The sequence below is a fragment of the Acidiphilium sp. 34-64-41 genome (assembly GCF_002282635.1).
GTDB lineage: Bacteria > Pseudomonadota > Alphaproteobacteria > Acetobacterales > Acetobacteraceae > Acidiphilium > Acidiphilium rubrum.
Map to the genome: position 1 here is coordinate 1 of NZ_NCJX01000018.1, position 48,707 is coordinate 48,707.

General features: G+C 66.2%; 40 protein-coding genes. 24 read left to right on the plus strand and 16 right to left on the minus strand.

Going from position 1 to position 48,707, the window contains the following annotated elements:
- Positions 1-282: 282 nt before the first annotated feature.
- The 3 genes from B7X49_RS05565 (at position 283) to B7X49_RS05575 (ending at position 2,847) form a co-directional block, all read left to right on the plus strand.
- Positions 283-1,272 (plus strand): lysylphosphatidylglycerol synthase domain-containing protein, encoded by a 990-nt coding sequence (locus tag B7X49_RS05565; protein WP_245594068.1) that lies wholly within the window; start codon positions 283-285, stop codon positions 1,270-1,272.
- A 70-nt stretch (positions 1,273-1,342) separates the two neighbouring features.
- Positions 1,343-1,600 carry a GlsB/YeaQ/YmgE family stress response membrane protein gene (locus B7X49_RS05570; protein ID WP_029311132.1) on the plus strand — a complete coding sequence of 86 codons (258 nt, stop codon included), beginning with the start codon at positions 1,343-1,345 and terminating at the stop codon, positions 1,598-1,600.
- Between the two features lie 89 nt (positions 1,601-1,689).
- Positions 1,690-2,847: an acyltransferase gene (locus tag B7X49_RS05575; protein ID WP_286703850.1), complete on the plus strand. Its 1,158-nt coding sequence runs from the start codon at positions 1,690-1,692 to the stop codon at positions 2,845-2,847.
- On the opposite strand, the gene B7X49_RS05580 is transcribed toward B7X49_RS05575, so the two are convergent.
- Genes B7X49_RS05580 through hemC form a run of 4 tightly spaced genes read right to left on the minus strand, consistent with a single transcriptional unit; the run spans position 2,789 to position 6,657 of the window.
- Entirely contained in the window at positions 2,789-3,976 is a 1,188-nt protein-coding gene (locus B7X49_RS05580) for a heme biosynthesis HemY N-terminal domain-containing protein (protein WP_286703851.1), read from the minus strand. The genes B7X49_RS05575 and B7X49_RS05580 overlap by 59 nt on opposite strands.
- The gene (locus B7X49_RS05585) at positions 3,976-4,971 is read right to left on the minus strand and encodes a COG4223 family protein (RefSeq protein WP_286703852.1); all 996 of its coding nucleotides are present in this window, start codon (positions 4,969-4,971) and stop codon (positions 3,976-3,978) included. The genes B7X49_RS05580 and B7X49_RS05585 overlap by 1 nt, the downstream gene beginning before the upstream one ends.
- On the minus strand, positions 4,968-5,666 hold the full coding sequence (locus tag B7X49_RS05590) for a uroporphyrinogen-III synthase (RefSeq protein ID WP_286703853.1): 699 nt from the start codon (positions 5,664-5,666) through the stop codon (positions 4,968-4,970). Before B7X49_RS05590 ends, B7X49_RS05585 begins: the two co-directional genes overlap by 4 nt.
- Entirely contained in the window at positions 5,659-6,657 is a 999-nt protein-coding gene (gene hemC, locus B7X49_RS05595; protein ID WP_286703854.1) for a hydroxymethylbilane synthase, read from the minus strand. Before hemC ends, B7X49_RS05590 begins: the two co-directional genes overlap by 8 nt.
- A gap of 23 nt (positions 6,658-6,680) precedes the next feature.
- Between hemC and tsaD the strand changes: the two genes are divergently transcribed.
- The 4 genes from tsaD to glgA all read left to right on the plus strand — a co-directional run bounded on the left by tsaD (position 6,681) and on the right by glgA (position 13,111).
- Positions 6,681-7,790 (plus strand): tRNA (adenosine(37)-N6)-threonylcarbamoyltransferase complex transferase subunit TsaD, encoded by a 1,110-nt coding sequence (gene tsaD / locus B7X49_RS05600; RefSeq protein WP_286703855.1) that lies wholly within the window; start codon positions 6,681-6,683, stop codon positions 7,788-7,790.
- Between the two features lie 82 nt (positions 7,791-7,872).
- A complete protein-coding gene (locus B7X49_RS05605) occupies positions 7,873-10,338 on the plus strand; it encodes a glycogen/starch/alpha-glucan phosphorylase (protein ID WP_286703885.1) in 2,466 nt (821 codons plus the stop codon).
- Positions 10,339-10,400: 62 nt separating this feature from the next.
- Positions 10,401-11,672, plus strand: coding sequence for a glucose-1-phosphate adenylyltransferase (glgC, locus tag B7X49_RS05610; protein WP_286703856.1), 1,272 nt, complete (start codon positions 10,401-10,403; stop codon positions 11,670-11,672).
- Entirely contained in the window at positions 11,672-13,111 is a 1,440-nt protein-coding gene (gene glgA, locus B7X49_RS05615) for a glycogen synthase GlgA (protein WP_286703857.1), read from the plus strand. Before glgC ends, glgA begins: the two co-directional genes overlap by 1 nt.
- A 259-nt stretch (positions 13,112-13,370) precedes the next feature.
- On the opposite strand, the gene B7X49_RS05620 is transcribed toward glgA, so the two are convergent.
- The 5 genes from B7X49_RS05620 to B7X49_RS05640 form a co-directional block, all read right to left on the minus strand.
- The gene (locus B7X49_RS05620; RefSeq protein WP_286703858.1) at positions 13,371-16,463 is read right to left on the minus strand and encodes an efflux RND transporter permease subunit; all 3,093 of its coding nucleotides are present in this window, start codon (positions 16,461-16,463) and stop codon (positions 13,371-13,373) included.
- Positions 16,464-16,465: 2 nt separating this feature from the next.
- Positions 16,466-19,705, minus strand: a complete 3,240-nt coding sequence (locus tag B7X49_RS05625; protein ID WP_286703859.1) for an efflux RND transporter permease subunit — start codon at positions 19,703-19,705, stop codon at positions 16,466-16,468.
- Positions 19,702-20,874, minus strand: coding sequence for an efflux RND transporter periplasmic adaptor subunit (locus B7X49_RS05630; protein WP_286838562.1), 1,173 nt, complete (start codon positions 20,872-20,874; stop codon positions 19,702-19,704). The genes B7X49_RS05625 and B7X49_RS05630 overlap by 4 nt, the downstream gene beginning before the upstream one ends.
- The gene (locus tag B7X49_RS05635; protein ID WP_286703861.1) at positions 20,871-22,331 is read right to left on the minus strand and encodes an efflux transporter outer membrane subunit; all 1,461 of its coding nucleotides are present in this window, start codon (positions 22,329-22,331) and stop codon (positions 20,871-20,873) included. The genes B7X49_RS05630 and B7X49_RS05635 overlap by 4 nt, the downstream gene beginning before the upstream one ends.
- Before the next feature lie 109 nt (positions 22,332-22,440).
- On the minus strand, positions 22,441-22,995 hold the full coding sequence (locus tag B7X49_RS05640) for a histidine phosphatase family protein (RefSeq protein ID WP_286703886.1): 555 nt from the start codon (positions 22,993-22,995) through the stop codon (positions 22,441-22,443).
- A gap of 116 nt (positions 22,996-23,111) precedes the next feature.
- On the opposite strand from B7X49_RS05640, the gene B7X49_RS05645 reads away from it, so the two are divergent.
- From B7X49_RS05645 to B7X49_RS05680, 8 genes are all read left to right on the plus strand, one after another.
- Positions 23,112-23,780 carry a Tim44/TimA family putative adaptor protein gene (locus B7X49_RS05645; RefSeq protein ID WP_286703862.1) on the plus strand — a complete coding sequence of 223 codons (669 nt, stop codon included), beginning with the start codon at positions 23,112-23,114 and terminating at the stop codon, positions 23,778-23,780.
- A gap of 24 nt (positions 23,781-23,804) precedes the next feature.
- A complete protein-coding gene (locus B7X49_RS05650; protein WP_286703863.1) occupies positions 23,805-25,010 on the plus strand; it encodes a murein transglycosylase A in 1,206 nt (401 codons plus the stop codon).
- Positions 25,007-25,801: a (Fe-S)-binding protein gene (locus tag B7X49_RS05655; protein ID WP_286703864.1), complete on the plus strand. Its 795-nt coding sequence runs from the start codon at positions 25,007-25,009 to the stop codon at positions 25,799-25,801. The genes B7X49_RS05650 and B7X49_RS05655 overlap by 4 nt, the downstream gene beginning before the upstream one ends.
- Entirely contained in the window at positions 25,798-27,690 is a 1,893-nt protein-coding gene (locus B7X49_RS05660; protein WP_286703865.1) for a potassium transporter Kup, read from the plus strand. Before B7X49_RS05655 ends, B7X49_RS05660 begins: the two co-directional genes overlap by 4 nt.
- A gap of 5 nt (positions 27,691-27,695) precedes the next feature.
- Entirely contained in the window at positions 27,696-28,187 is a 492-nt protein-coding gene (locus B7X49_RS05665; RefSeq protein ID WP_029311151.1) for a hypothetical protein, read from the plus strand.
- A complete protein-coding gene (locus B7X49_RS05670; protein WP_286703866.1) occupies positions 28,175-28,519 on the plus strand; it encodes a hypothetical protein in 345 nt (114 codons plus the stop codon). Before B7X49_RS05665 ends, B7X49_RS05670 begins: the two co-directional genes overlap by 13 nt.
- Positions 28,520-28,537: 18 nt before the next feature.
- Positions 28,538-31,087 carry a bifunctional acetate--CoA ligase family protein/GNAT family N-acetyltransferase gene (locus B7X49_RS05675; RefSeq protein WP_286703867.1) on the plus strand — a complete coding sequence of 850 codons (2,550 nt, stop codon included), beginning with the start codon at positions 28,538-28,540 and terminating at the stop codon, positions 31,085-31,087.
- 264 nt (positions 31,088-31,351) lie between these two features.
- Positions 31,352-32,230: a DMT family transporter gene (locus B7X49_RS05680; RefSeq protein WP_286703868.1), complete on the plus strand. Its 879-nt coding sequence runs from the start codon at positions 31,352-31,354 to the stop codon at positions 32,228-32,230.
- 20 nt (positions 32,231-32,250) lie between these two features.
- Here the strand turns inward: B7X49_RS05680 and B7X49_RS05685 are convergent, their stop codons facing one another.
- The 5 genes from B7X49_RS05685 to B7X49_RS05705 all read right to left on the minus strand — a co-directional run bounded on the left by B7X49_RS05685 (position 32,251) and on the right by B7X49_RS05705 (position 38,671).
- The gene (locus B7X49_RS05685; protein ID WP_286703869.1) at positions 32,251-32,733 is read right to left on the minus strand and encodes a hypothetical protein; all 483 of its coding nucleotides are present in this window, start codon (positions 32,731-32,733) and stop codon (positions 32,251-32,253) included.
- Positions 32,734-32,845: 112 nt separating this feature from the next.
- Complete coding sequence (locus B7X49_RS05690; protein ID WP_286703870.1) at positions 32,846-33,733, minus strand: 3-hydroxybutyryl-CoA dehydrogenase; 888 nt, start codon at positions 33,731-33,733, stop codon at positions 32,846-32,848.
- Position 33,734: 1 nt separating this feature from the next.
- Complete coding sequence (locus tag B7X49_RS05695; RefSeq protein ID WP_286703871.1) at positions 33,735-34,670, minus strand: FAD-binding protein; 936 nt, start codon at positions 34,668-34,670, stop codon at positions 33,735-33,737.
- 2 nt (positions 34,671-34,672) lie between these two features.
- Positions 34,673-35,422: an electron transfer flavoprotein subunit beta/FixA family protein gene (locus B7X49_RS05700; protein ID WP_286703872.1), complete on the minus strand. Its 750-nt coding sequence runs from the start codon at positions 35,420-35,422 to the stop codon at positions 34,673-34,675.
- A gap of 123 nt (positions 35,423-35,545) precedes the next feature.
- Complete coding sequence (locus B7X49_RS05705) at positions 35,546-38,671, minus strand: AsmA-like C-terminal region-containing protein (protein ID WP_286703873.1); 3,126 nt, start codon at positions 38,669-38,671, stop codon at positions 35,546-35,548.
- A gap of 17 nt (positions 38,672-38,688) precedes the next feature.
- Between B7X49_RS05705 and B7X49_RS05710 the strand changes: the two genes are divergently transcribed.
- From B7X49_RS05710 to B7X49_RS05750, 9 genes are all read left to right on the plus strand, one after another.
- Positions 38,689-40,440 (plus strand): hypothetical protein, encoded by a 1,752-nt coding sequence (locus tag B7X49_RS05710; protein WP_286838568.1) that lies wholly within the window; start codon positions 38,689-38,691, stop codon positions 40,438-40,440.
- Positions 40,370-41,587, plus strand: coding sequence for a hypothetical protein (locus B7X49_RS05715; RefSeq protein ID WP_286838577.1), 1,218 nt, complete (start codon positions 40,370-40,372; stop codon positions 41,585-41,587). The genes B7X49_RS05710 and B7X49_RS05715 overlap by 71 nt, the downstream gene beginning before the upstream one ends.
- Complete coding sequence (gene bcp, locus B7X49_RS05720) at positions 41,578-42,045, plus strand: thioredoxin-dependent thiol peroxidase (RefSeq protein ID WP_286703876.1); 468 nt, start codon at positions 41,578-41,580, stop codon at positions 42,043-42,045. Before B7X49_RS05715 ends, bcp begins: the two co-directional genes overlap by 10 nt.
- Positions 42,042-42,542, plus strand: a complete 501-nt coding sequence (locus tag B7X49_RS05725; protein ID WP_286703877.1) for a disulfide bond formation protein B — start codon at positions 42,042-42,044, stop codon at positions 42,540-42,542. Before bcp ends, B7X49_RS05725 begins: the two co-directional genes overlap by 4 nt.
- On the plus strand, positions 42,539-43,096 hold the full coding sequence (locus tag B7X49_RS05730) for a demethoxyubiquinone hydroxylase family protein (protein WP_286838572.1): 558 nt from the start codon (positions 42,539-42,541) through the stop codon (positions 43,094-43,096). The genes B7X49_RS05725 and B7X49_RS05730 overlap by 4 nt, the downstream gene beginning before the upstream one ends.
- Before the next feature lie 213 nt (positions 43,097-43,309).
- A complete protein-coding gene (locus B7X49_RS05735; protein ID WP_286703879.1) occupies positions 43,310-43,945 on the plus strand; it encodes a TetR family transcriptional regulator in 636 nt (211 codons plus the stop codon).
- A gap of 220 nt (positions 43,946-44,165) precedes the next feature.
- Positions 44,166-44,642: a phasin family protein gene (locus B7X49_RS05740; protein ID WP_029311164.1), complete on the plus strand. Its 477-nt coding sequence runs from the start codon at positions 44,166-44,168 to the stop codon at positions 44,640-44,642.
- 48 nt (positions 44,643-44,690) lie between these two features.
- Positions 44,691-46,871, plus strand: coding sequence for an excinuclease ABC subunit UvrB (uvrB, locus tag B7X49_RS05745; RefSeq protein WP_286703880.1), 2,181 nt, complete (start codon positions 44,691-44,693; stop codon positions 46,869-46,871).
- Entirely contained in the window at positions 46,868-47,674 is an 807-nt protein-coding gene (locus B7X49_RS05750) for an EipB family protein (RefSeq protein WP_286703881.1), read from the plus strand. The genes uvrB and B7X49_RS05750 overlap by 4 nt, the downstream gene beginning before the upstream one ends.
- A 98-nt stretch (positions 47,675-47,772) precedes the next feature.
- Here B7X49_RS05750 and B7X49_RS05755 read toward each other — a convergent pair whose 3' ends face one another.
- Both B7X49_RS05755 and B7X49_RS05760 read right to left on the minus strand, forming a co-directional pair.
- Complete coding sequence (locus B7X49_RS05755) at positions 47,773-48,450, minus strand: hypothetical protein (RefSeq protein WP_286703882.1); 678 nt, start codon at positions 48,448-48,450, stop codon at positions 47,773-47,775.
- Positions 48,447-48,584, minus strand: a complete 138-nt coding sequence (locus B7X49_RS05760) for a hypothetical protein (RefSeq protein ID WP_286703883.1) — start codon at positions 48,582-48,584, stop codon at positions 48,447-48,449. Before B7X49_RS05760 ends, B7X49_RS05755 begins: the two co-directional genes overlap by 4 nt.
- Between the last annotated feature and the right edge of the window lie 123 nt (positions 48,585-48,707).

The window sequence follows — 48,707 nt, forward strand, 5'->3', positions numbered from 1 at the left end:
CTTTGCCCCCTCGACCCCCACTAAGGGCTTAGCCCTTAGAACCCGCTAGTTTTAGGCAAGGGGAGGGCGCTGCCTCGGATTTTCCGTCGATCTGGCCTGTGTCGCCCTCCCCTTGCCTAAAACTAATGGATTTTAAAGGCTCTGCCTTTAACGGGGTCCAGGGGCAGAGCCCCTGGCCTTCCTTGCTCCAAGCGCCCCGGCCACCCGGCCCCACGCGCCGGTATTTTTTGCAGGGCGCGGTGGGGTTTGGTAGGGGGTGGGGATGCGGGATGGGGGTTTTTGGTGAGTGGGTTCAGGGGGTGGCCGGCGGCGTTTGCTTTGCTTGGGCTGGTTTTGTTTACGGCGACGATTGCGTGGTTGGGGTGGGGCGGGGTTTTGCGGGCGATCGACCGGGTGAGTCTGGTTGGGTTTGCGGTGTATTTTGCTGTGCAGCTGGTGGTGATTGCGGGTTTGGCGGGGGCGTGGCGGCTTTTGTTGGATCGGGCGCAGGGCGGGCGGTATTGGCTGTTGTATTATGGGCGGATGGTGCGGGATTCGGCGGGTGAGTTTTTGCCGTTTTCGCATGTGGGCGGGTTTGTGTTGGGTGGGCGGGCGATTGCGTTGGGTGGGGTGAATGTGGCGGCGGCGACGGCTTCGACGCTGGCGGACATTACCGTGGAGTTTCTGGCCGAGCTGGTTTTTATCGCGACGGGTGTTGTGTTGTTGGCGCGGTTGGCGCCGGGCAGTGATTTGCTGGTGCCGGTTGCGGGCGGGCTTGGGGTTGCGGTGTTGGGGGCGGCGGGGTTTTTGCTGGTGCAGCGCGGCGGCGGGCGGGTGTTTCGTGGCCTTGCGATGCGGATTGCCGGGCGTTCGGCGGATGGCGCGGCGGTGCGGCTGGAGCGGTTGCAGGTGGCGATTGATGCGATTTATGCGCGGCCGGGGCGGATTTTTGCGGCGGGGCTGTTGCATCTGGTGTGCTGGTTTGCGGCGGGCGTGACGTCGTATGTGGCGTTTCATGCGTTGGGGACGGCGATCAGTCTGGTTGATGCGTTGACGATCGAGGCGTTGCTGCATGCGATTCTGGCGGCGGGGTTTTTCGTTCCCGGGCGCATTGGGGTGCAGGAGGCGGCTTACAGCCTGTTGGGCACGATTTTCGGGATTCCGCCCGATATTGCGTTGTCGGTCTCGTTGTTGCGGCGGGCGCGGGATGTGATCATTGCGGTACCGGTGTTGCTGGTGTGGCAGGGGATCGAGGCGCGGCGGTTGCATCTGGCGGGCACCGACATTCGTTGAGGCGGGTGCGCCGATGTGCCATAATTCGGGATATTCGCGACGTTGACACTGTTATCAAGGAGCGTGGCCCATGGGATTGCTGGCTATTATCGTGCTCGGTCTGATCGCTGGTTGGATCGCGAGCCTGATCGTTGACAATGCGGGCAAGGGACCGCTGGTGGATATGGTGTTGGGCATTATCGGCGCGCTGGTTGGCGGCTCGATTTTTTCGGCGCTGGGGGCGGCGCCGATCACCGGGTTCAATTTGTACAGCCTGTTCGTTGCGGTGATCGGGTCGGTGGTGGTGCTGGTGGTGTATCACGCGATTTCGGGGCGGCGGCGCCTCTGATTTTGGTATAATTCGACTTAAGGTTGTGTTATCACCGCGTCATGACGGCGCGGTTGCATTCTGATTCGCCTCGGCAGACGATCGGTCGGTTGACCCGGCTGGATGGTCTGCGGGGGATTCTCGCCGTTTATGTGATGCTGGGGCATACGGCGCCGTTCATTCCGTGGCCGCCGATGGTCGGGCGCGTGATTGAAGCGTTGGTCAGCCATGGTCTGGCGGCGGTGAACCTGTTTTTCGCGTTGTCGGGGCTGGTGATCGTGCAGTCGATGGCGCGGTTTGGCGGGCGGGCGCGGGCGTTTCTGGTGGCACGGGCGTGGCGGTTGCTGCCGGTGTATTTCGTTGTGCTGGGGCTGGCGACGGTTGCGCTGGCGTGGCGGTCGCCGTTCGATGTCATGCCGTGGATACGTCCGGGTGATATTGGTTCTATGATCTGGGAGCGGCGACTACCGACATCGTGGCCAGCTCATCTTGCGATGCATCTGGCGCTGTTGCAGGGGATTACGCCGCGCGGGTGGTTGCCTGACCTGCAATTCTCGATGCTCAGCCCGGCCTGGAGTCTTTCGACCGAGTGGCAGTTTTACGTCGTGATCGCTCTGGTGATGCCGCTGGTCGGCAGTGACGATCGGGGGTTGCGGCGGCTGGTGTGGCTGTGTCTGGCGGTGGCGGTGGTCGGGCGGGGTTATGCGGCGGTGATGCCGCTGCATTGGCGGTTCCATCGGGCGTTTCTGCCGAACGAGGCGGCTTATTTCGCGATCGGGATTGCCGCGGCGCGGTTGTGGCGCGGGGGTGCGGGGCTGGTTGGATTCGGCGCGGCGCTGGGGGTGGCCGTGGTGATCGGCGCCAGTCATGGCAGCGGCTTCGCCATGATCGCCAAGGCGTTGCCGCCGCTGGTCTGGGCGGTGATGATCGCGGCCCAGCGCACGCCCGATCATCGGCTGGTCCGGCCGATCGCGCGGTGCCTCGATCATCCGGCCGTGCTGTGGCTGGGGGCGATTTCCTATCCGCTGTATCTGGTCAACGAGCCGGTGGGCCGGACGCTGGCGGTGGTGGTTGGTGGCGCGGCCTTGGGTGATCCGGTGTGGTTTTCGCTGGTGTGGGGGCCGCTGACGCTGGCGGGTTCGGTCGGGCTTGCCGCGGTGCTGCACTATACCGTCGAACGGCGGTGCCTTGATTGGGCGAAAGCGCGGATCAGGCCGCCGGTTGCGGTGACGGCAGCAGCACAGTCGTCGGGTCCGGCGGCGGTTTGACCCAGCCGAGGCTGCCGATCGTGCCGCATTTGCGGCAATTGGCCTGCCAGTCGGCGTGTTTGGTGTCGCAGGCGGCGCAGACCCATGCGCTGCCGGCGGCGGCCATCGCGCGGGCTTCGTGGCGTTGGGCTTCACCGGCGAGATCGGCCGCTTTGGCGGTGCGGGCGAGCAGGGCCTCGCTTTCCGGATGACCGGGATTGGCGCTGGCCAGTTTTTGCGCGGCGCGGGCGCGATCGAGCGGCAGGTTGATCGAGCTCAGGTAGGCGGCGGCGAGATCCGGGTGCGGGGCGGCTTTCCAGCCGGCGACCAGGGCGCGTTTGGCGCGCCACAGATGACCCGCGCGTTCGTGGGCGGCGTAGAGCGCGAGATGGGCCGGGGCGAGAGAAGGGGCGGCGCGGACGGCTTCGCGCGCCCAGTCGATCGCCATGCGTTCGCCCTCGGCGGTGCGGGATGCCATGATCGCGAGGGCGGCGCGGGCCGGCGGGTCGGTCGCGAGGCGTGCGGCATCGGCGTAGCGGTTCTGGTTGAAGGCGAGTTGCACGCGCTGGTCGCGCAGCCACACCGAGTTGGGATAGGCCACGGCGGCTTGGCGGGTCTGGGCTTCGGCTTCGGCCAGGGCGGCGGCATCACCGCCGGCCTGGGTGCGGTGATTGACCAGACCGCGCCAGCCGAGAAACCCGGCGTCCTTGTGGCGGGCCAGGGCGGCGAAATGCCGGTCGGCGGTGGCGTGATCGCCGGTGCGGCGCGCGGTTTCCCCGGCGACGTAGAGGGTGAGTGGTGCGTCGGGCGCCTGGCGCTGGGCGATGCGGGCGTGGTTGGCGGCGGTGCGGTCATCACCGGCGGCCATGGCGGACAGGGCGCGGAGTGAGGCGGCATCGGCATTGTTGCGGCGCGAGAGGTTGCGGCGCGCGGCGACCCGGGCGGGGGTGCGCAGCAGGGCGCGGATGATGCCGGCAAACAGGATGAGAATGAGCACCAGGATGGCGAGCAGCAGGATGGCGATCGGCGTCGAGGCGGTGGCGGCGTAGCTGCCGAAATCGATCGTGATGTGCCCGGGCAGCATCGCGACATACCAGACGGCGCCGAGCACGATCAGGGCGACGATGGCGAAGCCGAATGCGCGCAACATCAGTGCGACCCCGCCGCGCCGGTGGCGGGCGATGCCGCCATGGTGGCCAGGGCGGTGCGCGCCGCGATGAGGTGGTTTGCCTTGGTGATCCAGGGTGCCATGACCGTTGCGGCGCCTTGGGGCAGCGGTTTCAGAGCGGTCAAAGCGGCGGTTAGATCGTTGTGATCGAGGTCGGTCTGCGCGGCGCCGAGGATGCCGGCGGCGCGGCTGCCGACCAGCACGCGGGCGTTGTGGCGGATGGTGACCATGCTTTCCACCCGGCCCTTGACCCGTTGCCAGAAGCCGCCGGATGCGGCGACATCGCCGCCCGCGATGGTGGCTTTGTCGGCGTAGGCGGGGAAGCTGGCCTTGAGGCCGGCGAGGGTGGGTGGTGCTGCGGTCGCGTAGCGGACCAGGGCTTCCGGCGCGTTGGGAATGGTGCCGAGCGGCGCGCCATTTTCCAGCGCGAGGCTGGCCTGGGCGAGTTGTGCGAGCATCTGCGCCTTGGCGACCTGCTTGGGCAGGTCGGCGGCGTTGGTTTGCAGCGTGGCGAGGGCGGCGTGATCGGCCAAGGCGGTGGTCGAGAGCGAGGCGATGCCGGCCTGCATGGTCTTGATCTGGTCGGCCAGGGCAGACGGGATTTTGGGTTCGACCTTGACCTGGGGGGGCGGTGGCGACGGTGCGGGCCGGTTGGCGAGGCCAGCGACTTTGGTGTTGGTCGTTTCCAGCCGGGATTGCAGGGTCGCGACCTCGGATTTCAGGCTGTCGACCTGCTGGGTGAGGGCGGCGATCGTGCTGGTCTGGTCGGATGCGGTGCCCTGGGCGTGAAACAGCCAGGCCTCGCCGGCCGCGAGCAGCAGGAACAGGACGATTCCGGCCACGATCGGGCCGCGATTGTCGGTGCGTTCGGGGGGCGCGGTGGGCGTGATGACCGGATCGTCGATCGGGGTGGTGATCGGGTGATCGACGATGGCTTCGCCTTGCGGCGGCATCGGGTGGTTTTCGGGTTCGCTCATGGCAGTATCGCTAGCATGTGATCCTGATCCGGTGAAATCGCCGCGCGGATGGCGCGGAACGGCAGGCGGGCGAGGGGGGCGGCGGCGGCGGGGCTGATCGCGATGGCGATGGCGCGGCGGAGGGTGCCGGCGAGCGACTCGTGGTCGATCAGGCTGGCGAAGCGGCGGGCGGTGGCGGGGGAAAAGATCATCACGCGGTCGACCGCCTCGGCGGCGAGGGCGGCGATGGCGGCGGCGGAGAGATGTTCGGTGGGGCGTGAGCAGTAGACGACGCGGCGGGTGACGCGAAACCCTGCCGTGCGCAAGGCGGCGGCGAGTTCGAGGCTGTGGCCGGCGCCGCAGGGCAGCACGATGGCGGCGTGCGGCTTGAGTTGCCGGGCGACCAGATCGGCGAGGTCGCGCGCCGTGCCTGAGGCGCTTTCGACGGTGATGAACCCCAGGTCGCGCGCGCGGGCGGCGGTGGCATCGCCCACCGCGAACAGCGGGATGGCGCGCCACGCGGCGGGCAGGCCGGGCAGCGCCTGGGCGCTGGCGATGACGATGGCATCGCAGGTGTATGGCAGGGTGGCGGGCAGGGCTTCGATGTCGAGGCAGGGGGCGAGCACCGGCACGTGGCCGCGGGCGCGCAGCAGATCGGCGGTGGCGGAGCCGCCGGGCTCGGGCCTGGTGACCAGGATCGTCAGCGACTCAGTCAAGAAAAATATCGGATGGGCTGTCGCGCCGGAGGGACGCGCCGAGTTCCTGGCCCAGGCGTTCGGCATCGGCCGCATCGGCGGTTTCGCTGCGTTTGAGCAGGAAGCTGCCATCGGCGCGGGCGGTGAGTCCGGTGAGGTGCAGTGTGCCATCCGGCAGCAGGCGGGCGTAGCCGCCGATCGGGGTGCGGCAGGAACCATCGAGGGCGGCGAGCAGGGCGCGCTCGGCGGTGGCGACGGCTTTGGCTTCCTTGTCCTCGATCATCGCGAGCAGATGGCCGAGGGCCGCGTCTTCCGCGCGCACGGTGATGCCGACGATGCCCTGGCAGGCGGAGGGGACCATCGCTTCCGGGTCGATCGCGGCGGAGACCTCCGACTCGAAGCCGAGGCGGCGCAGGCCGGCGAGGGCGAGCAGGGTGGCGTCGAACTTGCCGGTGCGCGCGGCATCGAGCCGGGTGCGGACGTTGCCGCGCAGCAATTCCATTTTCAGATCGGGCCGGGCGTGGAGCAACTGCGCCTGGCGGCGGACCGAGGAGGTGCCGATGCGGGCGTTGGCGGGCAAAGCGGACCAGATTTCGGCACCGTCCTCGATTTTATATTCATCGGACAGGATCAGCGCGTCGCGGGCGTCTTCGCGCTTCATGGTGCAGGCGAGGATGATGCCCGCGGGGAGGGTGGTTTCCAGGTCTTTCAGGGAGTGGACGGCGAAATCGATTCGCTTGTCGAGCAGCGCCTCGTGGATTTCCTTGGCGAACAGGCCTTTGCCGCCGAGTTCGGCGAGCGGGCGGTCGAGCACCTGATCGCCGGTGGTGCTGATGATCTCGGCGGCGAACGCATCCGGCGCGTAGCCGAGTGCGGGGCAGATTTCGCGGAGTGCGGCCAAGAACATCTCGGTCTGTTTTCGCGCGAGCGGCGAGCCGCGGGTGCCGACCCGCAGGGGCAGGCGGCCGGTGTGGGGGGCGACTTTTGGTGTAGCCGTGGTTTCCTGGTCCATCCTGCTTGCTTTAAAGGATCGGCATGGAAAGAAAAGCCGGAAATATCGGGCATGATGCCGCGGCACTGGTGCTGGGGATCGAGACCTCGTGCGATGAGACGGCGTGCGCCGTGCTCGACGGCGCCGGGGTGGTGCGGGCCGAGCTGGTGGCGAGCCAGATCGCCGATCATGCGCCGTTCGGCGGCGTGGTGCCCGAGATTGCGGCGCGCGCGCATCTGGCGGCGCTGGGGCCGATGGTGGCATCCGTGCTGCGTACGGCCGGGGTGCGGGCGGCTGATGTGAGTGCGGTGGCCGCGACCGTGGGGCCGGGCTTGATCGGCGGGCTGATCATCGGCGGCGGTTTTGCCAAGGGCATGGCGCTCGCCACCGGGGCGGATTTCTATGCGATCAATCACCTCGAGGCGCATGCGCTGACCGCGCGGTTGCCGGGGCTTTCGGCGGTGGCGCCGGCATTTCCTTATGTGTTGCTGCTGGTTTCGGGAGGGCATACCGCGTTGATCGCGGTGGAGGGGGTCGGGCGGTATCGCCAGCTTGGCACCACGCTCGATGACGCGGCGGGCGAGGCGTTCGACAAGGTGGCGAAGCTGCTGGGGCTCGCCTATCCGGGCGGACCGGCGCTGGAGTTGCTGGCGGCCGAAGGCGATGCGGCGCGGTTTGCGCTGCCGCGCCCGATGCTGGGGCGGGAAGGGTGTGATTTCTCGTTTTCTGGACTGAAGACGGCGGTGGCGCAGCTGGTCGCCGCACGGCCGGCGGGTGCGCTCGATCGTGATGATGCGGCGGCTATCGCGGCTTCGTTTCAGGCCGCGGTGGTGGCGACCATGGCGGATCGGCTCGCGCATGCGCTGGCGATGATGCCATCGGCCAGCGGCGTGGTGGTGGCGGGCGGGGTTGCGGCCAATCAGGCGATTCGCACGGGATTGCGGGCGGTTGCCGCGCGCACCGGCCATGCGCTGTTCGCACCACCCTTGCGCCTGTGCACCGACAACGCGACGATGGTGGCCTGGGCCGCGATCGAGCGGGCGCGCGCCGGGCTGGGGCCGGATGCGCTCGCGACGCCGTGCCGGCCGCGCTGGCCGCTCGATGTGACAGCGCAAAGTTTCATTGCAGGGAGGCGCGTTTCCGTGTCAGTCTGATCGGCAAGACAACGAGAGGTAGTCCCTGATGAACAACACGCCGGTGCAGGATCGACCCGATCAAACCCAGCGCACGAAGAAAATGCTCTCCAACGATCCGCCGCCGCTCGCCCCGATCCGCACCAGCCAGGACTGGCGTGAGGCGATCGTCGCCAAGCTGATCTATGGGGTCGGCAAGAACGTGGTGACGGCAAACGACCGGGATTGGTTCGTCGCACTCGCGCTGGCGCTGCGCGACCGGGTGGTGGAGCGCTGGATTGCCAGCACTAACAAAATCTACGAGCGCGGCCATAAGCGGGTGTATTACCTTTCGCTCGAGTTTCTGATCGGGCGGCTGATGTTCGACACGTTGACCAATCTCGGCATGGTCGATGTGACGCGCGCGGCACTCGCGGAACTCGGCGTCGATCTGGACCGGGTGCGGGACGCCGAGCCCGATGCCGCGCTCGGCAACGGCGGGTTGGGGCGCCTCGCGGCGTGTTTCATGGAGAGCATGGCGACGCTTTCGATCCCCGGCTACGGCTATGGTATTCGTTACAATAACGGATTGTTCAAGCAGGCGATCGATGATGGCCGCCAGCTGGAATTTCCGGAAGATTGGCTCGCGGTCGGCAACCCCTGGGAGTTCGAGCGGCCGGAAGTTGCGTATGACATCGGGTTCGGCGGGCATGTCGAAGCGGTGCGCGACGAGGAGGGCGAGGTTCGGCACGTCTGGCATCCGGGCGAGGTGGTGCGCGCGGTGGCGTATGATACGCCGGTGGTCGGCTGGCGCGGCCGGCATGTGAATTCGTTGCGCCTGTGGTCGGCCCGCGCGGTCGATCCGCTGCAACTCGAAACCTTCAACGCGGGCGATTACGTCGGCGCGCTGGCGCAGGACGTGCGCGCGCAATCGATCTCGCGGGTGCTCTACCCATCGGATGCGACGGCGGCGGGGCAGGAATTGCGGCTGCGCCAGGAGTATTTTTTCGCGGCCGCCTCGTTGCAGGACATGCTGCGCCGGCACATCACGCAGTTCAAGGATCTGCGCCTCCTGCCTGACAAGGTTGCGATTCAGCTCAACGACACGCATCCCTCGATTGCGGTTGCCGAGTTGATGCGTCTGCTGGTTGATGAGCACGGGCTCGAATGGGCCGAGGCGTGGGAGATCACGAAAGGAACGTTTTCGTACACCAACCACACGCTGCTACCCGAGGCGCTGGAGACCTGGCCGGTGCCGCTGATGGAGCGGATGCTGCCGCGCCAGATGCAGATTATCTATCTGATCAATGCCGATCACCTGGAACAGGTCCGCATGCTCGGCATGGGCAGCGATGATAAACTCGCGGGCCTGTCGCTGATCGATGAAACGCATGGCCGGCGGGTGCGGATGGGCACGCTCGCGTTCATCGGGTCGCACCGGATCAACGGTGTTTCGGCGCTGCACACGGATTTGATGCGCGAGACGGTGTTTGCCGATCTGCACAAGATGTTTCCCGAGCGGATCACCAATGTCACCAACGGCATCACGTTCCGGCGCTGGCTGTATGAAGCCAATCCGGGCCTGACGCGATTGCTGGTCGAGGCGCTGGGCGAGCATGTGTGCGATGACCCGGCGGAACTTGTGGCGCTGCGCGATCTGGCTTCGGATGCCGGGTTTCGCAATCGTTTGATCGCGTGCCGGCGCAACCATAAAATTATACTTTCGAAATGGGTGCGCGACCGGATGCGGATCAAGCTCGATCCGGATGCGATGTTCGATATCCATGTCAAACGCATCCATGAATACAAGCGGCAATTGCTCAATATTCTGGAAACCATCGCGCTGTACGATGCGATCCGCGCGCGGCCTTCGGCCGGGTGGGTGCCGCGGGTCAAGATTTTCGCGGGCAAGGCGGCGGCGAGCTATCATCAGGCGAAACTCATCATCAAGCTGGTCAACGACGTCGCCAAGGTGATCAACAGCGACCCCACGGTGCGCGGTCTGCTGAAGGTCGTGTTTATGCCGAATTTCAATGTCAGCCTGGCCGAGATGATCATTCCGGCGGCCGATCTTTCCGAGCAGATCTCGACCGCCGGCATGGAGGCATCGGGCACCGGCAACATGAAATTCGCCCTGAACGGCGCCTTGACGATCGGCACGCTCGATGGTGCCAATGTTGAAATCCGCGATCATGTCGGTGATGACAACATCTTTATCTTCGGCCTCACCGCCGCCGAAGTGGCCGATCGCAAGCGTGACGGCTGGCGGCCGCATCATTCGATTTCGGCATCACCCGCGCTGGCCGAGGTGATCGACGCCGTGTGGTCGGGCGTGTTCTCGCCCGATGATGCCAGCCGGTTTCACCCGCTGGTGCATGAACTGCGCGGCGATGACCGGTTTCTGGTGACCGCCGATTTCGATTCCTACGCGCAGGCGCAACGCCGGGTCGATCGGTTGTGGGGCGACCAGGAAGCGTGGTGGCGTGCATCGATCATGAATACCGCGGGCATGGCGTATTTTTCATCCGATCGCGCGATCGGTGATTACGCGCGCAACATCTGGCGCACGACCGGTCTGGAGACCACATGAGCAGGGCATAATCACAAACCCGACCGGTAAACCCGGCGGGTGCCACGGGAAGGAACATCGCCATGAACAATCGAGACAGCCTCAACAAACCGCTATCGCGCAATGCGATGGCGTATGTTCTGGCCGGGGGCCGGGGCTCGCGGCTGCATGACCTGACCGACAAGCGGGCGAAGCCGGCGGTGCATTTCGGGGGTAAATGGCGGATCATCGATTTCGCGCTGTCGAACGCGCTGAACTCGGGGATCCGCCATATCGGTGTTGCGACACAGTATAAAGCGCATAGTCTGATCCGACATTTGCAGTTGGGTTGGACGTTCTTTCGGCGCGAACGCAATGAAAGCTTCGACATATTACCGGCAAGCCAGCGGGTTTCCGAGAATAGCTGGTATCTGGGTACTGCCGATGCCGTGTATCAGAATATCGAAATCATCGAGAGCATCGCGCCCGCGCATATCATTATTTTGGCCGGTGATCATATTTATAAAATGGACTACGAAGTTCTTCTGCAACAACACGTCGCCCAGCAGGCAGATGTGACGGTTGCCTGCGTCGAAGTGCCGTTGGCCGAGGCGAGCGGCTTTGGTGTGATGCACACCGATGCGAACGACCGGATCATCGATTTCCTCGAAAAACCGGCCGATCCGCCGCCGATGCCGGGGCGCAGCGATGTCGCGCTCGCCAGCATGGGCATCTATGTGTTCGACACCAAATTCCTGTTCGACGAACTGCGGCGCGATGCGGCCAACCCGGATTCCGAACATGATTTCGGCAAGGACATCATCCCCGGGCTGGTGCGCAACGGGCGGGCCATGGCGCATCATTTCTCGCGTTCCTGCGTGCGTTCGAGCAAGGAGGCGGAGCCGTATTGGCGCGATGTCGGCACGGTCGATGCGTATTGGGAGGCCAATATCGACCTCACCGATTTCGTGCCTTCGCTCGACATCTATGACCAAAGCTGGCCGATCTGGACCTATACCGAAGGCACGCCGCCCGCCAAATTCATTCATGACGAAGATGGCAGGCGGGGCCTTGCGGTTTCATCGTTGGTGTGCGGCGGCTGCGTGGTTTCGGGGGCGGCGCTGCGGCGCAGCCTTTTGTTCACCGGGGTGCGGGTGAATTCGTTTTCGCAGGTCACGGCAGCGGTGCTGTTGCCGGATGTCGATGTCGGGCGGTACGCGCGCCTGACCAATGTGGTGATCGACCGCGGCGTGCGCATCCCCGAAGGCCTGGTGGTCGGGGAGAACGCCGTCGAGGACGCGCTGCGGTTTCGAAGGACCGACAAAGGCGTTTGCCTGATCACCCAGGCGATGATCGATCGGCTGGATACCCACTAGTGCTCAAGGTCCTGTCGGTCGGTTCGGAGATCTATCCGCTGGTGAAAACCGGCGGGCTGGCCGATGTGATGGGCGCGTTGCCGGGCGCATTGGCGCGCGAGGGCGTCGCCATGCGGGCCCTGGTGCCGGGTTATCCCGCCGTGATGGCCGCGCTGGCAGAGGCCGAGACGGTGCTGTCGATCGCGGATTTATTCGGCGGGCCGGCGCGGGTGGTGGCGGGTGAGCCTGACGGATTGCCGATGTTCGCGCTCGATGCGCCGCATTTGTTCGCCCGGCCCGGCAACCCGTATCTCGCCTCCAACGGCGCCGACTGGCCGGACAACGCACAACGCTTTGCCGCACTCTGCCGCGCCGGCGTGCTGATTGCGCAAGGTGCCATCGCCGGCTTCGTGCCCGATGTGGTGCACGCGCACGACTGGCAGGCGGGATTGCTGCCCGCCTATCTGCACTACGCCGGCGGCGGCCCGCCTTGTGTGATGACGGTGCATAATCTGGCCTATCAGGGGCAGTTTCCCGCCGATCTACTCGGCGCGCTCGGGCTGCCGGCGTCGGCCTACGCGATCGATGGTGTCGAATACTACGGCAGCATCGGGTTTCTGAAGGCGGGCCTGCAGTTTGCCGATGCGATCACCACCGTCTCGCCGCGCTACGCGGTCGAGATTGCAACACCCGAAGGCGGCATGGGCCTCGATGGGTTGATCCGCGCCCGGGCCGGCGTGATGCACGGCATTCTGAACGGGCTCGATACCATCGCCTGGAACCCGGCGCGCGACCCCTTGCTGGTCGCACCCTTCGGACCCGGCGATCTGTCACCGCGCGGCACGAACAAATCGGCGCTGCAGGCACGCATGGGGCTGGATGCGCGGCCAGACGCGCTGCTGTTCGGCGTGGTCAGCCGCTTGGCCGGGCAGAAGGGGATCGACCTGATCATCGAGGCCTTGCCGCTGCTCACAGCACTCGGCGCGCAACTCGCGGTGCTGGGCAGCGGTGAGCCCGCGCTCGAGGCCGGGTTGCGCGCGGCCATGGCGCGCTGGCCCGGATCGGTCGCCGCGGTCATCGGCTTCGAGGAACGATTGTCGCACCTGATCCAGGGCGGCGCCGACGCCATCCTGGTGCCGTCACGCTTCGAACCATGCGGTCTGACCCAGCTCGCCGCACAACACTACGGCGCCATCCCGGTGGTTTCACTCGTCGGCGGCCTGGTCGATACCGTGATCGACGCCAACCCCGCCGCGCTCGGCGCCGGTGTGGCAACCGGCATCCAGTTCGGCCCCGTCACCACCAACGGCCTCGCCGACGGACTGCGCCGCGCCGCAGCCCTGTTCGCCGATCAGCCCCGCTGGCAACAAATGCAAACCAACGCCATGACACTCGACGTCTCCTGGACCCACCCCGCCAAACACTACGCCACCCTGTACCACGCTCTGGTGCTCGAATAACGCCCGGCTTGGGTGGGTGTGCCGGTGAGGAAGTAAGGCGGGGGGCTTTGCCCCCTCGACCCCCACTAAGGGCCGAGCCCTTAGAACCCGCTAGTTTTAGGTAAGGGGAGGGCGACCCAGGCCAGATCAGTTGAACCACCGAGGCAGCGCCCTCCCCTTACCTAAAACTAATGGATTTTAAAGGCTCCGCCTTTAACGGGGTCCAGGGGCAGAGCCCCTGGCCTTGCTTCCTCACCGGCGCCACCACCCAAGCTGGGCGTTATTCGGCAGGCATGGTGGTGATGCGGCGGGCGCGGCGTTTGCCGAAGCCGCCGAGGGCCAGGTAGATGACCGGCGTGGTGTAGAGGGTCAGGGCTTGGCAGACGATCAGGCCGCCGATGACGGCGATGCCGAGGGGGCGGCGGAGTTGTTCGCCGGTGCCGACGGCGAAGGCGAGCGGCAGGGCGCCGAGCATGGCGGCGATGGTGGTCATCATGATCGGGCGGAAGCGTTCGATGCAGGCGGCGCGGATGGCTTGTTGGGGTGTCATGCCGCCTTCGCGTTCGGCGTTGAGGGCGAAATCGACCAGCATGATGCCGTTTTTTTTCACGATACCCATCAGCAGGAAGACGCCGATGACGCCGATGACCGAGAGGGGTGTGCCGGTGATCAGCAAAGCGAGCAGGGCGCCGACGCCGGCGGAGGGCAGGGTGGAGAGGATGGTGAGGGGCTGGGTCAGGCTTTCGTAGAGCACGCCGAGCACGATGTAGATGGCGACGAGTGCGGCGGCGATCAGCAGGGGTTCTTTTTCGATCGATGCGAGGAAGTATTTCGCGTTGCCGCCGAACTGGATTTTGACGGTATCGGGCAGCGGCATCGAGGCGATGGCGGCTTTGACCTGGGCGATTGCGGGGCCGAGCGAGGCGCCTTTGCCGACGTTGAAGCTGATGGTCCCGGCGGGTTCGCCATCGAGATGGGTAACGGAGAGCGGTGCGGTGGTGCGGCTGTAGGTTGCGACCTGATCGAGCGGGACGGGGCCTTTCGAGCCGTTGACGAAGAGGTGGCTGAGGTCGCTGGGTGCGCGGTCGAGCCTGGCTGGAACTTTCATGACGACTTCGTACTGGTTTTGCGCTTGATAGATGCGCGAGACCTGTTGTTGGGCGTAGGCGTTTTGCAGGACCCCGTCGATCGCGGCGATGGATACGCCGAGGCGGGCGGCGGCGTTGCGGTTGATGTCGATCATGATTTCGGTCTGGGCCTTGTCCTGATCGGTGCCGATATTGTTGATCGATTTCAGGGTGCGGAGTTTGGCTTCGATCTGGCGGGTCACGGCATCGAGTTCATCGAGCGAGGAGTCGACCACGGAGAAGCTGTATTCGCCGCCGTTTGATTGGCCGCCGAAAAATATGTCCTGGGCCACCTGCATGTTGGTGGTGATGCCGGGAATCCGGGCGAGTTTTTTCTGCAGGCGCAGGATGACGTTTTGTGCGGAGATCGAGCGGTCCGACAGGGGTTTCAGCCCGATGAACATGGTGCCGCGGTTTGCGGTGGAGAAGCCATTGGCGACGCCGATGCGTGAACTGACGGTTGCGACCGCGTTGTCCTGCCGCACGATTTTGACGACGCGGGCTTCGAGCCGTTGCATGCGGTTGAACGAGACATCGGTGGGGGCCAGGGTTTGCGCGATGATCAGGCCGCTGTCTTCCTCGGGGATGAAGGATTTCGGTACCTTGATGTAGAGAAAGATGGTGAGGACCAAAGTGAGCGCGAAGCTGATCAGCATCAGCCAGCGGTGGCGGAGCGCCCAGTCGAGGCTGCGCGCGTAGGCTTCCAGGGTGTTGTGGTATGCGCGGTCGATGCCGCGGGCGAGGCGGGAGTCGCGGCCGATGGTGGAGGTGCGGCCCATGAAATGGGCGCAGATCATCGGCGTGACGGTGAGCGAGATGACGCCGGAAATCACGATCGCGACCGAGAGGGTCATTGCAAATTCGTAGAACAGGCTGCCGATGATGCCGCCCATCAGGGTGAGCGGCAGGAACACGACGACGAGCGATACGGTGATCGAGAACACGGTGAAGCCGATCTGGCGCGCGCCGACCAGGGCGGCTTCGATGCCGGACAGCCCGCGTTCGTGCTGGGCGACGATGTTTTCGATCATGACGATCGCATCGTCGACCACGAAGCCGACGCAGATGGTCAGGGCGAGGAGTGAGAAATTATCGAGCGAGAATCCCATCGCCCACATGACGGCGACGGTGCCGGCGAGGGAGAGCGGCACGGTGACGCCGGCGGCGATGGTGGGTGTGAGGCGGCGCATGAACAGCGTGACGACGGCGAGCACCAGCACGATGGTGATCAGCAGGGTCAACTGGATATCGGCGACGCTGGCGCGGATGGTGGTGGTGCGATCGGTCAGGACGGTGAGTTTGACCGAGGGCGGCAGGAATTTGCGGACTTCGGGCAGCAGCGCCTTGATGCCTTCGACGGTCTTGATCACGTTGGCCTGGGCGGTCTTGGTGATTTCGATGGTGATGGCGGGGTGGCCATCGGCCGAGGCGGCGAGTTGGGTGTTGGCCACGCTGTCGACCACCGAGGCGACATCCGACAGGCGCAGCATGGCGCCGGATTTCGATTTCAGGACGATGCGGCCATATTCGGCGGCGGTGTGCAACTGCCCGTTGGTCGCGATGATCGAGGCGGTGCGCTTGCCTTGCAGCACGCCGATCGGCTCGATTTCATTAGCACTTCGGACTGAATTATAGACATCCGTGCTGGTCAGCCCGGCCGCGGCGAGGGCCTGGGTGTTGAGGCGGATGCGCACGGCCGGCGAGCCGCCGCCGTAGAGGTTGACCTGGGCGACGCCGGGGATTTGCGCGAGGCGCTGATCGAGCGTGGTGTCGGCAATGTTGTAGATATTGCCGAGGCTCATGGTTTTCGATGACAGCGCGATGGTCATCACCGGGCGGGATGCCGGGTTGAACTCCTTGTAAAACGGCCGGCTGGGCATGGCCGAGGGCAGGTTGGGCAGGGCCGCGTTGATGGCGGCCTGCACGGCGTGGGCATCGGCGGTGATGCTGGTGCCGGTATCGAACAGCAGGATGACCGAGGCTGAACCGGTGGAGTTGATCGAGCGGACATCATCGATGCCGGGGATAGTACCCAGCGTGTGTTCGAGCGGCGAGGCGATGGTGCTTGCCATGATGCTGGGCGAGGCGCCGGGTTCGGAGGCGAACACCACGATCGCGGGGATCGGGATGCTGGGGACGGCGGCGACCGGTAATTGGAAATAGGCCAGCGTGCCCGCGATCAGAATGCCCAAAGCGAGTAGGGCGGTGCCGATCGGCCGGCGGATGAAGGGGTCGGAAAACCCCATCGCTATTCGGCCGGAACGGGCGTCGCGCTGCGGCTGCGGCGCGCGGTGGGGCGCAGCCGTTCCATCGCGAGGTAGACCACCGGCGTGGTGAACAGCGTGAGCAGCTGGCTGACCAGCAGGCCGCCGATGATGGCGATGCCGAGCGGTGCGCGCAGTTCGGAGCCGGCGCCGCCTTCGAGCACCAGCGGCACCGCGCCGAACAGGGCGGCCATGGTCGTCATCATGATCGGGCGGAAGCGCAGGATGGCGGCTTCCATGATCGCGGCTTCGGGGGTGAGGCCGCGGTCGCGTTCGGCCTCGATCGCGAAATCGACCATGATGATGCCGTTCTTTTTCACGATGCCCATCAGCAGCACGATGCCGACCAGGGCGACCAGGGTGAATTCGGTGCCGGTGAGCATGAGGGCAAGCAGCGCGCCGATGCCGGCGGAGGGCAGGGTGGATAGAATTGTGACCGGGTGGATCACGGATTCATAGAGCACGCCGAGCACGATATAGATGACGACGAGGGCGGCGGCGATCAGCCAGGGTTCCTCGGAGAGGGCGGTCTGGAATTCGGCGGCGGCGCCGGAGAAGGTGCCGCTGATGGTCTGCGGCACACCGAGCGCCTGCTGGGCCTTGGCAATCGCGGTCTCGGCGCTGCCCAGCGAGGCGCCGTTGGCCAGGTTGAAACTCAGCGTCACCGAGGGGAACTGGTCTTCGCGGGTGATCGCGAGGGGGCCGAATTTCCGCTGGATGGTGGCGACCTGGAGCAGCGGCACCTGCGATGCGACGGCGGTGGTGCTCGCCGTGCTGGTGCTGGCGTTGCTCGAACCGCTGGTGGTGGTGCCGCTGGTCGCGCCGAGCGTGGTGGTGCTGTTGCCGCTGACCGACCCACCCGGGCCGAGGGCGGCGCTGCTGCTGCTGGTGGTCAGGCTGCCGGTCGGCAGGAACAGGTTGGCGAGTGCCTGCGGCGAGGCGGCATAGCCTGGATCGACGCCGAGGATGACGCGGTACTGCGCGTTCTGGGTATAGATGGTCGAGATCTGGCGCTGGCCGAACGCGTCGTACAATGTGGCTTCGATTGTCGCCATGCTGATACCGAGGCGCGATGCCGCGGCGCGATTGACATCGACATAGGTCTCCAGCCCCTGGTTCTGCTGATCGCTCGCCAGATCGGCGATCTGGGGCAGTTGTTTCAGCGCGGCCTCGATTTTGGTGGTCCAGGTATCAAGCTCGGCCTGGTCAGTATCGGTCAGGGTGTATTGGTACTGGGTCGGTGAAATGCGCGAGGACAGCGTGATGTCCTGCACCGGCTGCATATAGATGCTGAACCCCGGAATGCCGGTGAGCGAGGCTTGCAACTGGCGCATGACGGTGCCGATGCCCGGCCGCGTGCCGAACGGTTTGAGGCTGATGTTCAGCCGCCCGGTGTTCGGCGTCGGGTTGGTCAGGCCCGAGCCGAGCAGCGAGGTGACGCCGGCGACCGCCTTGTTGTGCAGGATGATGCCGATCGCCTTTGTCTGGAGCGTGTTCATCGCATCGAGCGAGACGCTCTGCCCGGCCTCGGTCACCGCGACGATGGCGCCGGTGTCTTCCTGCGGCAGCAGCGCCTTGGGGATCACCACGAACAGCAAGCCGGTGATCACCACGGTCGCGGCGAACACCAGCATCATGAAACGCTGGTGCGCGAGGCTCCAGTTCAGGCCGCGCTGGTAGGAATTGCGCACGCGCAGCAGCACCGCCTCGGCACCGCGGGCAATCCGTCCCGGCCGGGCATCGCTGCCGGGGCGCAGCAAGCGGGCGCTCATCATCGGTGTCAGGGTGAGCGAGATCACCGCCGAGATCACCACCGCGACCGCGAGGGTCACCGCGAATTCCGAGAACAGCCGGCCGATCACGCCGGGCATGAACAGCAGCGGGATGAACACCGCGACCAGCGAGATGGTGAGCGAGACGATGGTGAAGCCGATCTGGCGCGATCCGAGGTAGGCCGCGCGCATCGGTGGCTCGCCGGCCTCGATGAAGCGGACGATGTTCTCGATCATGACGATGGCATCGTCGACCACGAAACCCGATGCGACGGTGAGCGCCATCAGCGACAGATTATCGAGCTGATAGCCAAGCTCGCTCATCACCGCGAAGGTCGCAACGATCGAGAGTGGCAGCGCGATCGCGGGGATCAGCACCGCGCGCGGGTTGGGCAGGAACAGAAAGATCACCAGCACCACCAGCAGGGCCGAGGTGAGCAGGGTGATCTGCACGTCGTTGACCGAGGCCTTGATGGTGCCGGTGCGGTTCGCGACGATCTGCAGCTTGATGCCGGGCGGCAGGTCCTTGCCCAGATCGCTCAGCGCGGATTGCACGTTCTGCACCGTGCTCACGATATTGGCGCCGGGCTGGCGCTCGATATCGATCACCACCGCCGGCGTGTTGTTGTAGCTCGCGATCTGCTGGTTGTTTTCCAGCCCCTCGGTCACCGAACCGACCGCCGAAAGCCGGACCGGTGCCTTGTTCTGATAGGCGATGATGACGTTGCGATATTGCGCGGGGTCGGTGATCTGGTCGTTGGCGCCGAGCGTGTAGGATTGGTCGGTGCCGTTGAACGCGCCTTTGGCACCGCTCTGATTCGCGTTGGCGATCGCGTTGCGGACGTCTTCGAGCGAAATACCGTAGGCCGCGAGGCGCGCGGGATTGACGTTGATGCGGATCGCCTTGGTCATGCCGCCTTCGACCGAGACATTGCCGACGCCGCTGATCTCGGACAGTTTCGGTACGATCTGCGTCTGGGCGGCGTTGGCGATGGTGTAGATCGGCACGGTTTTCGAGGTGAGCGCCAAAGTGATGATCGGCGCATCGGCCGGGTTCACCTCGGTATAGGTCGGCGGATACTGCAAATTGGGCGGCAGCGTGCCGGAGGCGGCGTTGATCGCGGCCTGCACGTTCTGCGCGGCGGTATCGAGCGAAACCGACAGGTCGAACCGCAGGGTGATCGCGCTGGTGCCCTGGCTCGAGATCGAACTCATCGAGGCGAGACCGGCGATTTCGCCGAACTGGCGTTCGAGCGGGGCGGTCAGCAGTTTCGATGCGGTATCGGGCGAGGCGCCGGGCAGTTTGGTGACCACCTGGATGGTCGGGAAATCGACCTGCGGCAGCGAGGAGACCGGCAGGGCATTGTAGCCGAGCACCCCGAGCAGGAAAATCGCGATCGCCAGCAGCGTGGTCGCGACCGGCCGGCCGATGAACGGGGCCGAGATGTTCACGCGGCGCCGGCCTTGGGGGCTGCGACGATCTTGATTTTGGCACCATCCTTCAGGCGCGAATTGCCTTCGGTGACGACCTGATCGCCGGCTGCCAGACCCTTGGCGACCACGACGAGTTGTTCGGTTTCGTAGCCGATGGTGATCGGCTGATCGACCACGGTGGCGTCTTTATGCCCGGCCGCGGCGGGCTTGACCAGGAACACGAAACTGCCGCTCGGCCCCTGCTGCACCGCGACCGGCGGCACCGTGACCGCGTTGGAAATGTTGCGCACCAGCGTGCGCACGTTCACGTAGGACCCCGGCCAGAGCGCGAGTTTGGGGTTGGGGAATTTGCCCTTCAGGGTGAGTGTGCCGGTGTTGGCGTTCACCGTATTGTCGAGCACCGACAACGTGCCGTGGTCGAGCACGGTCGCGGTTTGCGGATCGCCCTCGGCAGTCGCGACCAGCGGTACGGCCGCGCCGCCCTGCATTGCTGTGGTGATCTGCGGCAGATCCTGCTGCGGCAGGCTGAACTGCACCGACACCGGTTGCAGCGTGTTGATCACGACGATGCCGTTGGTGAGGTTGGGATTGACGATATTGCCTGCGTTGACCTGCAGAATGCCGGTCAGGCCGGAAATCGGCGCCTTGATTTTCGTATAGCCCAGGTTGATCAGGTCGGTCTCGATCGCGGCCTGATCCTGCTTGACCAGGGCGCGGTCTTCGGCGGCGGTGGCGGTCGCGGTCGCGGCCTGTTGTTTCGAGGTGTAGTTCTGCGCCACCAGCGAGGCGTATTGCCGCGCCTGCAATTCGGCGTTGAGCAGGCTTGCCTTGTCCTGCGCCAGTTTTGCCTTCGCCTGATCGAGGGTTGCCTGATACGGGGCCGGGTCGATCTCGGCGATTTCCTGGCCTTGCTGGACGAACTGGCCTTCGTGGAACAGCACTTTTTTCAGCGGCCCGGTGATCATCGGCTGCACCGTCACGGTGCGGTACGGCACGACGGTGCCCAGCGCATCCAGGTACACCGGCACGGTCCGCACGACCGATTTTGCGACCTCGACGGGGATGGCGGTCGAGGCGACATGCTTCTTTTTGGTGCCGCCGCCTTGCAGCCGGATCACCACCACGGCGACCAGCACCAGCACCACCACGACGGCAATTATCGTTCCGCGCCGCTTCGCCATGATCATCGAACCTCGTTTTTCGGCACAACCCAGCCGCCGCCCATCGCCTTGTACAAATTCACCGCCGCATCGAGCCGCGTCAGCCGCGCCTGTTCGAGCGTGTTCTGATCCGACAGCAGGGTTTGCTCGGCGTTCAGCACGGTGCTGACATCGACCACGCCGGCCTGCAACTGCGCGCGCGCGCCATCGAGGGCGGATTGCGCGCGCTGCACCGCAATCCGCTGCAGATGCTCCTGGTCGGTCGCGTAATGCAGCGCGGTCATCGCGGTTTCGACATCGGTGAACGCCTGCACCACCGCCTGCTCGTATTTCGCGACATCCTCGCGATAGGTCGCGCGATCGACGCCGAGGGTGCCGGTGAGTGCGCCGCCCTCAAAGATCGGCTGGCTCAGCGATGTCGCGGCCGAGAGCAGCAGCGAGCCGGGGTTGAGCAGCGTGTTCAGCGCCGTGCTCTGCCACCCGGCCGAACCGGTCAGGCTGATCGCGGGAAAGAACGCGGCAATCGCGCCGCGCACCGTGGCGTTGGCACCGATCAGCGTCGCTTCCGCGGCCGCGACATCGGGCCGGCGGGTCAGCAGCGCCGAGGGCACGCCGGGGCGGAGCGGCGGGATTGTGATATCGTTCAGCGAACCGCCGTGCACGCGCAAAAACTCCGGTGCCTGACCTGTCAGAATCCCCAGCCCCAGAGCCTGCTGGCGCAGTTCCGAGACCAGATTGGGGATCGTCGCGCGCTCCGAGGCCACCAGCGCCGCCTGCTGTGCGACGGTCGGCTGATCGACCACGCCGGCATGGAACTCGGCGTTCAACTGATTGAGCAGGCCCTGCGCGGCGTCGAGATTGTGGTGCGCGATCGCCAGCTCGTCCTGATAGGCGAGCACCTGGAAATAGGTGGTCGCGACCGCGGCTTCCTCGGTCAGCGCCACCGTGGCGGCATTGAACTGGGCGGCGGCGGCGTTCGCCTGGGCGGCGCGCAGCGCATCGTAATTCTTGCCCCAGAAATCGAGCTGATACGACGCCTGGAAATTTGCCGAATAATTATGGGTGGTCGAATTCTTGTTCGAGCCGAGGCCGCCGAATTGCGAAAACGACGAGCGTGACGATGCCCCGGCCGCACCGGAGCCGGCCTGCTGGAAATTGCCGCTGCCGGCACCGGTGATGGTCGGCAGCAATGACGATCCGGACACCTCGATCTGGGCGTTGGCCGCTTCGAGCTGATCGATCGCCTCGACCACTGAAAAATTGTGCAGTTTTGCGGCGGCGACCAGCGTATCGAGTTCCGATGAGCCGAAATTGTGCCACCAGCCGGGTTTCGGCCAGGCGGGTTGGGCTGTGGCAGGCGAGACGAATGCGGTCGGGACCGGGGTTTTCGGCGCGTGGAACGCGGGGCCGACCACGCAGCCCGCGAGCAGCAGCGGGGCGGCGAGCACAGCGAGCCTGTCAGGGCGCCGGATCATGGAGGTCATCAGTCGCGGCTTCCGGCGGTCAGGGCGTGAGCGGGGCGGTTCAGCATAGGTGCCGGCTCATATCGACCAATTGTAACAGCCGCATTGCGCCGAGTCCGCGAACGACGGTTCACGGATGCCATACCAGCTCGGCTGGGGCCGGGCTGTTAGGGTCGTAGATTATCCAGGTGCCGTTCATCAGCGAGCGTCCGGTCAGGGCCAGAATGAACGCCCAATGGCTGACCACGATGGTCTCACGCCAGTCGGGTCGGGCGGCCATCTGCGCCCGGAATTGCGCCGCGCGTTCGATCACCGAGGCCTCCGGCTCGAACCCGCCGGGCCACCAGGGGTCGGGCAGATGCGCGAAATCGTGATCGGGAAACCGCGCGCCGAGCGCATCCGGGCTGGTGCCGATGTCGCAGCTGAAGGCGTAGCGCTCGCGAATCAGCGGATCGATCTCGATCGTCAGGGGGCGGCTCGCGATGATCGGTGCGGCGGTTTGCAGCGTGCGGGTGTAGGGCGAGACGATCATGCGGGTCAGTGTTGTCTCGGCGAGCGCCGCGGCGGCGGCTTCTGCCTGGGCTTGGCCGGCCGGGGTCAGCTGCGGATCCTCGATTCCCGGATCGCGCCGGGTTGCGCTGAAATGCAGGTTGAATTCGCTTTGGCCATGGCGGAGCAGGATCATGCACGATCGATACATGGCCGCGCGTGCCGCGGCAAACGGCGTGACGGTTGCGGCATCGCGCCGCACGGCCTATCACCACCAACCGGGTTGCGTCCCGAATAAGGTGCTTATCAGCCATGTATGACGGATTTCCGATCGACCTCGTTCTGCTCGCCCTGGTGGCGGGCTTCCTGGTGCTGCGCCTGCGCAGCGTGCTGGGCAAACGGACCGGCTATGAACGCCCGCCGCTGCCCGACCAGCAGGCCGTCGGCCTGCGCGGACCGGCGGCACCGGTGATCGATGGGTTTGCCGAGGCCGCGCGCGCCAAGCCGGGCCGGCCGATCCCCTCGCCGCACACCAATGTCGGCCAAGTGCTCGGGCGCATCGCGCAATCGGATCGCGGGTTCGATCCGGTCAAATTCGTCGATTCGGCCGAAGCCTCGTTCCGCCGCATCGTCACCGCGTTCGCTGCCGGCGATCTGACCACGCTGCGCAGCCTGCTGACGCCGACGGTATATGCCACGTTCGAACACGCCATCACGCAGCGCGCCGAGGCGGGGGAAACCCAGCAGACCGAAATCAAGCAGATCGTCGAGGCGAGCATCGACGAGGCCGAAATGCTCGGTGATCATGCCGTCATCGTGGTGCGGTTCGTCTCCGATCAGGAAAACTTCACCCGCGACCGCGCCGGTCAGGTGATCGCCGGGACCGAGGCGGTGACCGAGATCGTCGATCTGTGGAGTTTCGAGCGGAGCGTGAACGGCTCCGACCCGATCTGGCGGCTGGCCGCGGCGCGCAGCGGCTGAACCATGCCGAGACCAGTTTTGGACTTGACCGCCCGCTTCTTCATCGTGCCCGCGCTCATGCTGTTCGGCCTCGCGGGCTGTGCCATCAAGCCCGCCACCACTGCGGCCGGGCCGGGTAGCGCATCGCTCACGCCGGTGGCTTTCACGGCGTTGCCGGGTTGGGGGCCTGCCACGGCGGCGGCCGGTCTGCCCGGTTTTGTCCGGTCGTGCCGCGCCATCGCGGTGATGCCGGAAGACCAGAGCCTGGGCGGCGACGGCGTGGCCGGATCGCTCGGCGGCAAGGCCGGGCTGTGGCGCGGCGTGTGCGCCGCCGCGCGCGCCGTGCCGCCCGACGATGCCGGGGCGGCGCAGAAATTTTTCCAGACCTATTTCGTGCCGTATCAGGCGGGCGGCAGCGCGCGGATCAGCGGCTATTACGAGCCGGTCTATGCCGGGTCGGAGGTGAAGCTGCCGGGCTACGATGTGCCGCTCTATGCCAAGCCGCGCGATCTGGTCGCCGCCAACCTCGCCGGGTTTCACGACAGCACCGGCAAGCAGCGCATCGTCGGCCGGCTGCGCTACGGCAAGCTGGTGCCCTATTACAGCCGGGCACGGATCGAGACGGGTGCGATCAGCCATCAGGCGCATGTCGTGGCCTGGCTGCGCGACCCGGTGGATGCCTACATGGCCGAGGTGCAGGGGGCGGCACGGCTGCGCTTGCCGGATGGCACGCTGATCGATCTGGGATTCGACGGCACCAACGGGCGCGACTACACACCGATCGGCAAACTGATGGTCAAACAGGGTGATCTCGCGGCGAATGATGTGTCGATCCAGTCGATCAGCGCGTGGCTGCGCGCCCATCCGGCTGAGGCGCAGGGCGTGATGAACGCGAACCGCAACTACGTATTTTTCAAGCGCCTCGATGATGTGCCGGACGGCCTGGGTGCGCCCGGCGCGCTCGGCGTGCCGCTGACGCCGGAAGGCTCGATCGCGGTCGATCAGAAGGCGATTCCGCTTGGCGCGCCGGTATTCGTCGCCACCAAGACGCTCGACCGGCTGACCACGGCGCAGGATATCGATGTCGGTGCCAAGGGTGCCGCCGCCGCCCAGATATTTTTCGGCATCGGCCGCAACGCTGCACAAATGGCCGGCAGCACGGATGAGGCGGGCAGCCTGTTCGTGCTGCTGCCGCGCCCGATTCAGCAATCCAGTCCAACCACCGCCCCCGCGACAGGAGCGACCTCGTGACCCAACCCTCTTCGGCCCGCCCGCGCGTGGCGCTGTTCGTGACCTGCCTCGCGGATATGTATCGTCCCAGCGTCGGGTTTGCCGCGATCAAGCTGCTCGAAGCCGCCGGCTGCACGGTGGAAGTGCCGCGCGCCCAGACCTGCTGCGGCCAGCCCGCCTATAATTCCGGCGATCGTGCGACCGCGCGGGCACTGGCGGAAGGGCTGCTCACCGCCTTCGCGGGATATGATTATATCGTCGCCCCCTCGGGCTCATGCGCCGGCATGCTGCGCAAGCACATGCCCGAATTGTTCGATCAGGACCCCGACCTGCGCAGCCGCGCCGAGGCGCTGGCCGCGAAGACCTGGGAGCTGACCGGGTTTCTGGTCGATGTCATGGGGTTCGCCGGGATCGAGTCCCACCTGAATGTGCGCGCCACCTATCACGACAGCTGCGCCGGGCTGCGGGAACTCGGCGTCAAGACCCAGCCGCGCGCCCTGCTCGGCAAGGTGGCCGGGCTCGAACTGGTCGAGATGAGCGAGCCCGAAATCTGCTGCGGGTTCGGCGGCACGTTCTGCGTCAAATACCCCGACATTTCGGCGCGCATGACCGGCGACAAGACGACCGACATTGCCGCAACCGGGGCGGATCTGGTGCTCGCGGGCGATCTCGGCTGCCTGCTCAACATGGCCGGCAAGCTCTCGCGCGAGGGCAAGCCGATCGCGGTGCGCCATGTCGCCGAGGTGCTGGCCGGCATGACCGGTGACGTGGCACCGATCGGCGCCGCGGCACCCGGCGGGGGGCGCGGTTGAGCGACGTCGCGATCGAACCGTCCACCCCGGCCGAAAAGCTCAAATTCGCAGCGGTGATCGGTGCGCTGGGTATCGTGTATGGCGATATCGGCACCTCGCCGCTGTATGCGCTGCAGGCGTGCTTGGGCTACGTCAGCAAGGGCGGCCTGAAACCCGATGACGTGCTGGGGCTGCTCAGCCTGATCTTCTGGGCGCTGATCATCACCGTCACGCTCAAATACGTCACCTTCGTGATGCGCGCCGACAACAACGGCGAAGGCGGCATTCTTGCGCTGATGGCGCTGGCCCAGCGCGTCGCCCGGACCGATCGGGTGCGCTACGGGCTGATGGTGGTCGGGATCGTCGGGGCCGGGCTGTTTCTGGGCGATGGTGTGATCACGCCGGCGATTTCGGTGCTGTCGGCGGTCGAGGGGCTGAGCGTCGCCTCGCCCGATTTCAGCCGCTTCGTGCTGCCGATTTCGGTCGCCATCATCATCGGCCTGTTCCTAGTGCAGCGCCGGGGCACCGGCGCGGTCGGTAAGCTGTTCGGGCCGATCATGGTGGTCTGGTTCGTCACGATCGCGGGATGCGGCCTGTATCGCATCATCATCAACCCGCATGTGCTGGTCGCGCTGATCCCGGTCCAGGGCATACGGTTCATTGTCCGCCATGATGTTCTGGCCTTCGTGGCATTGGGCGCCGTCGTTCTGGCCGTGACCGGCGCCGAGGCGCTGTATGCGGACATGAGCCATTTCGGCCGCCGGCCGATCCGCACCACCTGGCGTTTCTTCGTGCTGCCGGCGCTGGTTCTGAATTACTTCGGTCAGGGCGCCCTGGTGATCGCGAACCCGCAGGCTGCCGACAACCCGTTCTATCTGCTCGTGCCGCATGCCGCCCTGATCCCGATGGTCGTGCTCGCCACCATCGCGACGATCATTGCGAGTCAGGCGGTGATTTCCGGCGCGTTCACCCTGGGCAGCCAGTGCGTGCAGCTCGGCCTGCTGCCGCGCATGGAAATCCGTCACACCTCGGTCACCACCGAAGGCCAGGTCTATGTGCCGCAGATGAACGCGGCGCTTATGGTGGGCGTGCTGATCCTGGTGCTCGGTTTTCGTTCCTCCAACGCGCTCGCCTCGGCCTATGGTATCGCGGTGACGGGCACGTTCCTGTGCACCAATATTCTCTCCGCCTTGGTGTTCCACCGGCATTTCAACTGGCCGCTGTGGAAGACCGGGCTGGTCTGGGGGTCGTTTTTTGCGGTTGATGCCGCGTTTTTCGGCGCGAATATCCTCAAGATTTTCGAGGGTGGCTGGGTGCCGCTGGTGATCGGGCTGAGCATCGTCACATTGATGACCACCTGGCGGCGCGGCCGCAGCCTGTTGTTCGCTCGCTGGCAGCAGGACAGCCTGCCGCTCGCCTCGTTCCTGGGGCGGCTGCCGCAATCGCGCATCGTCCGCGTGCCGGGCATTGCGGTGTTCCTGACCGGCAATCCGGAATACACGCCGGCCTCGCTGCTGCATAACCTCAAGCACAACAAGGTGCTGCACGAGACGGTGTTTTTCGTCACCGTCCGCAACCTCGATGTTCCGGCCGCGAGCGGTGCGGACCGGGTGCATTGCGAGGAGCTGGCGCCCGGCATCTATCGCGTCGGCATCGGCTACGGCTTCATGGATGTGCCGAACCTGCCACGCTCGCTCGATATGCTGCGCGAGCAGGGCCTGCCGTTCAACCCGATGCAGACCAGCTATTTCCTCGGCCGTGAAACCGTGGTGCCGGCAACCGTGCCGAAACTCGGCTTCGCGCGCCGCGCCATATTCCTGTTCATGCTGCGCAATGCGATCTCGGCCACCGAATTTTTCCAGATCCCGTCCGACCGGGTCGTGGAACTCGGCGTGCGCGTCGCCATTTAATAATCATGTCAGGTTCGATCCAGCGTGAAATCGCCGCCGACGGCACCGAACTGCACCTGGTGCCGATTGCGCCCGCGCGCCTGCCGCGAGTCGCCAAACGCGACCTCGAACAGGCGTGGGATGCCGCGCATGATGCAGCGCGCGAAGGCTACGATGGCCCGACGCGCGGCTTTCGCTTCGCCGGTGGCCCGGATGTGGTGCTGCGCGACCGCGATGCCCGGGCCTGGGCGTCATCGGTCGATCGCATCGCCGATCTGTCCACGCCGCACGGTGTTTCGGTCTGCCTGCGCCTGCTCGGTCTGGTCGCGCTGATCGGCGATGCCGCCTGGCTCGCCCCGTTCATCCAGATCAGGCGCGGCGGTGCCGCAATCGACGGCGCGCTTCTCCAGGCCGCCGCGCTGACCCGCTTGACCGATACCGGCGGTCTCGATGAAAACGAACTCCGCGCCATGCTGATCACGCGCCCTGCCGAGGACAATGCCCCATGCTCCGCCTGACCCTGATGCTCTCGGCAATCGCGCTGCCGCTCGCGTCCTGCAGCTTTGGCGCGCCGCCGCCGCAATCCGCCGCCGACAAGGCGGACCTCGCGGCCTGCACGCAACAGGCAAAGCAGATCGATACCGCGCGGCACTATGCCTATCTCTCGCGCACCGACCAGTTTGCCACACCCTTCATCGGCGCGCCCAACCCCGCCTATCTCAGCGACAAGCTCGCCGAAAAACACGATCAGATCGACCGGATCAACAACTGTGTCAGCAATGCCAACCAGGCCTACGCCGGCACCGGCGGCAAATTGCCGGCGCCGGTCATCGTCGGGCCCGCGCAATAGGGCGCAGGGCCGCGGGCGATGAGCCTCGTCGGCTATAAGCGCGTCAATAAATTCAACCCCGACGTTCTGTTCCACCCCGCGACCATTCTGGTCTCCGGCGCCGCACATCCGCTGGGGGCGCGGCTGCTGGCCGAGCTGACGCCGGACTATAGCGGCCGCATCGTTACCCGGCTCGACGATGCAGCGTTGATCGACCTCGCGCTGATCGCTGACCCGGCCGATGAAGTGCCCGCGGTCATCGCCAGCCTGTCCGGCCGCCTCGCCGGTGCCGCCATCGTGTACGCCGAGGTCGAGGGGCTGCGCGCCATGGCGCTCGCCGCCAAAATCCGGGTGATCGGGCCGCGCTCGTTCGGCCTTGCGGTTCCCGGCGCCGGGTTGAACGCGCTGCTGACGCATTTGCCGGTGCCGCCCGGCCGCGTCGCCCTGCTCGGTCAATCGCCGGCTCTGGCGCGCGCCGTGATCGACTGGGCGGAACCCAACGGCATCGGCTTCTCGCATATCGTGGGCATTGGCGGCAACGCCGATATCGGCTTCGGCCGCGTGCTCGATCATCTGGCCCGCGACCCCGGTACCGGCCCGATCCTGCTGGAAATCGCCGGCCTGCGCGATCCACGGCTGTTTCTGTCGGCCGCCCGCGCCGCATCGCGCCTGCGCCCGATCGTCGCCCTCGCGCCGGGTGCGCGCCTCGCGGACCCGAGCTTCACCGCCTTCGCCGGGTTCGAGGCCGCGCTGGCGCGCGCCGGCGTGCTGCTGACCACCACGCTCGGCGCCTTCCTGGCCGCCGCCGAAACCCTCACGCGTGCCCGGCCCGCCCGCAACGACCGGCTCGCGATCCTCGGCAACAGCCGCGGTGCCTGCCGCCTCGCCGCCGATGCCGCGCTGGCCTCCGGCATCGGGCTCGCCCAGCTATCGCTGGAAACCCGCCGCGTGCTCGGCTTGATGCTCGGCGCCGAACCCCCGGCCGATGCGCCGATCGCGCTGCCCGACGCGCCGGGGACCAGGCTGGCCGATCTCGCCGCCATGCTCGCCGCCGCACCGGAAGTCGGCGGCGTCCTGGTCATCCACGCGCCGGCCGGACCCGACGACGATGCCGCCATCGCCGGGCTGATCGCCTGCGCCGCCAGCATCAAGGCGCCGCTGCTCGTCACCGTGCTCGGCCAGACCACCGGTGGCGCGCGCCGCCGCCGCCTCGCGGGCCACGGCGTTGCGGTATTCGCGACCCCCGAAGAAGCGGTCGGCGGCTTCCGCGATCTGCTGCGCCACCGCGACATCCGCGCCGCCGCCCGCGAATTGCCGCCCTCCGCCGTGCTCGATGTCGCGCCGGATCGCGCGACCGTTCAAGCCGCCATCGCCCAGGCCCGCGCCGAAGGCCGCGCGATGCTGACCCAGGAGGACGCCTTCGGGGTGCTGCGCGCCTACGGCATCGATATCGTGGCCTGGCGCCTCGCCGATACACCGGACGATGTCGCCCAGGCCGCCACCGAAATCGGCTTTCCGGTCGTCGTCAAACTCTCCCACCCCGATCTCGCCCGGCAACGCCCGCTCGGCAGCGTAGCGCTCGACCTGCCGGACGCGCCATCCGCCGCCGCTGCCGCCCAGGTGATCGCCGCGCGCCTGCACCAGCGCGGCGAATTGCCGCCCGATGCCCGCTTCATGGTGCAACACCAGATCGACCGCGCCCGCCCCCTGCGCATCACGGTCGGGGAACATCTGTTCGTCGGCCCGACCATCGGCTTGGGTGTCGGCGGTGGCGAAGGCACGGCATCGCCCGCGGTCGATCTGCCGCCGCTCAACCTCGCGCTGGCACAGGCGTTGATCGAGCGCGCCGGCGGGACCGATCTGCTCCGCCTCGCGCGCGGGCTCGATGAAGCCGATCGCGCCGCCGTCGCCGGCACGCTGGTGCGGATCAGCCAGTTGATCATCGATTGGCCGGAGTTCAGCGCCATCGAGATCGATCCGCTGTTCGCGAGCGAGCACGGTATCGCGGCGGCCAACGCGCGCCTGACCCTCCGCGCGCCGGGCGAACGCCGCCCGCACCTCGCCATTGCCCCCTATCCCGCCGAACTCGCGCAAGCGATCGAGGTCCGCGGCCAGCACTTCACCATCCGCCCGATCCGCCCGGAAGACGCCGCCGCCCACCAGCGCCTGTTCAGCCGCCTGAACCCGGAAGATGTCCGCTTCCGCTTCTTCTCCGCGGTCCGCGCCCTGACCGCCGAACAGATCGTGCGGATGACCGAAGTCGACTACGGGCGCGAAATGGCGCTCATCGCGGTCGATCAGGCGAGCGGCGAAACCCGAGGCGTCGCCCGCCTGGTGCGCTCGGATACCGATGGCAACGAAGGCGAATTCGCCGTGCTGGTCGAAACCGCAGCCAAAGGCCTCGGCCTCGGCTCGGCCCTGATGCGCCACCTCATCGCCTGGGCCCGCACCGAAGGCGTGCAAGATATCGTCGGCCAAATCCTCGCCGATAATCACCCGATGCTCGGCTTCATCCGCCACCTCGGCTTCACCCTGCACCACACCCAAGGCGAAGACGACGTCGTCGAAGCACGGCTGAAGCTGGGGTAGGTGAGTGGAGGAAGCAAGGCGGGGGGCTTTGCCCCCTCGACCCCCACTAAGGGCTTAGCCCTTAGAACCCGCTAGTTTTAGGCAAGGGGAGGGCGCTGCCTCGGTGGTTCCGTCAATGGATTTTAAAGGCTCCGCCTTTAACGGGGTCCAGGGGCAGAGCCCCTGGCCTTACTTCCTCCAGGCACGCACCCCAGCGCCAGACGTGATCAGGGTTGCGTTCGGTTGGGCTTGCTCTGTTTGCGGGGGTCGCGTTGATGGGGTGTCATGGGCGAGGTCAGTGAGATCGGGGTGAAGCCAGTGCGTTTACCGTCGCCGGTTCTGGTGCTGGTGTTCATGACGGTGTTGTGGGGTGGCACGTTTCTGGTCACGCGCACGTCGCTGCATTTCATTGGTCCGTTTGCGTTTGTCGGCTGGCGGTTTGGTATGGCGGCGGTGGTGGTTGCGTTGGTGGTTCGGCCGCATCCGGCCAGTTTCCAGCGGCGTGAGCTGGTGGGCGGCATTGCGGTCGGGGTTGTGCTGTATTTTGGCTATGGGTTGCAGGCTGCCGGGCTGAAGACGGTGGCGAGCGGCGAGTCGGCGTTTCTGACCGCGCTGTATGTGCCGATGGTGCCGGTGCTCGAGTTTATGTTGTTCCGCCGCCGGCCGTCGGGGGTGGCGCTGGTTGGTGTGATCATGGCGTTTGCCGGGCTGGTGCTGGTCTCGGGCATTACGCCGGGCCGGCTTGATCTGGGTACGGGCCAGTGGCTGACGGTGATTGCGGCGTTATCGGCGGCGCTCGAGATCGTGCTGATCAGCCGCAGTTCGAAGCGAACCGATCCGCGGCGCCTGGCGCTGGTGCAGTTGGTGACGGTGAGTGTGCTCGCGCTGGGGACGGAGTGGGTGCGTGGCGGACCGATGATCAGCCTGGCGTGGTTTCCGGTGCTGGCGGTGCTGGGGATGGGGTTGATCACCGCGTTCATCATGGTGGCGCAGAACTGGGCGCAGCGCAGCGTGCCGGCGAATCGGGCGACGTTGATCTACGCGCTGGAGCCGGTGTGGGCCGGGTTGATCGGGGCGGCGTTCGGCGAGATTTTCGGTGTTGGGCAGGTGGTTGGCGGTGCGATGATCATCGGCAGCGTGGTGTTGAGCCAGTGGCGCTCCTAGTAATATGATGTGGTGTCGGCCTATCGCGCTTCCATCCGCCGATAGATGGCAAGACGAAACCAGCCGAATATGATCAACAGGATTCCTGCGCTGACCGTGTTGAGAATGAACAATTGGTGCAGCGCGGCCGGACCGTAGCGGTGGAGCGGGGTCGGCGCGTGGCCGAGCATGATATACCATACGACCAGGGGCAGGGCGGTCAGCCCGGTCATCAGCCAGCGTTCGGTGTGGCGAAACGTCATGGATGACAGCGCCGCGCAGGGAACCAGGAACAGCTCCGAACCAGATGCGACGCCAAGAATCCAGGTGGTGAAGATCGCATTGGCGATGCCGAACAGCGGCATTGCGATGCGTGAGGCACGCGCATTGCGGCGCGACAACGCAGGGATGAGCAGGAACAATGGCGTGAAGGTCATTGTCAGCAGGCTGGTCGGCAGGCTCTGCAATCCCGCGCACCACAGAATATAGAGTGGCCAGAAGGGCAAGTGGGTACCGACAATCATGGCGACCCAGTTGTTGACCTCGACGAGCGGATCGGGGCGTTCGGTATAGGCCTGAAACTGCGCGGAAGGGCGGCGGTAGCGGGAAGCGACGCTGATGATTGGAAGGGGTCCTTTACCGCGTCGGCACTGGCGGATTGCTCGCGTAATCGTAAAATCCGCGCCCGGTTTTCCGGCCCAGCCAGCCGGCGGCGACGTAGTTTACCAGCAGCGGGCAGGGGCGGTATTTGTCTTCGCCCAGGCCTTCGTGCAGCACGCGCATCACGTCGAGCACGATGTCGAGCCCGACGAAATCGGCCAGGGTGAGCGGGCCCATCGGGTGGGAGGCGCCGAGTTTCATGCCGTTGTCGATCGAGGTGATCGTGCCGATGCCTTCGTGCAGCGCGAAGATCGCTTCGTTGATCATCGGCACCAGGATGCGGTTGACGATGAAGCCGGAGAAATCGGCGGCGACGATGGTGGTCTTGCCCATCCGTTTCGCCAGGTCTTCGACGGCGGCGAGGGTTGCGGGCGCGGTCGCGATACCGCTGATGATCTCGACGAGTTTCATCATCGGCACCGGGTTGAAGAAATGCATCCCGACGAACCGCTCGGCGATGCCGCTCGCCGTGCCCAACCGGGTGATCGAGATCGACGAGGTGTTGGACGCCAGAATGGCGTGGGGTGCCAGATGCGGGATGATCTGCGCGTAGACCGCGCGCTTGATATCCTCGCGTTCCGGCACCGCCTCGATCACGATGTCGCAGGTGGCGAAGGCATCATGCGTGGTCGAGCGGGCGACGCGCGCTAACGCGGCATCGCGCGCGGCGGCATCGATCGTGTTTTTTTCGACCTGCCGTGCCATGTTTTTCTCCATGGTGGCGAGGCTTTTGTCGAGCACGCCCTGGGCGGTATCGACTAACACGATCTCAAAACCAGACAGGGCGGCGACATGCGCGATGCCGTTGCCCATGGCCCCGGCGCCGAGCACGCCGACCCGCTGTATCGCGCCGGGCGTGGTCATGTCAGCCGAGTTCCTTTTCAAGCTCGGGCAATATGGTGAACAGATCGCCCACCAGCCCGTAATCGGCCACCTGGAAAATCGGCGCGTCCTCATCCTTGTTGATCGCGACGATCACTTTGGAATCCTTCATGCCGGCCAGATGCTGGATGGCGCCCGAAATACCGACCGCCATATAGAGATCCGGTGCGACGATCTTGCCGGTCTGGCCGACCTGGTAATCGTTCGGCACGAACCCGGCATCGACCGCCGCGCGCGATGCGCCGACGGCGGCGTGCAGCCTGTCGGCCACCGGGTCGAGCAGCTTGGTGAAATTATCGCCGTTCTGCATGCCGCGACCGCCCGAGATCACGATTTTCGCCGCCGTCAGTTCGGGGCGTTCGCTTTTCGACAACTCGGCGCTGATGAATTTCGATGTGGTGTTGGCCATGCCCGCGTCGATCGTCTCGATCGCGCCGGTGCCGCCGGTTGCCGCCGCCGGATCGAAGCTCGCGGCGCGCACGGTGATCAGTTTTTTCGCATCCGATGATTTCACCGTCGCCAGCGCATTGCCGGCATAGATCGGGCGGACGAAGGTGTCGGCATCGATCACTTCGGCGATGTCGCTGATCGGCTGCACATCGAGCAGGGCGGCCGCGCGCGGCATCACGTTCTTGCCGATCGCGGTGGAGGCCGCGAGAATATGGCTGTAATCGCCCGCGAGTTTGACGATCAGATCGGCCAGCGGTTCGGCCAGCGCATGGGCATAGGCCGGCCCGTCGGCGACCAGCACTTTCGCAACCCCTGCGATCGCGGCGGCGGCCTTGGCCGCTTCGCCAACGCCTTCACCGGCGATCAATGCGTGCACGGTGCCGAGTTTCAGCGCCGCCGCCACGGCACTGCGCGCGGGCTGCTTGATGCCGTGCTCGTCATGATCGAGCAGAACCAGAACATTTGCCATGGTCAGATCACCTTCGCTTCGTTGCGGAGTTTTTCGACGAGTTCATGCACCGAGCCCACTTTGATGCCGGCCTGGCGCTTGGGCGGTTCCATCACCGTCACGGTGGTCAGGCGCGGCGCGGGATCGACGCCGAGGTCTGCCGGCTTGATCGTCTCGATCGGTTTTTTACGCGCCTTCATGATATTGGGCAGCGAGGCATAGCGCGGTTCGTTGAGCCGCAGATCGCTGGTGACGACGGCCGGCAGGGTGAGTGAAATCGTCTCGAGCCCGCCGTCGATCTCGCGGATCACGGTGGCGTGGTCGCCCTCGATGGTGAGCTTGCTGGCGAAGGTGCCCTGTGGCCAGCCGAGCAGGGCGGCGAGCATCTGGCCGGTGGCGTTCATGTCGTCATCGATCGCCTGCTTGCCCATGATGACCATGCGCGGCTGTTCGCGCTCGACCAACGCTTTCAGCAGCTTGGCGACCGCCAGCGGTTGCAGTTCGGCGTCGGTCTCGACCAGAATGCCGCGATCGGCCCCCATGGCGAGGGCGGTGCGCAGCGTTTCCTGGCAGGCGGCAACCCCCATCGACACTGCGATAATTTCGGTGGCAATGCCTTTTTCGCGCAGCCGCACCGCTTCCTCGACCGCGATTTCATCGAACGGGTTCATCGACATTTTGACCCCGGCGAGTTCGACGCCGGAATGGTCGGATTTGACCCGGACCTTGACGTTGTAATCGACGACGCGCTTGACCGGAACAAGAAGCTTCATGGTTTCACCATTCGGAGCGGTTGCATTGAAGTGTTGAGCGGACTGACGAAACGACGGGGGATGGATGATCTATTGACGATCGCCCCGCAAGTCAATGTATAGGGATGTTTCCTGCCGCATACGTTATGGCTTGGCGGTCGCCGGCGCGTTGAACACGCCGAAAATTTCGCGCAGAAACCCCGGTGTGAGCGCCGCGAGCGGATTGACCACGATATTCGGGTTGGCAAACGGCCCGACCACGCTGTAGCGCGCCGCGAACAGCCCGCTGCCCTTTTCCGGGCTGAACAATTTGCCGATCAGCGGAATCCGCCCCGGCAGCGTGTTCAGCGCATAGGCGGGCACGATGGTGCCGGACAGATCATAGCGTTTCTGCCGCACATCGATGGTGCCGGTCGCGGTAAAGCCGAGCGAGGCGGAATAGGCGCGCCCGCTGCCCAGCCGCACGATCGGGCCGGTGATGCTGAACGGCGCGGTCAACCGCGTGATCGCAAGCCCTGGGCCGGAGGTTGCGGCCGGCACGCCATAGAGCGACATTCCCTGCAACACTTTCGCGATCACCGGTGCGTGGCGCAGCCGGAAGTCGGTGATCACCGCCTGGCCCGCGGTCGTGGCACCGCGCGTCACGGCGTTCAGCACCAATTTGCCCTGAGCGATATCGCCGGTGGTGCCGATTGCCGCGAACAGCGCCCCGGCGTTACCCGCTGTGAGCCTCACCGTGTCAGCGCCGGCGTGCCGGCCGAATTGCAGCCGCGCGTCGTGATCGGGGTCGGTCCGCACCACGGCGTTCATCGTCGCCAGCGCGCCGGCGTTGCCGGTCGCGTCGATATGCACGCCGCCCAGCGCGGGGGCCGGGGCCTTCTGCAGGCGGATGCGGTCGAACGCGGCGCGCAACCGCCAGGGCAGGGCAGGGGGCGTGGGCGGATTCGATGCCGGCGCACTGGCGGCGGCCGGATGCGACGGATTCGCGGCGTTCAGCGCGGCGGATAAATCGAGCGTCGGCCCGGCCAGGGCCAGCACCCAGGGCGCGCCCGCGCGGTCGGGCGGGGTCAGCTTGCCGGTCGCACTGGTGCCGCCCAGCCGCGCCGCGCTGATCACCAGGGCACCGCCCCTGGTTTCGCCGCGCAACGCCAGCCCGGCCGCGCCGATATCCACGGATTGTACGGCGCGCGGCCGGCCGTTGCGCAGCACCAGCCCCAGCATCGCGTGCCCCGCGGCACCGGCCGGTTTGCGCCAACCCGCCACCGGCAGCGCCAGCGCAACCGGCGTGAGATCGGCGGTGAGGTCGAGCGTGCCGCGCCCCTTCGCAGCGCGATAGGCGATCGCGAGCGGCGCCGCCCCGCCCTGCCACAGCCCGGTGCTAGCGCCCAGTTTCGCGAGCAAGGGGCGCCCGACGGTGGTATCGGCCTTCAGGGTGAAATCGCCGTTCGGCAGCGCCATCGCCGCATGAAACCGCGCCCGCTCGCCGGCCAGCATCCCATCGCCCTGCATCGAGAATCGGTCGAGCGCGGCGTTCAGCACCATCTGCCCCTGGTCGAGGGCGAGCCCCGCCACCGGCAAGGGCAGATGCAACCGGCCAAGCTTGACGCGTGCGGCCAGTTTCACATCCGCCAGCGTCACGTGTTTGGTCAGCCGGATCCCAGCGTCGATCCCGGCGTTCAGCGTACCGGTGGCGCCCGCCAGGGCGATGCCGCGCGCCGCCAATTTCAGCGGCGGCGCATCGAGCAGCGGCACCGCCGCGGCCGCATTGCCGCTCAGTTGCGCCAGCACCAGCGACGTCTGATCATGATGGCTCAGCAACGAAATGATCATCCGGCCGACCAGATCGAGCCCGCCCAGCCGCCCGGATGTGGCCTGGATCATCAGGATATCCTGATCGATGAACCGCAGCGTGCCGGCGAGTCCGGTCATCGGCACCGCGTGCTTGAACCATTTCAGCGTGACGCCGGTCGCCGCAAACCCGCCGCTTAAGTGATCGAGCCGCACGATCCGGTCAGGCGGCGCGAGCGTGAACCGCGCATCGAACACGCCGTCGCGCGCGGTCCCGGCCACGACATGATTGACCACGTATTTCCGCGGCCCGCGCGCCAGCGCCAACGGCCAGTCGCCCGGCAGTTCGGCCGCCGTCACGTGGTCCACCCTTGCTTTAATCTCGCCGGGCATCGTGCCGGTCAACCCGACCGTGCCGCTCAGCCGCGCGGTCGGCCCCGGCGCACGACCGATGCCGGCCAGCGTGAGCCGCGCGTGTTCCAGCGTCGCGGTCTGCGGCGTCGCGGTGAGCGCCGCCGTGATGGCGGATACCGCGATCACGCTGCCGCCCGCGCGCACATGGCCGGGGCCTGCCTGCAGCGCCACACCGAGTCGCGCCGGCGCGCGCGGGCCGATCGGCCAGCGCACCGTCAGCGTGACCGGCAGATCCGCCCGCGCCAATTCCGCCTGCTGCGGCGCGATCATCGCCGGATCGACCGGACCCAGCACCGCCTGCACCGTGCCCAGCCCCGCCGCACCGGTAATGCCGATCACGATCGGCGCCGTGCTGGCGCCATGCCGCAATACGGCCCGCGCAGCACCGTGAAGCCGACCTGCGGCGCTGTGCGTCAAATCGAGTCGTGCGTCGTCCGCAGCGAGCACCAGCCCGTCCGCCGGGTCATCGAGCGAAACATGCGCATGCGTGATGCTGATCCGCCGCAGCGCCGCGAGGTCGAGCCCCCCGGCCCGCGGCATCTGCGCGAAGCTGCCGAGCAGCCGACCCAGCCAAGCGGCCGCATCCGCGAACCCGGTCTGGCCCGATGGCGGTGGTTGTGCCGTCTCGGCGCTGCCCGGACTGCTGTTTGGCCGCACCACCACCGCGGTCCGGCGCGCGATGATCTCGATCGGCGCAATCCGCCCGCGCAGCAGCAAAATCGGCGACAGCGTGATCCGCAACCGCGACAGGCGTGCCGCGATCGCGCCGTGCCGCCCGAAAATCGCAATGTCGGACAGGCGCAGATCGATCGGCGCGCCGCCCCGGTTGAACCCCTCCCACGCCAGCCCGGCCTGCCCGATCGTGACGATGCTGCCCGGCATCGCCGCCGTCGCCGCCGCCGCAATCCGGCTTGCCAGCGCCGGCAGTTCGACCGGCCCGCGCGCCAGCCGCCAGGCCGCCGCACCGATCAGCAGCATCACTACCAGCGCCAGCGTGCCGATCAGCCGCAGCGCATGATGGCTGACCTGCCCCGCGACCGCGCCGCCTTGACGAAACCACCGCCTCATCGAACACTGGACCGGGCATGCAACGACCCCGCGCCTCCTTGACCGGCCTGCCGCCGCCAGCCGATGCCGCCGCGGCGGCGCGGCTGATCGAGGATTTCACCGCACTCGGCCGCACCGAGGCACGATTCGCCGCCTCCCGCGCCGGGCTCGCGGCCTTGCAGGCGCTCGGCGGCAACGCGCCCTATCTTGCCGGTCTCGCCCTGCGCGAGCCGGATATTCTGATCGGTACGACCCAACAATCCGCCGCCGCGATGCTCACAACCGTCATGGCCACGCTGCGCGCCACGGCGCCGGGCGCGCCGAGGCCGCACATCGCGCGCGCCCTGCGCGCCGCGAAACGCCGCGCCGCCCTCGCGATTGCCCTGGCCGATCTCGCCGGGCAATGGCGCGTTGAGGCGGTGACCCTGGCCTTGTCCGATCTGGCCGATCAGAGCATCGCCGTCGCCCTGCGCCATCTGCTGCGCGGCCTGCACGAGCGCGGCACGATCATCCTGCCCGATCCGGCGCAGCCCGAGGCCGGCAGCCACTTCGCCGTCCTCGGCATGGGCAAGCTCGGCGCGCGTGAGTTGAATTATTCCAGCGATATCGACCTCGTGCTCCTGTTCGACCCGTCATGTCGGGTTTACCGGGATGACGCGCAATCCGCCATGGCGCGTCTCGCGCGCGATTTCGTGCCTTTGCTCGCCGAGCGCGATGCCGATGGCATGGTGTTCCGGGTCGATCTGCGTCTGCGCCCGGATCCTGCCGCGACGCCCCCGGTCATCAGCCTCGCCGCCGCGCTCACCTATTACGAAAGCCACGGCCGCACCTGGGAACGCGCCGCCTTTTCCAAGGCACGCCCGGTCGCCGGCGACATCGGCTTCGGCGCGGCCTTTCTCGAACAGATCCGCCCGTTCATCTGGCGCCGCAATCTCGATTTTGCCGCGATCAGCGAAATCCACGACATGAAACGCCGGATCGACCGGCGCTATCGCGATACGCCCGGCCATTTGCTCGGCCGTGACGTGAAGCTCGGGCGCGGCGGCATTCGTGAAATCGAATTCATCGTCCAGACGCTCGAACTGGTCTGGGGCGGCCACGAACCCGCCCTGCGCATCCCGGCAACCCTGCCCGGCCTGCGCGCGCTCGCCGCCGCGCAACACCTGCCGCGCCCCGTGGTCCGCCAGTTGAGCGCGGCCTACCGGCGGCTGCGCAGCATCGAGCATCGCCTGCAGATGATCGACGATCGCCAGACCCACCGCCTGCCCGAAAGCGATGCCGGCTTCGCGGCCTTCGCGATCTTCATGGGCGAGCCGGACGCCGCCCGCTTCGCCGCCCGGCTCGATGCGCTGTTCGAGCAGGTCCACGGCCATTTCGCCGCGTTTTTCGATACCGATGCCGGTGCCGGTGTGGAGCTCGACCCCGGCGAAACCGGTGCAGCACCCATGGCTTTCCGCGATCACGCCGCCACGCTCGGCTTCAAGGACACGGCGCATCTGGTCGAGCGCCTGCGCGCCTGGCGCAGCGGCACGCTGCCCGCCCTGCGCGCCGCCCGCGCCCGCGCGCTGCTCGATGCGCTGCTGCCCGCGCTGTTCGCCGCCCTGGCCCGCCAACCCGACCCCGATCTCGCGTTCCGCCGGTTCGATCAGATGCTGGAACGCCAGCGCGCCCGCACCGCTGGCCGATCACCTCGCCGCCCATCCCGGCGCGCTCGATGCGCTGCTCGCCCCGGTCGCCCGCTTCACCAAACCCGCCCCGGTCCTGCGCCGCCTGCTGCGCGAGGCCGATGATCTCGAACTCACGGTCAATGCGCTGCGCCGCTTCGTCCGGCGCGAGGAGTTTCATTTGGCGGTCGCCACCCTCGAACGCCGGATCGATGTCGATCAGGCCGGTGCCTGGCGGTCCGATCTGGCGCGCGCCGCCATGGTCGCGCTGCTGCCCCGCGTGATGGCCGATTTCGCCCGGCGCTACGGCGCGCTGCGCGGCGGCCGCTTTGCCATCGTCGCCCTCGGCCGCGCCGGTGCCGGCGAGATGCAGCCGGGCTCGGACCTCGACCTGATGCTGATCTACGATCATCCGCCCGCCGGGCCGCAGACCACCCGGCTGCCGGCCAGCCAGTATTTCAGCCGCCTCGCCCAGGCGCTGGTTGGCGCGATCACCGCCCCCGGCGCGGAGGGGCCGATCTACCCGGTCGACATGCGGCTGCGCCCCTCCGGCAACAAAGGCCCGGTCGCGGTCTCGCTCGCCGCCTTCCGCCACTACCACGCGGAGACCGCGTGGACCTGGGAACGCCTGGCCCTGACGCGCGCCCGCGTGATCGCCGCGACCCGCGGCTTCGCACCCGTGGTCGAAGCCGCGATCCGCACATCGCTGTGCCGCGCGGTCGATCCCGCCACCATCCGGGCCGACACCATCGCGATGCGCGCCCGCCTCGCGGCCGATGCGCCACCCTCCGGCCCGTTCGACCTGAAACACCGGGCGGGCGGCATGATGGAACTCGGCTTCATCGTCGAGGCACTCCAACTCATCCACGGCCGAACCATCCCCGCGCTGTTCCAGCCCGGCACCGCCGCGGCGCTGGCCGCCCTCGCCGAAGCCGGCATCATGACGGCGACCGAGGCCGATGCCCTGACCGAAGCCGACCATTGGTTCCGCGCCGTGCAGGCCATGCGCCGCATCACCGGTCTGGCCGCGCCGACGCAGGATGCCGCCCCGGCATCGCTGGCCCCCATCCTCGCCGCCGCCGGTGCGCTTGATTTTACCGCGCTGATCGCCAGGATGGAGGAACAGGCCACGGTGGTGCGGCGCGCCTTCATCCGCCACCTCGGCGACCCCGATCACGTTACACCCGATCACGTCACACCCGATCACGTCACACCCGCTCACGTCACAATCGACAGCAGCGAACCCGCAGGAGATACGACCCGATGGAACTGACCGCAGGCAGCCACTCCCCCGCGTTCTCGATGCCGGCCACCGCCGGCCGCACCGTCTCGCTCGAAGGCTTCAAGGGCAAGCCCTTCGTGCTCTATTTCTACCCCAAGGCCGACACGCCCGGCTGCACCAAGGAAGCCTGCGCCTTTCAGGAGGCCTTGCCCCAACTCGGCCACATCGGCATCGAAGTGGTTGGCGTCTCGAAGGATAAAATGCCCGCGCTCGAAAAATTCGCCGCCAAATACAACCTCACCTTCCCGCTCGCCTCGGATGAAGCCGGCACGGTGGTCGAGGCGTTCGGCGCCTGGGTCGAAAAATCGATGTACGGCAAGAAATACATGGGCATCGACCGTTCGACCTTCCTGATCGACAAAACCGGCACCATCGCCCAGGTCTGGCGCAGCGTGAAAGTGCCCGGCCACGCCAAGGCCGTGATGGACGCGGTCGCGGCACTGGCATGAGTGCGACCAGCCTGCTCCGCGCGCCCCGGGCCACCACCCGCGAGGCCGGCCTCGCGCTGGCCGCCGCCGGGCTGTTCGCGCTCGGCATGGCCTATTTCGCCGAATTCGTCCTGCACATGATCCCGTGTCCGCTCTGCTACATCGAGCGCTGGCCCTACCGGATCATCGTCGGGCTCGGCCTGATCGCCGCCTTCGCGCCGCCGAAATTCGCCCGCATCCTGCTCGGCCTCGCGGTCCTGACCATGCTGGGCGATGTCGCCATCGCCTTCGTGCATGTCGGTGCCGAGCAGCATTGGTGGAAAAGCCCGCTCCCGGAATGCAACATCGCCCCGCCCGGCTTCGGTGCCATGCCGCTGCGCCCATCGGCCTCGTGCGATGACCCGGTCTATCTGATCCAAGGCCTGCCGATCAGCTTCGCCACGATGGATTTGATCTACGCCCTGGCTGTTGCTGCGGCCATTGCTGCCTATTTGAGAGCAAGTCGTTGGAGAGCATGATGAACGAACAAGCCGAAACCACCCGCCTGCCGGGCGACCCCACCGAGCGCGCCGCGCTCGCACGGATGATCCGCGTCGATCACGCCGGTGAATACGGCGCCAAACAAATCTACGCCGGCCAGCTCGCCGTGCTCGGCCGCTCCCGCCACGGCGACACGCTGCGCCACATGCAGCAGCAGGAGCAGCATCATCTCGACACGTTTTCGCGACTGATCATCGAACGCCGGGTCCGCCCCACCGCGCTGCTGCCGTTCTGGCGCGTCGCCGGCTTCGCGCTCGGCGCCGTCACCGCCGCAATGGGTTCGCGCGCCGCAATGGCCTGCACCGTCGCGGTCGAGGAGACCATCGATGCGCATTACGCCGCCCAGACCGCCGAACTCGGCGAGGACGAAGGCGTCCTGCGCGCCCTGATCGAGGAGTTCCGCGCCGAAGAACTCGAACACCGCGACATCGGCCTCGCGAACGAGGCGGAGCAGGCGCCGTTCTACAAGTTGTTGTCTGCCGTAATCCGGACCGGGTGCAAGGTGGCGATTGCGGCGAGTGAGCGGGTTTGAAGGACAGGAGAGTCTTCTTTTTTGTGAACAAAAAAGAAGCAAAAAAAACTTTGTTAATCTGGGCCCGTGCCGTTTCAAACGCCCGTGCCCCAGCGTCAGAAAGTTTTTTGCTTCTGTTTTCCAAAAAAGAAGCGCTTGCTTTCTGATGTCCACCTTCGACCCCACAACCGGTTTTGATTGGCAGAACCAAGCTTTAACCCTACATATCGAGACATGAGCAAAGACAATTTCGAGCGTGATCTCATCAAGGCCGCTTTTGATCTCGCGGCCCAGCAAGGCTGGCGCCGGGTGTCCGTCGCCGCCGCGGCAAGGCACGGCGGCCTCGAACTCGCCAAGGCGCGCCGCCATTTTTCCTGCACCGGCATGATCCTGGCGAAATTCGGCCGCGCGGCCGATGTTCACGCCCTGCACGGTGCGATGACCGATGGCCTGGTGCGCGACCGCCTGTTCGACATCATCATGCGCAGGTTCGACTATCTGCAGCAGCATCGCGAGGGCGTGATCGCGCTGATCCGCTTCGCGCCGACCGACCCGTTGCTCGCTCTCTGGCTGCAACGCACCAACCTCGCCTCGATGGGCTGGATTCTCGAAGGGGCAGGGGTCTCATCGCGCGGCCTGCGCGGCGCCCTGCGCAAGCGCGGCCTGCTCGCCGTCTCCGCCTGGGCCCTGCGCGCCTGGATGCGCGATGACAGCGAAGACCTGTCCGCGACGATGGCCGCACTCGATGTCGCGCTCATGCGCGCCGACCAGGCCGCCACCCAATTCTCGACCGCCTCCGCCAGCGCGCCGGACCCCACGGTGGAGCCGGATGCGCCGTTTGCGCTCGATGATCCGGCTCGGTCCGATTGAGGCCGGGGCTGGTCGTAAGGGAAGGGAAGGACTTCTTTTTTTGAAAAAAAAGAAGCAAAAAAACTTTTATTCGCTGGGTATGCGCTCGTGAAAGCGGTTTCGTGTCGCCGTTTTCCTGGCGTTCGAAATGGCCTCGCGCTTTCCGACGCGCAGGTCTAATCTGATCCACCAGGTGCCAAATCCAGGCCCGACCCAAGCAACAAACGAGAGGATACCGTCCATGGCCGACCAACCAAAATCCAAATCGAAGGCAGCCGGTGCCGAGGCCAACCCGATGACGATGTTCATGCCCGATTTCGATTTCACCAAGGCCTTCGCCGCGATGAAATCACCCGCCATGCCCGGCATGGAAGTCGTGCTGAGCGCCTATCGCCGCAATCTCGAAGCCCTGTCGGAAGCCAATCGCGTCGCCCTCGAAGGCGCGCAGGCGGTGGCACGGCGCCATATGGAAATCATGCAGCGCACGATGACCGACCTCACCGAGCAGATGCGCGGCGTCAACGTGAACGACACGCCGCAGGCGCGCGCCACCAAACAGGCGGAATTGCTCAAACACGCCTATGAAACCGCCGTCGCCAACATGCGCGACCTCGGCGACCTGATCCAGCGATCGAACCACGATGCGGTCGAAAAACTCAATCGCCGCTTTTCCGAAGCAATGGATGAAATGAAAACCCTGATCGACAAAAAATCTTGACCCTGGCCCGATCTTGCAGAAACGGCGCGGCGTGGTGATATAATTCCGATGTCGCAAGCGATCATCACCCCGCCGCGCCTGCAATTCATCCCGGCCCGCCAGAGCGCCCGGCCGATGCACAAGCCGCTGCGCATCGCCTCGGATTACCAGCCGGCGGGCGATCAGCCCGCCGCCATCGCCGAGCTGGTGCGCGGCATCGAAGCCCACGAGCGCGATCAGGTGCTGCTCGGCGTCACCGGCTCAGGCAAGACCTTCACCATGGCCAAGGTGATCGAGGCGGTGCAACGCCCTGCTTTGGTGCTCGCGCCGAACAAGACGCTGGCCGCCCAGCTCTACGCCGAAATGAAGTCGTTCTTTCCGGATAACGCGGTCGAATACTTCGTATCCTACTACGATTACTACCAGCCCGAAGCCTATGTGCCGCGCACCGACACCTATATCGAGAAGGATGCGCAGATCAACGAAGCGATCGACCGGATGCGCCACGCCGCCACCCAGGCATTGCTCGAGCGCGGCGATGTCATCATTGTCGCCTCGGTCTCCTGCATCTACGGCATCGGCTCGGTTGAAACCTACAGCCAGATGGTCGTGCGCCTCGAAGTCGGCGGCCGGATCGACCGCGATCGCCTGGCCAAGGCGCTGGTCGAACTGCAATACCGCCGCAACGACGCCGCCTTTCAGCGCGGCACCTTCCGCCTGCGCGGCGAAACCGTCGATATCTTTCCCAGCCAGTACGAAGACCGCGCCTGGCGGGTGAGCCTGTTCGGCGACGAGATTGAAAGCATCGCCGAATTCGACCCGCTTACCGGCGAGCGAATGGCCGACCTCACCTCGATCGCGGTCTATGCCAACAGCCATTACGTGACGCCGCGCCCAACGCTTGGCCAGGCGATCGGCAAGATCAAGGCCGAGCTGAAAACCCGCCTCGCGGAATTGTCCGAACAGGGCAAGCTGCTCGAGGTCGAGCGGTTGCAGCAGCGCACCACTTTCGACATCGAAATGATGGAAACCACCGGTGCGTGCAAGGGGATCGAGAATTACTCCCGCTACCTGTCCGGCCGCGAACCCGGCGATCCGCCGCCCACCTTGTTCGAATACCTGCCGGAAAACGCCTTGCTGATCGTCGATGAAAGCCACGTCACCGTGCCGCAGATCGGCGGCATGTACAAAGGCGATTTCGCGCGCAAATCCGTGCTGTCGGATTTCGGCTTCCGCCTGCCCTCCTGCATCGATAACCGCCCCCTGAAATTCGAGGAATGGGAACGCTTCCGCCCGCAGACCACTTTCGTCTCCGCAACCCCCGGCCCGTGGGAGATGGAGCGTGTCGGCGGCGTGTTCGCCGAACAGGTGATCCGCCCGACCGGTCTGGTCGACCCGATGGTCGAGGTGCGCCCGGTCGAACATCAGGTCGATGATCTGCTGGCCGAATGCCGCGCGACCGCTCAGGCCGGCGGCCGCGTGCTGGTCACCACACTGACCAAGCGCATGTCCGAAGACCTGACCGAGTATCTGACCGAGCAGGGCGTCAAGGTCCGCTATCTCCATTCCGATATCGATACGCTGGAACGCATCGAGATCATCCGCGATCTTCGCCTTGGTGTGTACGACGTGCTGGTCGGCATCAACCTGCTGCGCGAAGGGCTCGATATTCCCGAATGCATGTTAGTCGCGATTCTCGATGCCGATAAGGAAGGCTTCCTGCGCTCCGCGACATCCCTGGTGCAGACCATCGGCCGCGCCGCGCGCAATATCGATGGCCGCGTTATTCTCTACGCCGATACCATGACCCGCAGCCTCACCTACGCGATCGGCGAAACCGAGCGCCGGCGCATCAAACAAACCGCCTGGAACGAGGCACATGGCATCACGCCGCAGAGCGTCAAAAAACACATCGGCGAAATCCTGCATTCGGTCTATGAACAGGATTACGTCACCGTTGCCCCGATCAAGGACAGTCTGACCACCGAGTTCGTCGGCAAGGATCTGAAATCGACCATGGCTGAACTGGAGAAACGGATGCGCAACGCAGCGGCCGATCTGGAATTCGAGGAGGCAGCCCGCCTGCGCGACGAAATCAAGCGCATCGAGGCGCTCGAACTCGGCCTCGCCCCACCGCCGGTGCCGAGCGCGCGCCGCCCGCGCGACCGCACACCCGAACCGCTCGGCCCCGGCGGCGGCGGTTACGACCCGGATAAACGGCGTGGCGGCAAGCGGGGGCGTGGCCGATGAAAACCATCCTCCTGGCCGGCTGCGCCTGTTGCATCGCCACCGCCGCGCTCGCCGCCGCACCGGTCAAACTCACCGGCCAGAACGCGACCTATACGCTCGCGCTCTCGAAAGTCCGTGGCCACTCGGTCACCGGTGCCACCGGTCGTTTGCAGTTCAACGTGCTCGAAACCTGCAACGCCTACACCGTCAGCCAACGCATGACGCTGCTGATCCGCAACCAGGACGGCAGTCTGAGCCGCACGGTCAGCAATTACGATACCTGGGAAAGCAAAGGCGGCCATCGGCTCACCTTCGTGCTGCGCCAGACCGAAGGCGGCAAGACCAAAGTCGAGGATCAGGGCAGCGCCACCACCGGCCCCGCCGGCGGCGAAGTGCATTATCTGGTGCCCAAGGGCAAGGTGGTGAAATTGCCGCCCGGCACCCTGTTTCCGATGGCGCATACACGCCAGATCCTGCTCGCCGCCGCCGCCGGCAAACCCTATATCGACCCGCCTTTGTTCGACGGTACCTCGACCCACGGTGCCGAACATACGTTCGTCGCCATCCTCGGCCAGCGCAAACCCGCGCACAGCAAATTCCCCTCCCTCGCGGTCCTGCCGTCAACTCTGGTCGACATCGGATTTTTCCGCCGCACCAATAACGACACCGAACCCGATTTCCGCACCCAGATGCGCTACTACACCAATGGCGTGTCGCGTGACGTCAGGCTCGATTTCGGCAATTTCGTGCTCCACGGCGATCTGACCTCACTCACCGTGCCACCCGAGGCCTGCCCCGGCAAAACAACGCCGCGCCACCCGTAGGCAACGCCCCCAACCCAGCGCTCACTCCAGCAAAAAGGGCGATGATCATGCGATCATCGCCCTTGGCGCTTGCCGAGCCCGATCCGTGGGCCGTGCGCTCAGTCCGACGTGTCGGACGTACTCTCCGGCGATGTGGTGGTTTCCGCAGGCTTGCGCGCGGCTCGCTTGGTCGTTTTGGCCGGTGTCGCGGCTTTCGTTGCAGCCGGTTTCGCCGCCATCGGCTTCGGTGCGGCGGCGCGCGGCGTGGGGGTCTTGCGCGCCGTGCTGGTCGCCTTGCCGTTCACGGTCTTGCGCGTCGTCGCGGCGGTCCGCTTGGCGGCAGGCTTTGCGGCGGCGGTTTTCGCGGCCGGTTTCGCGGCAGCCTTCGCAACGGTCTTCTTGGCGGCAGCAGGCTTCGCAGCGGTCGCCTTGGCCGCTGGCTTCGCCTTGGGTGAAGCGGCCTTCGCTGCGGGTGCCTTGGTCGCCTTCGCGGCCGGTTTCGCGGCAGCGGTCTTGGCAGCCGGTTTCGCAGCCGGCTTGGCCGCGGCCTTCGCTGTCGTGGTCTTCGCGGCGGGTTTCGCTGCGGCCTTGGCGGCCGGCTTCGCCGCAGCCTTGGCCGGTGCCTTGGTGGCGGGTTTTTTCGCAACGGCTTTCGGCGTCGCGATCTTGGCAGCGACAACCTTGGTCTTTGCCTTGGCGGTTGATTTCACCGGCGCGGCCTTGGTCGCTGGTTTGGCGGTCTTGGTCGCGGCACGCATCGCCATCGGCTGTGCGCGGTATTCGGTTTCAGTGGTCACGAGACTGCTCCTTCGGTCGAGGTTGTAGGTAACACGGGCAACACGCCCCCATGGACGACGGCCGGCACGTCGATAACAATCATGCGCAGCCGCGTAACAACGGATTTCATCACACGAATGATCATCAGGATCACCGCCGGATCGATCGCTTTACAGTCATGCGTGCCTATCCGGTTGACTCAGACACCCACTAGGGCTAGTGGCCCCCGCCATGGCGGCCATTGACATTCACCAGCGTGACGAACTGGCTTTCCCCC

What these genes read in the sequence shown, in the direction of transcription:
- B7X49_RS05570 (WP_029311132.1), top strand. Translation starts at nt 1,343, where the DNA reads ATGGGATTGCTGGCTATTATCGTGCTCGGTCTGATCGCTGGTTGGATC.
- B7X49_RS05580 (WP_286703851.1), bottom strand. Translation starts at nt 3,976, where the DNA reads ATGTTGCGCGCATTCGGCTTCGCCATCGTCGCCCTGATCGTGCTCGGC.
- B7X49_RS05585 (WP_286703852.1), bottom strand. Translation starts at nt 4,971, where the DNA reads ATGAGCGAACCCGAAAACCACCCGATGCCGCCGCAAGGCGAAGCCATC.
- hemC (WP_286703854.1), bottom strand. Translation starts at nt 6,657, where the DNA reads ATGGACCAGGAAACCACGGCTACACCAAAAGTCGCCCCCCACACCGGC.
- tsaD (WP_286703855.1), top strand. Translation starts at nt 6,681, where the DNA reads ATGGAAAGAAAAGCCGGAAATATCGGGCATGATGCCGCGGCACTGGTG.
- B7X49_RS05605 (WP_286703885.1), top strand. Translation starts at nt 7,873, where the DNA reads ATGCTCTCCAACGATCCGCCGCCGCTCGCCCCGATCCGCACCAGCCAG.
- glgC (WP_286703856.1), top strand. Translation starts at nt 10,401, where the DNA reads ATGAACAATCGAGACAGCCTCAACAAACCGCTATCGCGCAATGCGATG.
- B7X49_RS05620 (WP_286703858.1), bottom strand. Translation starts at nt 16,463, where the DNA reads ATGGGGTTTTCCGACCCCTTCATCCGCCGGCCGATCGGCACCGCCCTA.
- B7X49_RS05630 (WP_286838562.1), bottom strand. Translation starts at nt 20,874, where the DNA reads ATGATCATGGCGAAGCGGCGCGGAACGATAATTGCCGTCGTGGTGGTG.
- B7X49_RS05635 (WP_286703861.1), bottom strand. Translation starts at nt 22,331, where the DNA reads ATGACCTCCATGATCCGGCGCCCTGACAGGCTCGCTGTGCTCGCCGCC.
- B7X49_RS05640 (WP_286703886.1), bottom strand. Translation starts at nt 22,995, where the DNA reads ATGATCCTGCTCCGCCATGGCCAAAGCGAATTCAACCTGCATTTCAGC.
- B7X49_RS05645 (WP_286703862.1), top strand. Translation starts at nt 23,112, where the DNA reads ATGTATGACGGATTTCCGATCGACCTCGTTCTGCTCGCCCTGGTGGCG.
- B7X49_RS05665 (WP_029311151.1), top strand. Translation starts at nt 27,696, where the DNA reads ATGTCAGGTTCGATCCAGCGTGAAATCGCCGCCGACGGCACCGAACTG.
- B7X49_RS05670 (WP_286703866.1), top strand. Translation starts at nt 28,175, where the DNA reads ATGCTCCGCCTGACCCTGATGCTCTCGGCAATCGCGCTGCCGCTCGCG.
- B7X49_RS05675 (WP_286703867.1), top strand. Translation starts at nt 28,538, where the DNA reads ATGAGCCTCGTCGGCTATAAGCGCGTCAATAAATTCAACCCCGACGTT.
- B7X49_RS05680 (WP_286703868.1), top strand. Translation starts at nt 31,352, where the DNA reads ATGGGCGAGGTCAGTGAGATCGGGGTGAAGCCAGTGCGTTTACCGTCG.
- B7X49_RS05685 (WP_286703869.1), bottom strand. Translation starts at nt 32,733, where the DNA reads ATGATTGTCGGTACCCACTTGCCCTTCTGGCCACTCTATATTCTGTGG.
- B7X49_RS05690 (WP_286703870.1), bottom strand. Translation starts at nt 33,733, where the DNA reads ATGACCACGCCCGGCGCGATACAGCGGGTCGGCGTGCTCGGCGCCGGG.
- B7X49_RS05695 (WP_286703871.1), bottom strand. Translation starts at nt 34,670, where the DNA reads ATGGCAAATGTTCTGGTTCTGCTCGATCATGACGAGCACGGCATCAAG.
- B7X49_RS05700 (WP_286703872.1), bottom strand. Translation starts at nt 35,422, where the DNA reads ATGAAGCTTCTTGTTCCGGTCAAGCGCGTCGTCGATTACAACGTCAAG.
- B7X49_RS05705 (WP_286703873.1), bottom strand. Translation starts at nt 38,671, where the DNA reads ATGAGGCGGTGGTTTCGTCAAGGCGGCGCGGTCGCGGGGCAGGTCAGC.
- B7X49_RS05710 (WP_286838568.1), top strand. Translation starts at nt 38,689, where the DNA reads ATGCAACGACCCCGCGCCTCCTTGACCGGCCTGCCGCCGCCAGCCGAT.
- bcp (WP_286703876.1), top strand. Translation starts at nt 41,578, where the DNA reads ATGGAACTGACCGCAGGCAGCCACTCCCCCGCGTTCTCGATGCCGGCC.
- B7X49_RS05725 (WP_286703877.1), top strand. Translation starts at nt 42,042, where the DNA reads ATGAGTGCGACCAGCCTGCTCCGCGCGCCCCGGGCCACCACCCGCGAG.
- B7X49_RS05730 (WP_286838572.1), top strand. Translation starts at nt 42,539, where the DNA reads ATGATGAACGAACAAGCCGAAACCACCCGCCTGCCGGGCGACCCCACC.
- B7X49_RS05735 (WP_286703879.1), top strand. Translation starts at nt 43,310, where the DNA reads ATGAGCAAAGACAATTTCGAGCGTGATCTCATCAAGGCCGCTTTTGAT.
- B7X49_RS05740 (WP_029311164.1), top strand. Translation starts at nt 44,166, where the DNA reads ATGGCCGACCAACCAAAATCCAAATCGAAGGCAGCCGGTGCCGAGGCC.
- uvrB (WP_286703880.1), top strand. Translation starts at nt 44,691, where the DNA reads ATGTCGCAAGCGATCATCACCCCGCCGCGCCTGCAATTCATCCCGGCC.
- B7X49_RS05750 (WP_286703881.1), top strand. Translation starts at nt 46,868, where the DNA reads ATGAAAACCATCCTCCTGGCCGGCTGCGCCTGTTGCATCGCCACCGCC.